The organism is Bradyrhizobium sp. USDA 327, assembly GCF_041262065.1.
Lineage (GTDB): Bacteria > Pseudomonadota > Alphaproteobacteria > Rhizobiales > Xanthobacteraceae > Bradyrhizobium > Bradyrhizobium liaoningense.
In genome coordinates this window covers 7,895,758-7,953,428 of sequence record NZ_JBGCCW010000001.1, presented here as the reverse complement: position 1 = coordinate 7,953,428, position 57,671 = coordinate 7,895,758, and the positions used below count along the sequence as shown (strand labels likewise).

The 57,671-nt window shown below is 64.2% G+C and carries 45 protein-coding genes and 1 tRNA gene; 21 read left to right on the top strand and 25 right to left on the bottom strand.

The genetic code is table 11. The features are described 5' to 3' along the window. Positions 1-57: 57 nt before the first annotated feature. Together ABIA42_RS37525 and ABIA42_RS37520 are read right to left on the bottom strand one after the other, a co-directional pair. The gene (locus ABIA42_RS37525; protein ID WP_271529890.1) at positions 58-810 is read right to left on the bottom strand and encodes an SDR family NAD(P)-dependent oxidoreductase; all 753 of its coding nucleotides are present in this window, start codon (positions 808-810) and stop codon (positions 58-60) included. A 143-nt stretch (positions 811-953) separates the two neighbouring features. Continuing rightward, positions 954-3,818: a winged helix-turn-helix domain-containing protein gene (locus ABIA42_RS37520; RefSeq protein WP_370115980.1), complete on the bottom strand. Its 2,865-nt coding sequence runs from the start codon at positions 3,816-3,818 to the stop codon at positions 954-956. A 346-nt stretch (positions 3,819-4,164) separates the two neighbouring features. On the opposite strand from ABIA42_RS37520, the gene ABIA42_RS37515 reads away from it, so the two are divergent. The 3 genes from ABIA42_RS37515 to ABIA42_RS37505 all read left to right on the top strand — a co-directional run bounded on the left by ABIA42_RS37515 (position 4,165) and on the right by ABIA42_RS37505 (position 8,035). Further along, positions 4,165-5,106 carry an AraC family transcriptional regulator gene (locus ABIA42_RS37515; protein WP_271529894.1) on the top strand — a complete coding sequence of 314 codons (942 nt, stop codon included), beginning with the start codon at positions 4,165-4,167 and terminating at the stop codon, positions 5,104-5,106. Positions 5,107-5,276: 170 nt separating this feature from the next. Further along, a complete protein-coding gene (locus ABIA42_RS37510) occupies positions 5,277-6,467 on the top strand; it encodes an HlyD family secretion protein (protein ID WP_370123699.1) in 1,191 nt (396 codons plus the stop codon). Then, positions 6,464-8,035, top strand: coding sequence for an MDR family MFS transporter (locus ABIA42_RS37505; RefSeq protein WP_370115981.1), 1,572 nt, complete (start codon positions 6,464-6,466; stop codon positions 8,033-8,035). Before ABIA42_RS37510 ends, ABIA42_RS37505 begins: the two co-directional genes overlap by 4 nt. A 243-nt stretch (positions 8,036-8,278) precedes the next feature. Here the strand turns inward: ABIA42_RS37505 and ABIA42_RS37500 are convergent. Continuing rightward, positions 8,279-8,355: transfer RNA gene (locus tag ABIA42_RS37500), tRNA-Met, on the bottom strand. A 364-nt stretch (positions 8,356-8,719) separates the two neighbouring features. Here ABIA42_RS37500 and ABIA42_RS37495 point away from each other — a divergent pair. Together ABIA42_RS37495 and ABIA42_RS37490 are read left to right on the top strand one after the other, a co-directional pair. After that, entirely contained in the window at positions 8,720-10,096 is a 1,377-nt protein-coding gene (locus ABIA42_RS37495; protein WP_370123702.1) for a coniferyl aldehyde dehydrogenase, read from the top strand. 109 nt (positions 10,097-10,205) lie between these two features. Further along, positions 10,206-11,810, top strand: a complete 1,605-nt coding sequence (locus ABIA42_RS37490) for a GMC family oxidoreductase (RefSeq protein ID WP_370115983.1) — start codon at positions 10,206-10,208, stop codon at positions 11,808-11,810. 112 nt (positions 11,811-11,922) lie between these two features. On the opposite strand, the gene ABIA42_RS37485 is transcribed toward ABIA42_RS37490, so the two are convergent. Next, a complete protein-coding gene (locus ABIA42_RS37485; protein WP_271527002.1) occupies positions 11,923-12,684 on the bottom strand; it encodes an SDR family oxidoreductase in 762 nt (253 codons plus the stop codon). Positions 12,685-12,813: 129 nt separating this feature from the next. Here ABIA42_RS37485 and ABIA42_RS37480 point away from each other — a divergent pair, with 129 nt between their 5' ends. Both ABIA42_RS37480 and ABIA42_RS37475 read left to right on the top strand, forming a co-directional pair. Then, positions 12,814-13,326, top strand: a complete 513-nt coding sequence (locus ABIA42_RS37480) for a CvpA family protein (protein WP_271527003.1) — start codon at positions 12,814-12,816, stop codon at positions 13,324-13,326. A gap of 127 nt (positions 13,327-13,453) precedes the next feature. After that, positions 13,454-14,236: an SDR family oxidoreductase gene (locus ABIA42_RS37475; protein WP_271527004.1), complete on the top strand. Its 783-nt coding sequence runs from the start codon at positions 13,454-13,456 to the stop codon at positions 14,234-14,236. A gap of 219 nt (positions 14,237-14,455) precedes the next feature. Here ABIA42_RS37475 and ABIA42_RS37470 read toward each other — a convergent pair whose 3' ends face one another. Further along, positions 14,456-14,932: a DUF3775 domain-containing protein gene (locus tag ABIA42_RS37470; RefSeq protein ID WP_271527005.1), complete on the bottom strand. Its 477-nt coding sequence runs from the start codon at positions 14,930-14,932 to the stop codon at positions 14,456-14,458. A 110-nt stretch (positions 14,933-15,042) separates the two neighbouring features. Between ABIA42_RS37470 and ABIA42_RS37465 the strand changes: the two genes are divergently transcribed. From ABIA42_RS37465 to ABIA42_RS37435, 7 genes are all read left to right on the top strand, one after another. Next, positions 15,043-15,891: an MBL fold metallo-hydrolase gene (locus ABIA42_RS37465; RefSeq protein ID WP_370115984.1), complete on the top strand. Its 849-nt coding sequence runs from the start codon at positions 15,043-15,045 to the stop codon at positions 15,889-15,891. Between the two features lie 85 nt (positions 15,892-15,976). Next, on the top strand, positions 15,977-16,819 hold the full coding sequence (locus ABIA42_RS37460) for a fumarylacetoacetate hydrolase family protein (RefSeq protein ID WP_370115986.1): 843 nt from the start codon (positions 15,977-15,979) through the stop codon (positions 16,817-16,819). A gap of 112 nt (positions 16,820-16,931) precedes the next feature. After that, entirely contained in the window at positions 16,932-17,543 is a 612-nt protein-coding gene (locus ABIA42_RS37455) for a glutathione S-transferase family protein (protein ID WP_271527008.1), read from the top strand. 16 nt (positions 17,544-17,559) lie between these two features. Continuing rightward, complete coding sequence (locus ABIA42_RS37450; protein ID WP_370115987.1) at positions 17,560-18,426, top strand: MBL fold metallo-hydrolase; 867 nt, start codon at positions 17,560-17,562, stop codon at positions 18,424-18,426. A gap of 127 nt (positions 18,427-18,553) precedes the next feature. Continuing rightward, complete coding sequence (locus ABIA42_RS37445) at positions 18,554-19,702, top strand: alpha/beta fold hydrolase (protein ID WP_370143725.1); 1,149 nt, start codon at positions 18,554-18,556, stop codon at positions 19,700-19,702. Positions 19,703-19,768: 66 nt separating this feature from the next. After that, a complete protein-coding gene (mbfA, locus tag ABIA42_RS37440; protein WP_271527011.1) occupies positions 19,769-20,740 on the top strand; it encodes an iron exporter MbfA in 972 nt (323 codons plus the stop codon). Positions 20,741-20,843: 103 nt separating this feature from the next. Then, positions 20,844-22,316, top strand: a complete 1,473-nt coding sequence (locus ABIA42_RS37435; RefSeq protein ID WP_370115989.1) for an amidase — start codon at positions 20,844-20,846, stop codon at positions 22,314-22,316. A 78-nt stretch (positions 22,317-22,394) separates the two neighbouring features. On the opposite strand, the gene ABIA42_RS37430 is transcribed toward ABIA42_RS37435, so the two are convergent. Both ABIA42_RS37430 and ABIA42_RS37425 read right to left on the bottom strand, forming a co-directional pair. After that, positions 22,395-23,483, bottom strand: a complete 1,089-nt coding sequence (locus ABIA42_RS37430; protein ID WP_370115990.1) for a Zn-dependent alcohol dehydrogenase — start codon at positions 23,481-23,483, stop codon at positions 22,395-22,397. 174 nt (positions 23,484-23,657) lie between these two features. Next, on the bottom strand, positions 23,658-25,442 hold the full coding sequence (locus ABIA42_RS37425) for an acyl-CoA dehydrogenase family protein (protein ID WP_370115991.1): 1,785 nt from the start codon (positions 25,440-25,442) through the stop codon (positions 23,658-23,660). 221 nt (positions 25,443-25,663) lie between these two features. Here ABIA42_RS37425 and ABIA42_RS37420 point away from each other — a divergent pair, with 221 nt between their 5' ends. From ABIA42_RS37420 to ABIA42_RS37410, 3 genes are all read left to right on the top strand, one after another. Beyond that, entirely contained in the window at positions 25,664-26,365 is a 702-nt protein-coding gene (locus ABIA42_RS37420; RefSeq protein WP_370115993.1) for an SDR family oxidoreductase, read from the top strand. A 142-nt stretch (positions 26,366-26,507) separates the two neighbouring features. Then, complete coding sequence (locus tag ABIA42_RS37415; RefSeq protein ID WP_370115994.1) at positions 26,508-27,338, top strand: enoyl-CoA hydratase; 831 nt, start codon at positions 26,508-26,510, stop codon at positions 27,336-27,338. A 65-nt stretch (positions 27,339-27,403) separates the two neighbouring features. After that, positions 27,404-27,574, top strand: coding sequence for an RNA polymerase sigma factor region1.1 domain-containing protein (locus ABIA42_RS37410; RefSeq protein ID WP_035669588.1), 171 nt, complete (start codon positions 27,404-27,406; stop codon positions 27,572-27,574). A gap of 83 nt (positions 27,575-27,657) precedes the next feature. Here the strand turns inward: ABIA42_RS37410 and ABIA42_RS37405 are convergent, their stop codons facing one another. Beyond that, positions 27,658-28,281: an N-acetyltransferase family protein gene (locus ABIA42_RS37405; protein ID WP_370115995.1), complete on the bottom strand. Its 624-nt coding sequence runs from the start codon at positions 28,279-28,281 to the stop codon at positions 27,658-27,660. A 68-nt stretch (positions 28,282-28,349) separates the two neighbouring features. Further along, on the bottom strand, positions 28,350-28,553 hold the full coding sequence (locus ABIA42_RS37400; RefSeq protein WP_124159348.1) for a DUF1127 domain-containing protein: 204 nt from the start codon (positions 28,551-28,553) through the stop codon (positions 28,350-28,352). 110 nt (positions 28,554-28,663) lie between these two features. Here ABIA42_RS37400 and ABIA42_RS37395 point away from each other — a divergent pair, with 110 nt between their 5' ends. Next, positions 28,664-29,563, top strand: coding sequence for a transcriptional regulator GcvA (locus ABIA42_RS37395; protein WP_370115997.1), 900 nt, complete (start codon positions 28,664-28,666; stop codon positions 29,561-29,563). Positions 29,564-29,708: 145 nt separating this feature from the next. Continuing rightward, the gene (locus ABIA42_RS37390; protein ID WP_370115998.1) at positions 29,709-31,037 is read left to right on the top strand and encodes an MFS transporter; all 1,329 of its coding nucleotides are present in this window, start codon (positions 29,709-29,711) and stop codon (positions 31,035-31,037) included. Between the two features lie 122 nt (positions 31,038-31,159). On the opposite strand, the gene ABIA42_RS37385 is transcribed toward ABIA42_RS37390, so the two are convergent. From ABIA42_RS37385 to ABIA42_RS37375, 3 genes are read right to left on the bottom strand one after another with little or no spacing between them, the layout of a single operon-like run. Beyond that, positions 31,160-31,573, bottom strand: coding sequence for a Rieske (2Fe-2S) protein (locus ABIA42_RS37385; protein WP_271527022.1), 414 nt, complete (start codon positions 31,571-31,573; stop codon positions 31,160-31,162). After that, a complete protein-coding gene (locus ABIA42_RS37380) occupies positions 31,573-32,682 on the bottom strand; it encodes an amidohydrolase family protein (protein WP_370116000.1) in 1,110 nt (369 codons plus the stop codon). The genes ABIA42_RS37385 and ABIA42_RS37380 overlap by 1 nt, the downstream gene beginning before the upstream one ends. Next, a complete protein-coding gene (locus ABIA42_RS37375) occupies positions 32,679-33,764 on the bottom strand; it encodes an amidohydrolase family protein (protein ID WP_370116001.1) in 1,086 nt (361 codons plus the stop codon). The genes ABIA42_RS37380 and ABIA42_RS37375 overlap by 4 nt, the downstream gene beginning before the upstream one ends. A gap of 143 nt (positions 33,765-33,907) precedes the next feature. Between ABIA42_RS37375 and ABIA42_RS37370 the strand changes: the two genes are divergently transcribed. Continuing rightward, positions 33,908-34,390 (top strand): CinA family protein, encoded by a 483-nt coding sequence (locus tag ABIA42_RS37370; protein ID WP_124159354.1) that lies wholly within the window; start codon positions 33,908-33,910, stop codon positions 34,388-34,390. A gap of 166 nt (positions 34,391-34,556) precedes the next feature. Here ABIA42_RS37370 and ABIA42_RS37365 read toward each other — a convergent pair whose 3' ends face one another. The 11 genes from ABIA42_RS37365 to ABIA42_RS37315 all read right to left on the bottom strand — a co-directional run bounded on the left by ABIA42_RS37365 (position 34,557) and on the right by ABIA42_RS37315 (position 47,645). Continuing rightward, a complete protein-coding gene (locus tag ABIA42_RS37365; RefSeq protein WP_028179600.1) occupies positions 34,557-34,832 on the bottom strand; it encodes a DUF1488 family protein in 276 nt (91 codons plus the stop codon). Positions 34,833-34,915: 83 nt separating this feature from the next. Beyond that, positions 34,916-36,385, bottom strand: coding sequence for an AMP nucleosidase (locus tag ABIA42_RS37360; RefSeq protein ID WP_370116002.1), 1,470 nt, complete (start codon positions 36,383-36,385; stop codon positions 34,916-34,918). A gap of 217 nt (positions 36,386-36,602) precedes the next feature. After that, positions 36,603-37,937, bottom strand: coding sequence for an HlyD family type I secretion periplasmic adaptor subunit (locus ABIA42_RS37355; RefSeq protein ID WP_370116004.1), 1,335 nt, complete (start codon positions 37,935-37,937; stop codon positions 36,603-36,605). Then, positions 37,934-39,682, bottom strand: a complete 1,749-nt coding sequence (locus ABIA42_RS37350) for a type I secretion system permease/ATPase (RefSeq protein WP_370116005.1) — start codon at positions 39,680-39,682, stop codon at positions 37,934-37,936. Before ABIA42_RS37350 ends, ABIA42_RS37355 begins: the two co-directional genes overlap by 4 nt. Before the next feature lie 377 nt (positions 39,683-40,059). After that, positions 40,060-41,037 (bottom strand): ABC transporter ATP-binding protein, encoded by a 978-nt coding sequence (locus tag ABIA42_RS37345; RefSeq protein ID WP_370116006.1) that lies wholly within the window; start codon positions 41,035-41,037, stop codon positions 40,060-40,062. Next, entirely contained in the window at positions 41,034-42,449 is a 1,416-nt protein-coding gene (locus ABIA42_RS37340; protein WP_370116008.1) for an amidase, read from the bottom strand. The genes ABIA42_RS37345 and ABIA42_RS37340 overlap by 4 nt, the downstream gene beginning before the upstream one ends. Further along, positions 42,446-42,643: a hypothetical protein gene (locus ABIA42_RS37335; RefSeq protein ID WP_271527032.1), complete on the bottom strand. Its 198-nt coding sequence runs from the start codon at positions 42,641-42,643 to the stop codon at positions 42,446-42,448. The genes ABIA42_RS37340 and ABIA42_RS37335 overlap by 4 nt, the downstream gene beginning before the upstream one ends. Further along, positions 42,640-43,698, bottom strand: a complete 1,059-nt coding sequence (locus ABIA42_RS37330; RefSeq protein WP_370116009.1) for an ABC transporter ATP-binding protein — start codon at positions 43,696-43,698, stop codon at positions 42,640-42,642. The genes ABIA42_RS37335 and ABIA42_RS37330 overlap by 4 nt, the downstream gene beginning before the upstream one ends. Before the next feature lie 197 nt (positions 43,699-43,895). Further along, positions 43,896-44,798 (bottom strand): ABC transporter permease, encoded by a 903-nt coding sequence (locus ABIA42_RS37325; RefSeq protein WP_035669569.1) that lies wholly within the window; start codon positions 44,796-44,798, stop codon positions 43,896-43,898. 3 nt (positions 44,799-44,801) lie between these two features. Continuing rightward, positions 44,802-45,755 (bottom strand): ABC transporter permease, encoded by a 954-nt coding sequence (locus ABIA42_RS37320; RefSeq protein WP_194390076.1) that lies wholly within the window; start codon positions 45,753-45,755, stop codon positions 44,802-44,804. Positions 45,756-45,983: 228 nt separating this feature from the next. Continuing rightward, positions 45,984-47,645, bottom strand: coding sequence for an ABC transporter substrate-binding protein (locus tag ABIA42_RS37315; RefSeq protein WP_370116011.1), 1,662 nt, complete (start codon positions 47,643-47,645; stop codon positions 45,984-45,986). 199 nt (positions 47,646-47,844) lie between these two features. On the opposite strand from ABIA42_RS37315, the gene ABIA42_RS37310 reads away from it, so the two are divergent. After that, a complete protein-coding gene (locus ABIA42_RS37310; RefSeq protein ID WP_271527041.1) occupies positions 47,845-49,440 on the top strand; it encodes an ABC transporter substrate-binding protein in 1,596 nt (531 codons plus the stop codon). Between the two features lie 187 nt (positions 49,441-49,627). Here the strand turns inward: ABIA42_RS37310 and ABIA42_RS37305 are convergent, their stop codons facing one another. Further along, positions 49,628-51,859 carry a CHASE2 domain-containing protein gene (locus ABIA42_RS37305; RefSeq protein ID WP_370116012.1) on the bottom strand — a complete coding sequence of 744 codons (2,232 nt, stop codon included), beginning with the start codon at positions 51,857-51,859 and terminating at the stop codon, positions 49,628-49,630. A 78-nt stretch (positions 51,860-51,937) separates the two neighbouring features. Continuing rightward, positions 51,938-57,154: a beta strand repeat-containing protein gene (locus tag ABIA42_RS37300; protein ID WP_370116013.1), complete on the bottom strand. Its 5,217-nt coding sequence runs from the start codon at positions 57,152-57,154 to the stop codon at positions 51,938-51,940. Between the last annotated feature and the right edge of the window lie 517 nt (positions 57,155-57,671).

Below are 57,671 nucleotides of genomic sequence, written 5' to 3'. Positions count from 1 at the left end.
CAAGAGACGGCTCTCGAACCCGCATGCATACGGAGGCGAGGAGTTCGGTCACAATTCTCATCCCGCCGAGACCTCGATAAGTTGCGCGTTGATCCAGCGATTCTCATCGGACAGCAGAGAAACGATCATCGGCCCGATATCTTCCGGCCCCCCCGGTCGGCCGAGCGCCCTCAAGTTGGCGACCTGAGCGTTGATTTTGGGATCTTCCCGCACTAGGCCGTCACTGAAATCAGTTCGGATCGCTCCGGGGACGACTGCGTTGACCGCTATGCCTCGAGCGCCGAGTTCTTTTGCCTGGTATCGCGTCAGCACCTCGATCGCAGCCTTGAACGCACCGTATGGCCCGCTGCCGGGCACGATGATTCGGGCGAGCCCACTCGACATGTTGACGATACGGCCGCCGTCCTTGATGAGAGGCAGCAATTTTTGAGTGAGAAAGAACACTGCTTTGAAATTAACCCGATAGATCGCATCTAGTTCTGCCTCGGTCGTGCTTTCCAACCTGCCATGATGCGAGATCCCGGCATTGTTGACGAGATAATCGAAACGGGTGGCGCCAAGAACTCCAAGTGCTTCGCGGAATTGCAGTACGAAGCCATCGAAGCTGCTCGCTTCCGCGAGATCAAGCTGCAAAGGAATGGCTCTCCGGCCGATCTCCTCAACGGCCGTCGCAACCGCATCGGCCTCAGCAAAAGCGGCTTTGAATGTGAAGATGCTGTCAACACCTCGCCTTGCCAGACTGAGAACCGTACTCCGCCCGATGCCGCGGCTGCCGCCCGTCACAACGGCGATTCTCCGGTCCTGTTCCATCGCTGCTCCTGCCGTTGCTTTTTCAAGCGGTCTTGCGGAGAGGAGGAATATGGACCAGACTTAGCCGCCCAAGGTGTTATGAACTGCAAGGAAATGAAAAGCCGCCGCGGCTCCCCTGACCGCCCATGCCGGATTCTTCCCGATCACGCCAAGCGCGCCAGAAGATCCGCCGCGTCCAGGAGATCCGATGAGCCAGACTCTTCCTCGTGAGCCGCCAAGACCGGCTCGAGGAGTGCGCGCGTCTCTGCTACCCGCCCATGCACGATCAATAGCCGGGCCAATGCGAGCGCAGCCCTCAACTCCCATGCCAATGCGCCTTGGCTCCTTGCGTAGTTGATCGACTCCCGCAGCAATGACTCTGCCTTGTCGTGCTGAGCATCCGCACTTCTCATGATTATTTGCGCTTGCGTGCGCAGTAGGCCGGGCATTGAAAACTTCTGACCCATTTTTTGTGCTGAAGAGATCGCCGTCTGAATCGTCGTTCGTGCCTCGACCAACCTTCCGCTCTGTGCCAATCCATCTGCCAGAGCCTGCGCGGCAGCGGACGTAAGCATGCGAAATTGTTCGCGGTACAGCAGATTCAAAGCCTGGCGCAATGTTTCCACGCCGGCTGCAGGTTTTGCCGTCATCGTGAGCCACTCCCCCTTCAACGCCAGGGCAGCGGCTGCGAGCGCCTTGAGAGAGTGCTTTTCAGCCTGCACGATTGCGCGATCTATATGTTCGGCGCAAACTTCAGTTTCGCCATTCCAGAGCAGGATAGGGACAGCATGGACTACAGCCATGCAATAGTTGCTCGGCGGTGACAACCCTTCGGCCTCATGGAGAGCCGCCACAGCCAACCCGCACGCGCGCGTTGCCGCCCCTCTGAGCCAAAGCGATCGTGCCAACGCGAGTTCCGCGCGGAGGCGGTGATCGTAGCCGAATAAATTGAGGTCGAGGCGGCTATGGGTGGCCTCGAGCTCAAACCCCAGTTCGCAATGGGCGATGGCATCGGCTTGATGACCGGCAAGATGCAAGGCGGCGGCAAGCATCCATTCGGAGATGACCCGATCGCTGATCGATCCGCTCCGGTCCGCCACAGCTTTGCATCTCTCGGCGGCCGCCAGCCCGCCATCAAAGTCGCCAATCCTCGTCAGGAAGAGGTTGAGGCCGGCCAGAAGGCGAAGTTGCGCCAATCCTTGCTCGCCCGCTTCGTACAGGTCCAGCCCACGCTGGATCGCATCTTTCACCTCCTGCGTATTGCCCCACATATGCATGGAGGCGACAGCGAACGCCTCCAGCAAGCGCGCCTCCCGGTGCGACATCTCGCTCATATGCTGGATCGCGGTCAAGGCAAGGCGCGACCAGTGGCTGCAGTCCGCAAGCAGCCAAAGACCAAGAAACAATGGCGCAGCATCGGCCGCCAATTCAATCCCGATCTTGCGATTCTCCTCGCTGGAGAAACTCCATTCGAGCGCCTTTCGTACATTCCCGAGGTGTGGTGCATGGCGCCCGATCTCGGCATACGCGCCGTCCTCGAGAGCAAGTGATTTGAACAAGGAAGCAAAGTAGCGAGCATGGCGACTGGCAATCGGCTCGACGTCTTCGGATTGGCTGAGCTTCGCCGCAGCACAGGCGCGCGTCGTATCGGGGAGGCGGTAAAAGACCGCTTCATCGATCGGTCTTACCCAGACCAGAGACTTGTCGACCAGTCTCTCCAGAGTCGAAGCGATAGCTGCCCGGTCGCTCTCTTCTTCGCCCGCGACGGAGCAGGCCGCCTCCATTGTGAACAGACCGACTAAGGCGGACAGGCGCGAAAGCGTTCGCCTTTCGTCTTCCGCGAGCAGATCGTAACTCCAGTCAAGCATCGCTTGAAGCGTTCGATGTCGAGGAGAAACATTGCGTCTGATGGGTAATGCCATCTCCGCATTTTGCGCCAAGAGGCCTGCAACGCCACGGATCCCATAACTTCCGACGCGGCTGGCGGCCAACTCTATCGCCAGCGCAATTCCGTCAGTCCGCCGGCATATATCCGAAACGATCGGCGCATCGGCGTCAGTTAGATCTTCGGTGAATCCGCTGAACGCCGCCCTATCCATGAACAGACGCACGGCCGGCGTTGCCAAAGCATCCACCGCCGTCGGGGCTTCCTCCGCTGGATAAGCGAGCGGACTGAGTAGATGCACCGTCTCACCCTCGACATGCAACGGCTCCCTCGAGGTGGTTAGTAAATGGACGAAGGGGGCCTCACGGAATAGCCGGTCTGCCAGAAGCGAGATCGGATCGAGGAGGTGCTCGCAACTGTCGAAGACAACCAGCATGCGCTTATCTGCAAGGAAGCTTGACAGTTCGGCGACGGGATCGGATCCCCCCAATGTGCAGCCAACCGCCGAAATCACGCTGCCAGGAACCAAGCCAGGCTCGAGCACCGCGCCAAAATCGACGAAGGCGACGTTCTCGTCGCCGAATTCGGCTCGCAACCGCGCGATCAAGGCAACCGCGACCGCCGTCTTGCCGATGCCGCCGGCGCCCACGATACTGACAAACCGTCGACTCGCGAGAAGCCTGCTTATACTGAGAACGACCTCGTCGCGGCCGACGAAAAGCCCCCGATGCGACAGGAATTGACGACCCAGGCGATCAGCCGAGTTGGAATCCGACGAGGACACCAGGCTCGTGTGAGACCGCTTGATTGCGGCAACGAAACTGTATCCGCGGCCTGCGACGTTGACGATGTAGCGCGCATCATCCCGGCCATCGCCCAAAGCTCGGCGAAGCGTCGACATATGTACCCTCAGGCCCGCCTCGTCGGTCACAACACCATTCCACACCGACTCGAGGAGATCACGCTTGCTGACAACTTCGCCCGCGCGATCGGTCAGCGCGATCAGAATGTCCAGGCCGCGCGACCCAATTCGTACGGGATTTCCATCCTTGAGAAGCAAGCGACGTCTGCGATCGAGCTGGAAGTCGCCAAAGCTAGTTATCGCATCGGAGCTCATCGACGCCCGAGTATTGCTCGACATCATCCCGCTTCACCTGAAGGTGCGTCTCCAACCTGAGCGGCTGGACGCAGTTACCGGCTTCGCAAATGTACGTGCGAACCGACCTGCCGGGTAGCGCGTCTTCGCGTTCCATGCTTTGGCGACCATCACGCGCGTTCCACTATCCATCGTCGCAAGTAACTGATCGAACTCGGATATCAGGGAAGACCGGTTCTGCGTGAGCGACCTAACGCCACGCCTGCGGCGGGCGGTCGCAGCATTCGATTTAGCAAAATCCAACGTTTCTTAAGGGGAGCTAACGCGCCTTCCGAAGGCGTGCAGGCTAAATCCACTCGGTATCGCAAGTACAAGCCAACAGAGGAGAGCCAGGATGCGCGACGACATGCATGCGGTCCCCCCCAAACACGGTCATCACCCGGCGTTGAGCGACAACAGGCATCCGCGAGGATATCCTTTGGAGGAGCGGGCGTGGCGCAGGCCGGAACAAAACGGTGCGTCCCTGGCCCAGGAAATCACCATTTCGCGCTGGCTCGATCTCCGAACCGCGTCTCGTACCGAGGAGGCGGTCACCCCCAATGATCGCTACTTCATTGGCGTGGCATTGAGGACGACGCGCATCAAGTTGACAGGAGAGCAGCGAACAATCTTCGAGGGCGTCATGCCGGAAAGCACGCTGTATGTCAGCGCTCCCTCCAAACGGCTCGCCGCACGCTTCGATGCGCCCTGCGACTTCCTGCATTTCCACGTTCCAGACTCATACTTTACAGATCGGCTACCAATTGCGCAGCGTCGCCCAACTCAGCATCTGAATGACCTTATTCTGCTTCGCGACATGTTCGCAGGACAGCTCACCCGCCCGCTGCTCGGACCCGGCGAACCGATCGACGAGACGTTCGCCCGCTGCATCGGACAAACGCTGGCGATGCGGCTCGCGCGCCTCGAATTTCCACGCACCAAGGTCGGCGCCCTGGCAAACTGGCGGCTTCGGCGCGTCCAAGACCACGTCAAACAGAATTTTCGTCGGTCGATAAGGCTTCCGGAGCTGGCTCGGGTTGCCGGACTTTCCCGTATGCATTTTGCCGCGCAGTTCCGGGCCGCGACGGGATACCGCCCCCACGAATATCTGCTGGCTCAACGGGTCGAACACGCGAAGACGCTGCTGAATACAGAGGCGCCTCTAGTCCAAATTGCACTCGCGGTCGGATTTTGCACTCAGGCACATTTCTCGACCGTGTTCAAAGAAATCACCGGTGAGACCCCGGCTGATTGGCGAACGCGGTCGAGGAGCAGAGCCGCTTCCGGACCCGTGTAGCGCACTTCCGTACGACAGCGGAGAGTGACCCAAAATTGGCCGAACGCCGCTCCGACCGCTGCCTCGCGCAATTTGGCTTGGCCGATATGCGGCGAATTCGCCATGCGATCTCGCAATAGGTCGCGCACTCGGGAAGACGCAATGCCGGCGTTCTGAACAATGATGCCTGGATCATCCTGAAAGGGCTCGGGGCAATGACTTCCACCGCGACGAGCATTGAAACGGAGGGGCGCGTCTCGCCTCCCGGAGACGCTGCAGCTGGGGCATCCGAACATCTGGGCAGGGCGTCCACAGAGCGGGCGCGTCCGTTGCTGAGACACCTGGTGCCCGTGATACTGGCGATCACGGCGGTTTGCGGCGGGACCTATACTGGTTGGAGGTATTGGACGCATTGGCGCTTCGAAGCCGCCACAGACGATGCCTATGTGCAGGCCGATGTCGTTTCGATCGCACCACAAGTTGCGGGGAATATCGCATCATTGTTCGTTGACGATAACCAGCATGTGAAGATCGGACAGGTTCTGGCCGTCATCGACCAACGCGACTACGAGGCAGCTGTCGAACAGGCGGCCGCCGGCGTCGAGCAGGCCACCGCCGGGATCGCGACCATCGAGGCCGAGATCGCCCAGCAGCGGGCCGTGATCCGCCAAGTCGAGGCGACGATCGATGCGGACAAGGCACAGGAGCTGTTTGCGCAAGAGAACAGTCAACGCTACGGCAAGCTCGCAGACGACGGCTACGGCTCGGTCCAGGACGCACAGCAGGCGGCCTCGCAGATCGATACCGCGACGGCGGTCGTCGCCAAGGACAAGGCCGCGCTTGATGCCGCCAAAAAGCAGATCGAAACCCTGAATGCTCAACTGGCGCAGGCCAAGGCGACGCTCAAGCGAAACGAAGCGGCATTGCAGCAGGCACGGATCAATCTCGGATACACCACGATCACCTCGCCGGTTGACGGCGTCATCGGCGATCGCACGCTGCGGCTTGGCCAGTACGTTCAGCCAGGCACCCAGCTTCTCGCCATCGTCCCGCTCGCGAAGATCTACGTCGTGGCGAATTACAAGGAAACCCAACTGGCCGAGGTGCGCGCCGGGCAGCCCGTCGTCCTGGAGGTCGACGCGTTTCCCGGGAAACGAGTTCGCGGCCGGGTCGACAGCCTGGCGCCTGCCAGCGGACAGGAGTTCGCTCTGCTGCCGCCCGACAATGCCACCGGCAATTTCACGAAGATTGTTCAACGCATTCCGGTCAAGATCGCCGTTGACCCGAGCGACCCGCTCGCCGGCATGCTGCGTCCCGGCATGTCGGTGACTGCGACAATCGACACGAGGCGCGGCGCCACGCCTCAGGGACCGCAGCGATGAGCGGTGCGATCGATGATCGGGACACCGAGCGTGCGTCGCTGCGGACCTGGGTCGCCGTCTATGGCTGCATGCTCGGGGCGCTGATCGCCGTGCTGGACATCCAGATCGTCAATTCATCGCTTGCGGAGATCGAAGGAGGAATCGGCACGGGGGTCGACAACGGTGCGTGGATATCGACGTCTTACCTGATCGGCGAGATCATCATGATTCCGCTGACCGACTATCTCAGTCGCGTGTTCGGCTTCCGCCGATTCCTGCTGACCAACGTGACGCTCTTCCTGACTTTCTCGGTCAGCTGTGCTTTTGCCGGCAGCCTCGGCACCATGATCGTCACCCGCGCGCTGCAGGGCTTCACGGGCGGCGTCATGATTCCGATGGCATTCACCATCCTGCTTACCAAGCTCCCTTCCGGACAACGCCCGATCGGTCTGGCGATATTCGCCGTCACAGCCACCTTCGGTCCGGCCATTGGGCCGACCATCGGGGGCTATCTCACCGAGCACTTTGGCTGGCAATACATCTTCTTCATCAATCTTATCCCCGGCTCCGTGATGCTCGCCTTGCTATTCCCGAGCCTCGACCACGCGCCGATGCAGCTGCACCTTCTCAAAGACGGCGACTGGTACGGCATAGGCTCGTTGGCAATAGGGCTTGCCTGCTTTCAGACCGTGCTCGACGAGGGCAACAAGGACGACTGGTTCGGCTCTCCCTACATCGCGCATCTCGCCATCGTCGCGGCCGTCATGTTGACGGCGTTCGCGGTCATCGAGCTGAGAAGCGACAAGCCCGCCGTGCAGCTTCGCCTGCTTGCGAATCGCAATTTTGGCCTCGGTACACTCGCCAACACGCTCGTCGGATTCGGCTTGTTCGGATCGGTCTATGTGTTGCCGGCCTATCTCGATTCCGTCCAAGGCTACAATGCCGAACAGATCGGGCTTGTGCTCGCCTGGTCAGGCTTCCCTCAGCTCGTCATCATTCCTTTTGTCCCGCTCATCCTCAAGTACTTCGATGTGCGCGTGGTCGTCTGCGCCGGACTGATCGTGTTCGCAGCGAGCTGCGTCATGAATATCCATCTGAGCTTGAACGACTCCGGGCCGCAGTTGATGTTGACCAACCTGGTGCGCGCGGTCGGCCAGTCGCTCCTCGTCGCACCCTTATCGAGCATCGCGATGGCGCACATAAAGCAGGATGAATCGGCAGCGGCGTCTGGCCTGTTCAATATGCTTCGTAGTCTGGGCGGCGCTATTGGAACGGCCGCGCTGGCCACAGTCATCACGAAACGCGAGCAGTTCCACTCCAACATCATCGGACAAGCGGTGACGTCGTTCAATCCGATCGACCAGTCTTTCCTCACCCGGATGCAACAGTACTTCTTGCCCCATGGCGTGCCAGATCCGGCGCGCTCCTATCAGCAAGCCGAGATCCTGCTCGGCGAACTTGTCAAGCAACAGGCAACGATAATGGCCTATTCAGACGCGTTCTATTCGATAGCAGTAGTGTTACTGACCGCCGTGCTTGCCGTGGCGCTTACAGGATCGCCGATGAACAAGCGGGCTGCCGCCGGATGAGCGATTGAGCGCTGTCTTCTGCGACGGCTTCAAGGTGCACGGCGAACCGCCGGTTTGCGGCTGAGGGGCGAGACGCGAGCCCCGAGGGATGTGCACGAATTCCACGCTTGGCATTCAGATCCGTCTTCGGGAAAGAAATGATCCGACACACCAAGCTGGACCTGCTCCCTCGCCCGGTCCCTGATCCCCCAAAAAACGAATCCGTCCCGGCCGTTAGGCCGGGACGGTGCGTGCGTAATAATTTGGTTGCGGGGATAGGATTTGAACCTATGACCTTCAGGTTATGAGCCTGACGAGCTACCGGGCTGCTCCACCCCGCGTTAAACTGTTGCGCGCCTTCGCGAAAAGGCCGGGGACAGTCGGTTGAGGCCGGCGCTGTTCGCGTGGCTTGCTCTTCCGTCCCAAAGGCTTCCTTGGAAGGCGACCCCGGGGCAGAGCCCATCGGGTGCGGGGCGTATGTATCAAGGCGGGCTGGCTTTGGAAAGGGCTGCGGGAACGTTTTTTTCGACTTTATGACAGGGGGATGGACGAATTTCCGCTCGTTCCGCGCGCTCTTGCCAGAAGTTCCACAAAGGGCCAGCTTGCGGCAACAAGATTCAGGCTGAAACGCCTGGAGGGAGGAACGCCGTGGACAAGTCCCTGACGAACGCCCCGCTGCGGGACCTCGAAGAGGCCTTCCACGCCATGCGCGCACGGTCGCGGGACGAGCCGGCGCCCGACCTCGCCCAGCGGCTGGACCGGCTGGCGCGGCTGCGGGCGGTGGTTGCCGACAACGAGGAGCGCTTCCGGCAGGCGATCTCGGCCGATTTCGGCCACCGCTGCGCGGTCGAGACCACCATCGCCGAGACCATGCTGGTGTTCTCCGAGATCCGGCATGCCACCAAGCACCTCAAGGCCTGGATGACGCCGCAGCGCGTCGCCACCGCGCTGCAATTCCTGCCCGCGCGCAACCGGCTGATGCCGCAGCCGCTCGGCGTCGTCGGCATCATCGCGCCGTGGAATTACCCGCTCCAGCTCACGCTCGCGCCCGCGATCGGCGCGATCGCCGCCGGCAACCGCGTCATCATCAAGCCGAGCGAGCTTGTCCCGCACTTCTCGGCGCTGCTCCAGGAGACGGTCGCGCAGCGGTTCGACAGCGCTGAGGTGCTCGTCACCGGCGTCGAGGACGAGGTCGCCAAGGGTTTTGCGAGCCTGCCGTTCGATCATCTCGTGTTCACCGGCTCGACGCGGGTCGGCCGCCTGGTCGCGGAGGCCGCGGGGCGCAATCTGACGCCTGTCACGCTCGAGCTCGGCGGCAAGTCGCCCGCGCTCATCGACGCCTCGGCCGATCTCGACGAAGCCGCCGAGCGCATCGCCTACGCCAAGCTGCTCAATGCCGGGCAGACCTGCATCGCGCCGGATTATGTGCTGGTGCCGGAGAATTCGGTGCAGGCCTTCGCCGAGAAGGTCCGCGCGCAGATGCGGCGGATGTTCGGCACCGATCCCTCGAACAAGGACTACACGTCGATCATCTCCGACCGACACTACGCGCGGCTCGAGGGCCTGGTCGCGGACGCAGCCCAGCACGGCGCAAAAATCCTGCAACCGGCAAAGCCCGACGATCCCAACTGGAAGGCTCATCGCAAATTCCCGCCGACGCTGATCGCTGGTGCGACCGAAACGATGGCGGCGATGCAGGAGGAGATCTTTGGCCCGGTGCTGCCGGTGCTCGGCACTCGCGACCCGGCGGAGGCGATCGCTTTCGTCAACCGGCGCGACCGGCCGCTGGCGCTGTACTGGTTCGGCAAGGACGGCAGCGCGCGCGACGAGGTGCTGGCGCGCACCGTCTCCGGCGGCGTCACCGTCAACGACTGCCTGTTCCACTTCACGCAAGTGAACCAGCCGATGGGCGGCGTCGGCGCCTCCGGCACCGGCGCCTATCACGGCGAATGGGGCTTCAAGACGTTCAGCAAGCTGAAGCCGGTGTTCTATCGCTCCAGGTTCAACCGCCTCGCCGATCTCTATCCGCCCTATGGCGGCAAGATCGCGCGGCTGGAGAAGTTGATGCGGTTCATGTCGTAGGGGACGCGCAAATAGTGTCATTCCGGGGCGCGAAGCGAACCCGGAATCTCGAGATTCCGGGTTCGATGCTCCGCATCGCCCCGGAATGACGATAACGGGGGAAACAACATTGACCGACACATTCGATTTCGTCGTCGTGGGCGCGGGCTCGGGCGGCTGCACCGTTGCGGGCCGGCTATCCGAAGATGCGGCGACATCCGTGGCGCTGCTCGATGCCGGCGGGGCTTGCGACAACTGGGTCGTGACCACGCCGGGCGCGCTGGTGCTGATGGTCGCCGGCAACGTCAACAACTGGGCGTTCAACACCGTGCCGCAGAAGGGGCTGAACGGCCGCATCGGCTATCAGCCGCGCGGCAAGGGTCTCGGCGGCTCGTCGGCGATCAACGCCATGGTCTATATCCGCGGCCACCGCGCCGACTACGACCACTGGGCTTCGCTCGGCAATGCCGGCTGGTCGTACGCAGACGTGCTGCCCTATTTCAAGCGGTCGGAGAACAACGCCGATTTCGACGGCGAATATCACGGCAAGGACGGGCCGCTCTTCGTCAACAAATTGCGCTCCGGCAATCCGGTACAGCAGATCTTCCTGCAGGCGGCGCAGGAGGGGCAATTCCGCATCCGCGAGGATTTCAACGCTGACGACCATGAAGGCCTCGGCATCTACCAGGTGACGCAGAGGAACGGCGAGCGCTGGAGCGCGGCGCGGGCCTATGTCCATCCGCACATGGGCAAGCGCGCGAACCTGCGCGTCGTGACGCAGGCGCATGCCACGCGCATCCTGTTCGAAGGCAGGCGCGCGGTCGGCGTCGAATACCGCCAGGGCAAGGAATTGAAGCAGCTTCGCGCGCGGCGTGAAGTGGTCCTGGCCGCCGGTGCGTTTCAGTCGCCGCAGCTCCTGATGCTGTCGGGCATCGGCGATGCCGCCGCGCTGCACGGGCACGGCATCGCAAGCGTGCATCATCTGCCGGGCGTCGGACAGAACCTGCAGGACCATCCCGACTTCATCTTCGGCTACATGTCCGACAGTCCCTATTTCTCCGGCATCTCGCTGAAGGGCATGCCGCGGCTGATCCGCGCCATCCTGCAATATCGGCGGGAGCGCCGCGGTCCCCTCACCTCCAATTTCGCCGAATGCGGCGGCTTCCTGAAGACGCGACCCGATCTCGACATTCCCGACATCCAGCTGCATTTCGGCATGGCGATGGTCGACGACCACGGCCGCAAGCGCCATAACGGTACTGGCTTCTCCTGCCATGTCTGCCTGCTCCGGCCGAAGAGCCGCGGCAGCGTTTCGCTCGCCAGCCTTGATGCGATGCAGGCGCCGCTGATCGACCCGAACTTCCTTGGGCACGAGGACGATCTCGAGACCATGGTCGCGGGCTTCAAGACCACGCGCCGCCTGATGGAGACGCCGGCGCTGCGCGCGCTGCAGACCAGGGACATGTTCACCGCGAACGTGCGCAGCGACGACGATATCCGCGCCGTGCTGCGCGAACGCGTCGACACCGTCTATCACCCCGTCGGCACCTGCAAGATGGGGACGGACGCGCTGGCCGTGGTCGATCCGGCGTTGAAGGTGCACGGGCTCGAAGCCCTGCGCGTCGTCGATGCCTCGATCATGCCGACGCTGATCGGCGGCAACACCAATGCGCCGACGATCATGATCGGGGAGAAGGCGGCGGACATGATCAGGGCGGAGATGCGGGCGAGTTGAGCGACGGTGTAGCCCAATTCTCCGCTGTCGTGCTGCGAAGAGCAAACTGCCGCCGCGCTCGCCGCTGTCGTCCCGGACAAGCGTAAGCGCAGATCCGGGACGACAGTGGGGCTCAATTCAGCAGAAAACCACCGTCGACGGTGATGACGCTCCCCGTCATGTAGCGCGAGGCCCTTGACGCCAGCAGCAGGATGGCGCCGTCGAGATCGGACTCGGCGCCGACGCGGCGCTGCGGGATGCGTTTTGCGAGGCGTTCGCCTGCCGGCGTCGACCAGAACGCATGGTTCATTTCGGTGTCGATATAGCCGGGCGCGAGCGCGTTGATGCGGATGTTCTGCCCCGCCAGCTCCAGCGCCATCGCTCTCGTCGCCTGGATGATGCCGGCCTTGGAGATCGCGTAGGGCGAGACCGCCTTGAGCACGCCGGTGCCGAGCACGGAGGCGATGTTGACGATGTTGCCTTCCTGCTTGCGCGCGATCATGCGACGGGCGATTTCGGTCGCGAGGAAATAGGCGCCTTTCAGATTGGCACCGATCACCGCGTCCCAGTCCGCCTCGGTCTGCTCGGTCGCGAGCTTCTCGATGGCGATGCCGGCATTGTTGATCAGCACGGTAACGGGGCCGAGCGCGGCTTCGACGGCGTCGACAGCCCCGGCGATCGAGGCGGTGTCGGTGACATCGAGCGCGACCGCGGCCGCGCGGCCGCCCTTGCCGCGGATCTCCTCCTCGAGGCTCTTCAGCTTGTCGGTCTGCCGCGCGGCGAGCGCAACCGCCGCACCATGCGCCGCCAGCACCCGTGCAAACTGCCGGCCCAGCCCCTGGCTCGCGCCCGTGACGAGGATGGTTTCTTTACTGACGTCGAATAGGTCTGACATGACGATTTCCTTGCCGATTCCTTGGGCGCATCCCGCGAGCTTTGGGGCCATCAATACAGACGATTTTAGCGATCTGAAACCGGAATGATCGGTTCGGCGTTCATTCGTTCCAGAGGCAGAGTTTCGCTCATGAACAGTTTCGATCTCGCCGTGTATGCCGCGCTCGCCGTCGCGGTCGGCTTCGGGTTCAGGACCGGCCTGCTGCGCAGCGCCATGACCATCCTCGCCTATCTTCTCGCCGCGCCGATCGCGGTTGCGCTATTGCCGATGATCGCACCGCAGATTGCCGGCAATGCAAACTCGCCGCTGCTCCAGAACTGGATCTGGTTCTTCGCGATCTTCGTCGTGGTGGGCATGCTGTTCGGGCATATCGGCCGCATCGCGCTGAACGACACCGTCGGCGAGGCGGGCATCGGCGACCGGCTCGGCGGCGCCGCGCTCGGCGCCATCAGGGTCGGCCTCGTCGCCACCACGCTGGTGCTGGTGTTCGACCAGATCGTGCCGGCCAACCGCGAGCCGCCCTTCCTCGCCGGCTCGCATCTGCGGCCGCTGTTCTCGGCCGCCGGCCAGATGGGCTTCAAGTCGCTGCCGCCGGAGGCGGCCTCCGCGATCGACCGCCTCAAGCAGGAGCGGCGCATCTGATCTGGCGCATTTGCATCGCAGCGTGGACGCACATGCATTTTGGTGCGAGCCCGTCCCTTATCAGCGGCGCAACAGTTGGCTAGAGTGCCGCCGTCCAAAACCTGCCTGACATTACGGGAGTGAAACAGTGGATCTTGGGATCAAAGGTCGCCGCGCCATCGTCTGCGCATCCAGCAAAGGCCTCGGGCGCGCCTGCGCCATATCGCTGGCGGACGCCGGCGTTCACGTCACGCTGACCGCGCGCGGCGCCGAAGCCCTGAAGAAAACGGCCGATGAGATCCGCAAGGCCTATCCTGACGTGACGGTCACCGAGATCGTCGGCGACATCACGACATCAGCCGGCCGTGAGGCGGTGCTGAAGGCCTGTCCCGAGCCTGATATCCTGATCAACAATGCCGGCGGCCCGCCGCCCGGCGATTTCCGCAACTGGACCCGCGACGACTGGATCAAGGCGATCGACGCCAACATGCTGACCCCGATCGAGCTGATCAAGGCGACGGTGGACGGCATGATGGCGCGCAAGTTCGGCCGCATCGTCAACATCACCTCGGCCGCGGTGAAGGCGCCGATCGACATCCTCGGCCTCTCCAACGGCGCGCGTGCCGGTCTCACCGGCTTCATCGCCGGCCTGTCGCGCAAGACGGTGATCAACAACGTCACCATCAATGGCCTGTTGCCGGGCCCGTTCGAGACCGACCGGCTCACCGGCACCGCCAAGGCCGAGGCCGACAAGCGCGGTGTCACCCCAGAGCAGATCCTGGCCGAGCGCGCCAAGCTGAACCCCGCCGGACGCTTCGGCCAGCCCGACGAGTTCGGTTATGCCTGCGCCTTCCTGTGCGGCGCCAAGGCAGGCTTCATCACCGGGCAGAACATTCTGCTGGATGGTGGTGCGTTCCCGGGCACGCTGTAAAGCATGATCCGGAAAAGTACGCAGCGGTTTTCCGAAAAGATCATGCTTAAACAACAACCTAAAGCGCGATGACGATTCATCCTAATCGCGTCGCGCTTTAGCCGCGATTGCGAGGCGCTGAAGCTTCCGCATCGTCATGGCCGGGCCTGTCCCGGCCATCCACGATTTGCCGCGAGTTACGAAGAACGTGGATGCCCGGGACAAGCCCGGGCATGACCATCACCGCTGCTTCGTTGGTTCGTCCTCGTCCCGCTCGCTGGGGTCGGAGGAATCGGCGGTGAGGCGCTCGCCGGTCCAGTCGACGCCGAATTCCTCGAGCCCGTTGGCGAGCAGGTCGCCCAGCATCGGCTCGCCGAGCAGATAGTGCACCGTTTCGCGGCGCGGGCTGCGATACTCACCGCGCGCCTCCACGGCGCGGGCGCGCAGATCGTCCCAATCATCGATCGTGCCGTCGCCGCGACCGAGCCAGGTCAGCGCCACTAGATCGACCTGCTCGTCCTCGTTCAACGCGATCATGAAGCTTCCGAGCTCGTTGACGACAGGGTCGGAGCCATCGTCCTCGAGGACATCGACCGAACCGTCGTCGCTCGGGTTCGAGCCGGAATCCGGATCGGAATCCCCCTCCTTGACGTCGAATTCACGCGCCTTCTCGATGATGAAGGCGACCTTCTCGGCGGAAATCGTAAGCTCCGGCATGGCTCTCTCCAGGGTTCCCGCGATAACGCCGCATCGCGTCAGATGATCCATTGCGCTTGACGGCGGAAGACCGCATGTTTCGGCACCAAAAGAAGCTGGGAAGGTGCCGGATGCAGTGGCAGGTGGGCAAGGTCAAAATCACCAAAGTGGTGGAATTGGAGACGGTCGGCTCGACCCGCTTCATCCTGCCGCTCGCGAGCAATGAGGAAATTCGCACGCTGCCCTGGCTGATCCCGCATTTCGCCACTGAAGAAGGCCGGCTGAAAATGTCGATCCATTCGCTGGTGGTGGAGACGCCCGGCAGGCGCATCGTGGTCGACACCGGCCTCGGCAACGACAAGCAGGGCCGCAACGTCCCGACCTGGAACAACCGCAGCACGCCGTTCCTGGAAACCATGACGGCGGCCGGCTTTGCGCCCGACAGCATCGACACCGTGCTGTGCACGCATCTTCATGTCGATCACGTCGGCTGGAATACGAAACTGTCCGGCGGCAAATGGGTGCCGACCTTCCCGAAGGCGCGCTACGTTTTCGGCAGGACCGAATACGAATACTGGCGCGAGCATTCGACCGAGCCGGACAAGCAGGCCGTGTTCGGCGATTCCGTGCAGCCGATCGTCGATGCCGACAGGGCCGATCTGATCCCGAGCGACCACCGTCTCTGCGAGGAGATCAGCATGATCCCGACGCCGGGCCACAGTCCCGGCCATATGAGCATCCTCATCCAGTCGGACGGCGAACAGGCCCTGCTCACCGGCGATGTCGCCCACCACCCCTGCCAGATGGCGCATCTCGGCTGGTCCTCGACCGCCGATTCCGACCAGGCGCAATCGGCCGCAACGCGGGCGGCGCTGTTCGGCCGCTTTGCCGACACGCCGACGCTGGTGATCGGCGGACATTTTTCGGCTGGACATATCAGGCGGGAGGGAGACGCGTTCAGGTTTGTGGCGCTGGGGTGATCTCTGTTTTGGGCGGTTGAATTTCCTGCCGCCCTGTTCCATGAAGCTGTTAACCGATCGGTCCAATCTCCAGGGAGAAACGAGAATGAAGCTTGTTCGTTACGGCGAGAAGGGTGCGGAAAAGCCCGGCCTGATCGACAAATCCGGCCAGTTGCGCGACCTGTCGGCGCATGTGAAGGACCTCACTGGCGAAGCCTATTCGCCGGAGTCCCTGAAGAAGCTGGCGGCGCTCGATCCCGCCGCGCTGCCCGCCGTTTCCGGCAAGCCGCGGTTCGGCGCGCCCGTCACCGGCATCTCGAAATTCGTGGCGATCGGCCTCAACTACAGCGACCATGCCAAGGAGACGGGCGCCGATATTCCGAGCGAGCCGATCATCTTCATGAAGGCCAACACCTCGCTGTCGGGCCCGAACGATCCGGTCGAGAAGCCGCGCGGCTCGACCAAGCTCGATTGGGAGGTCGAGATCGCCGCCATCATCGGCACCCGCGCAAAATACGTCTCGGAAGCCGACGCGCTGAACCATGTCGCCGGCTATTGCGTCTGCAACGACGTCTCCGAGCGCGCGTTCCAGATCGAGCGCCTGGGCCAGTGGACCAAGGGCAAGTCGCACGACACGTTCGGCCCGCTTGGGCCATGGCTCGCGACCAAGGACGAGATCAAGGACGTGCAGAACCTGTCGATGTGGCTCGACGTCAATGGCCAGCGGCGCCAGACCGGCTCGACCAAGACCATGATCTTCTCGATGGCCAAGTGCATCTCCTATGTCTCGCAGTTCATGACGCTGCTGCCCGGCGACATCATCACCACCGGCACTCCGCCCGGCGTCGGCCTCGGCATGAAGCCGCCGACCTTCCTCAATGTCGGCGACGTCGTCACGCTCGGCATCGAAGGTCTCGGCGAGCAGCGCCAGGAGATCATCGCGGCGTAAGGCGCAATTCTCTCTTCGTCATTCCGGGACGGCGCGTAAGCGCCGGACCCGGAATCTCGAGATTCCGGGTTCGATGCTTCGCATCGCCCCGGAATGACAACAAGGATCCAAAATGAAGCTCACCTTCTCCCCCGCCTCGCCCTTCGCCCGCAAGGTGCGCATCGCCGCCATCGAGCTCGGGCTGATCGACAAGATCGAGTTCGTGCCTGCGGCCGTGACGCCGGGCACGGCCAACGAGGACTATTCGCGCATTACGCCGCTGAAGAAGCTGCCGGTGCTGATCACCAATGACGGCGACGTGATCCTGGATTCCTACGTCATCGTCGAATATCTCAACGAGATGGCCGGCGGCAGCCTGATCCCGGATTACGGTCCGCGGCGCTGGAAGGCCAAGACCAACCATTCGCTGATCAACGGCATGCTCGATTCCATGCTGCTGTGCCGCTACGAGAAGATGGTGCGGCCTCAGGGCCTGCAATGGCAGGCCTGGTCGGACGACCATTGGAACCGGGCCTGGACCGGCATGGCGCGCTTCGAGAACATGCCCGACGTCCTGAACGGTCCGTTCGACATCTCGCAGATCGGCCTCGTTTGCGTGCTCGGCTATGCCGACTTCCGCTTCGCCGATTGCGGCTGGCGCAAGGCCTATCCGAAGCTCGACGCCTTCCACCAGAGGATGCTGGCGCGGCCCTCGGTCAAGATCTCGGTGCCGCCGGCCGCGTAAATCTGCGAGAGTTCTCATGAGCCTGAAGTTCTCAGTCGGCGATCTCACCATCCATCGCATCATCGAGCAGGAGACCTCCTTCGTCCCGGCGCTGGAAATGCTGCCGGGACTGACCGCGGAGGTGCTGGCCGAGAATCGGGCGTGGATGCGGCAGGCCAGAGCGCTGGACGAGCAGGACGTGCTGCTGCTGTGCTTCCAGTCCTACATCGTGAAGACGCCGCACCACACCATCCTGATCGACAGCTGCATCGGCAACGACAAGCCGCGGCCGCAGCGGCCGAAATGGAACATGAAGACAGACGACACCTATCTGCGCGCGCTCAATGCCGCCGGATTCTCGGTCGAAGACATCGACTTCGTGATGTGCACGCATCTGCATGTCGATCATGTCGGCTGGAACACGCGGCTCGAGAACGGCCGCTGGGTGCCGACCTTCCCCAAGGCGCGTTATGTCTTCGCCAAGCAGGAGTTCGATCACTGGTCTGCGCAGAACGCGACGGAGATCCCGCCTTTCGCCGACAGCGTGCTGCCGGTGGTCGAGGCGGGGCGCCACGAGCTCGTCGGCAACGATCACCAGATCGGCGACCATGTCCGCATCCTGCCGACGCCCGGCCACACGCCGGGCCATATCGCCATTACGATGGGCCGCAGCAAGGACGATGCGGTGTTCTCCGGCGACCTCATGCACTCGCCGCTGCAGACGCTCTATCCGGAGCTGTCAATCAAGTTCGATGTCGATCCGGCCAAGGCAGCCACGACGCGCCGCAGCTTCCTCGATCGCTATTGCGACACCGAGACGCTGTGCTGCACCGCGCATTTCCCCTCGCCGTCGGTCGGAAAGATCAGGCGCAAGGGCAGCGGATTCGTTTGCGCGGCGGTCTAGCGCAAGCGGTCTTCCTGCTTCCTCCCGTCCATGCCCGGGCTTGTCCCGGGCATCCACGCTCTTACAATCCATCGATCACAAGGAACGTGGATGGCCGGGACAAGCCCGGCCATGACGAGGAAACAACATGCCTGATCTGCCCGACATTCCCCTCCCGGCCGGCATCCGCTCACGCACCATCGACGGCATCAACGGCTTGCGCATGCATGTGCTCGAGGCCGGCTTCGAGACCAAGGGGCGACGCTGCATCCTGCTGCTGCACGGCTTTCCGGAGCTGGCGTTCTCCTGGCGCAAGGTGATGCCGGCGCTGGCCGACGCAGGTTATCACGTGATCGCGCCGGACCAGCGCGGCTATGGGCGCACGACGGGATGGAGTGCGGAGTACGGCAGCGATCTCGCGCCCTTCTCGCTCTTCAACCTCGTGCGTGACGCGCTCGCCCTGGTGTCGGCGTTCGGCTACAGGCAGGTCGATGTGGTCGGGCATGATTTCGGCAGCCCGGTCGCGGCCTGGTGCGCCTTGATCCGGCCTGACGTGTTTCGTTCGGTGACGATGATGAGCGCGCCGTTCGGCGGACCGCCGCCGCTGCCGTTTGGCACCGTCGACATGCCGGCCAAGCCTGCGGCCGAAGACCCCGTTCATCGCGAGCTTGCCGCGCTGCCGCGGCCGCGAAAACACTATCAATGGTACTACTCGACACGCGAGGCGAACGCCGACATGCATCGCGCGCCGCAGGGCGTGCATGATTTCCTGCGCGCCTATTATCATCACAAGAGTGCGGACTGGACCGACAACAAGCCCTATCCGCTGCAATCGTGGTCGGCACATGAGCTGGCGAAGCTGCCGACCTATTACGTGATGGACCTGAACGAGACCATGGCCGAGACGGTCGCCAAGGAGATGCCGTCGCCGGCCGCGGTCGCCGCCAATCACTGGCTGCCGGACCGCGATCTCGCCTATTACAGCGCCGAATATGGCCGCACCGGATTCCACGGCGGCCTGCAATGGTATCGCTGCGGCACGTCGGGCGCTTTCAACAACGAGCTGCAATTGTTTGCCGGCCGCAGCATCGACGTGCCCTCATGCTTCGTCTCGGGCAAGCAGGACTGGGGCACCTATCAGCGTCCCGGCGTGTTCGAGGCGATGCAGGCGCGCGCCTGCACCAGAATGCTCGGCTGCCATCTCGTCGATGGCGCCGGCCACTGGGTCCAGCAGGAGCAGCCCGCCGAGGTCAGCCGGCTGCTGCTCGACTTCCTGGCGAAAGCTGGCGGCAGCTGATTTGACCGGGGAACCACGGCGCCTTATATAGTTTAGAACTATTCTAAACTAGGAAGACAGGCGGCCGTGAAGAATTTTGCCGATCTGACCGAGCGCGAGGTGCTGGCGGTTGCGATCTCCTCCGAGGAGGAGGACAGCCGGATCTACATGACCTTCGCCGAGGATCTGAAGGAACGCTATCCCGACTCCGCGAAGCTGTTCGAGCAGATGGCCGAGGAGGAGCGCGGCCATCGCCACATGCTGCTGGAAACGTACGAGCAGCGCTTCGGCCAGCATTTGCCGCCGATCCGCCGCGAGAACGTCAAGGGCTTCCTGCGCCGCCGCCCGATCTGGCTGACCAAGAACCTGCCGCTCGACACGATCCGGAAGGAAGTCGAGACCATGGAGCTCGAGGCCGAGCGCTTCTACGTCAAGGCCGCCGAGCAGGCCGAGGACGTCAACGTGCGCCGGCTGCTCGGCGACCTCGCCGAAGCCGAGAAGGCTCATGAGCATACGGCCGCGAAACTCACTGACGAGATCCTGAAGCCCGACGTGCGCGCCGAGGAGGACCGCACGCGCCGGCGGATGTTCGTGCTGCAATATGTGCAGCCGGGTCTTGCCGGCCTGATGGACGGATCGGTCTCCACGCTGGCGCCGCTGTTTGCGGCGGCCTTCGCCACGCATCAGAACTGGCAGACGTTTCTGGTCGGTCTCGCCGCCTCGATCGGCGCCGGCATCAGCATGGGATTTGCGGAAGCGCTGTCCGATGACGGCTCGCTGACCGGGCGCGGCTCGCCCTGGCTGCGCGGCGTTACCTGCGGCGCGATGACGACGCTCGGCGGGCTCGGCCACACCGCGCCCTATCTGGTACCGGACAGCTGGGCCAACGCGTTCTGGATCGCGACCGCCATCGCCTGTGTCGTCGTGTTCTTCGAATTGTGGGCGATCGCCTTCATCCGCTCGCGCTACATGGACACGCCGTTCCTCCAGGCCGCGTTCCAGATCGTGCTCGGCGGCGCCATCGTGCTGGCGGTGGGGATCGTGATCGGGGCGGCGTAGGAGACACACTGTCCCACTGACATATCAATCGCGATCAAACGGCGGTTGCGACGTTCGGCCAAACTGCGCATCATCCTCCAACAACCAGAGCGGGAGAAGCGCCGTGGCGAGGTCGGAATGGAGTTTCAAGAGTGCGGTCGAGCTGTCGGCCGCATTGAGCGCGAAGAAGGTCTCCGCGGTCGAGCTCACGCAGGATGCGATCGCCCGTATCGAGCGCCACGACGGCAAGATCAATGCGATCTGCGCGCGCGATTTCGAGCGCGCCCTCGTTGCGGCGCGCGAGGCGGACGCGGCGCTGGCGCGCGGCGAGCGCAAGCCGCTGCTCGGCCTGCCCGTGACGATCAAGGAATCCTTCAACGTCGCCGGCCTGCCGACCACCTGGGGGTTCGTGCCGCAGAAGGATTTCAAGCCTGTGGAAGACGCGCTGCCTGTGGCCCGTATCAAGCAGGCCGGCGGCGTGATCCTCGGCAAGACCAACGTGCCGGTCGGCCTCGGCGACTGGCAGAGCTACAACGACATCTACGGCACCACGAACAACCCCTATGATCTCGGCCGCACGCCGGGCGGATCGTCCGGGGGATCGTCCGCAGCCCTTGCCGCGGGCTATTGCGCGCTCGCCACCGGCTCCGACATCGGCGGCTCCCTGCGTGTGCCGGCTTTTCATTGCGGCATCTTCGCGCATAAGCCGACTCTCAATCTCTGCCCGGCGCGCGGCGAGACCCCGCCACCGTTTCCGGCCATTCCGCGCGAGGGCGACCTCGCCGTCATCGGGCCGATGGCGCGCACGGCAGCAGATCTCTCCCTGCTGCTCGAGGTCATGGCCGGACCGGATCCGCTGGATGCCGGTGTCGCCTACAAGCTCGACTTGCCCGTCGCACGGCATCAATCATTGCGGGACTTTCGTGTCCTGGTGATCGACAGCCACCCGCTGCTGCCGACCGACCGGGACGTCCGCAGCGCGATCGACGGGCTCGCAACTGATCTGTCGAAGGCCGGCGTGAGGATCGCGCGAGAGAGCGGCCAGCTCCCGGACTTCGCGGAGACGTCGCGGCTTTACATGCGCATGCTCCTGAGCTTCCTCGGCGCATTCTTCCTGCCGGATGAGCTTGCGGACTCGCAGGCCCGGGCGAGCCAGCTTTCGCCGGAGGATCGCAGCCTCGGCGCGGAGCGACTGCGCGGTATCACCGCAAGCCACCGCGCCTGGGTGCTCGACGCAGGCAGCCGCGCCGGCCTGCGGGCGCAATGGCGCGCGCTGTTCAAGAGCTTCGACGCGGTGATCTGCCCGATCATGCCGACGCCGGCCTTTCCGCATGACCATTCGCCGGACCAGAGCCTGCGGCGTATCAGCATCGACGGCCAAGACTATCCCTATTCCGACCAGCTTGCCTGGCCGGGCATTGCGACGTTGCCGGGCCTGCCTGCGACGGCCGTTCCGCTCGGTTTGACGAAGGACGGCCTGCCGGTTGGCGTGCAGATCGTCGGCCCGTGGCTGGAGGATCGTACGCCGCTGATGCTCGCCGAACTGATCGAGCGCGAACTCGGCGGATTCGTGCCGCCGAAGATGTTCGACGATTGAGGCGCGTATGGTGGGCGAGACGATTCGCCCTTGGCACTGATCGAACGTCACGCGATCAGGGCTCCGCGCGCGTCGCACTCAGCTGTCGAACATGATCACGCTGCGCAGCGTCTTGCCGGCCTTCATGTTGGCAAAGCCCTCGTTGATCTCGCTCAGCTTCAGCTTGGCCGAGATCCAGTCCTCGAGGTGCAGGCGGCCGCGCAGGTAGAAATCGACCAGCCGCGGCATGTCCACACGGAAATGGTTGGAGCCCATCGAGGAGCCCTGGATCTTGCGCTCGCGCAGGAAGTCGAAGCCGTGCAGCTCGATCTTCTGGCCGAACGGAATCATGCCGACGATGGTCGCGGTGCCGCCGGAGGCGAGCATGCCGAACGCCTGCTCGGCGGTCTCCTTGCGACCGAGCACCTCGAACGAGTGATGCACCCCGCCATTGGTGAGATCGCGGACCTGCTTCACGACGTCACCATCCGCCGGGTTGATGATGTCAGTCGCCCCCAGCTTGGTCGCGAGTTGAAGCTTGGCCGGATTGGTGTCGATGGCGATGATGCGGCCGGCGCCGGCGATCTGCGCGCCGTTGATCGCGGCCATGCCGACGCCGCCGCAGCCGATCACCGCCACGGTCTCGCCGGCCGTCACCTTCGCCGTGTTCACCACCGCGCCGTAGCCGGTGATGACGCCGCAGCCGATCAGCGCGGCGAGATCGAGCGGCATCTCCTTCCTGATTTTGACGATGGCGTTCTCGTGCACCAGCATCTGCTCGGCGAAGGAGGAGAGGTTCAGGAACTGGTGCAGCTTTTCCGGCTTCGACCATTGCATCCGGTTGGAGACGCCCGGCAGCATCTTCACCGTGGTGTCGGTGCACAGCACGGTGCGGCCCGTGGTGCAGTTGTCGCAGGTGCCGCAGAACACCGAGAGGCAGGTGACGACGTGATCGCCGGGCTTGACGTAGGTCACGTCCGAGCCGACCAGCTCGACCACGCCCGCCGATTCATGCCCGAGCACCGCCGGCAGCGGATGCGGATAGAGCCCTTCCATGAAATGCAGGTCGGAGTGGCAGAGACCCGCGACCGCCGTGCGGATCAGCACTTCGCGCGGACCTGGCTTCGGCAGGCTGATGTCCTCGATGACGAGCGGCTGGTTGACTTCATGGAGGACGGCGGCCTTCATCGGTGTTTCCTCGTTGTTATGATTGTCGTCGCGTGCAGAGGCTCGACCTTTCCCATCGGGAGAGGTCGGCGCGACGCGTCGGGTGAGGGGTTATGCTCCCTCATCGGACCTGAGCCCCTCACCCGATTTGCTGCGCAAATCGACCTCTCCCGATGGGAGAGGTGAAGGGGGAGCCTACGCTGCCAGAACCAGTTCGCCAACCTCGCTCATGCTTCCTGCGCGATCGCCGAGCAGCAATGCGGCGATCTTCGCTTGCGCGGCATTTTCCGTCAGCCGGAACGGATCGCTCTGCAACACCCGATGATCGATGACGAGGCGTGACAGCAGCAGGCGGCGCGCATCGCCGCGCATCTCGTGGATGCGATGCGCCTCCCAGGCGAGCGCGACCGCGCTCGCGACATGATAGAGCAGGCTGGTGGCGCGGCGAGCCTCCGCCTCATTCTCGGACTTGCCCGCGACCTCGCGCGCAAAGCCGACGGCGCGATCGGTGAGACCGCGTAGACGGTCGCGCCAGGCCTGCGGCACGGAGGCGCTGTCGTCGAGCCGGGCGTGCAGATCGGCCGCGAGCGCGGACTCCGCGCCGTGACGGCCGACCGCGCGCCGCAGCGCATCGATGGCCACGATGTTGCCGGTGCCCTCCCAGACCGAGCCGAGATGGGCATCGCGCAGCAGGCGGGCGGTGGCGAATTCCTCGATATAGCCGATGCCGCCGCGCATCTCGAGCGCATCGCCACAGACCTTTCGTGCATCGCGCGTGGCGCGGAATTTCAGCGTCGGGGTGAGAATGCGCAGGAGCGCTGCCGCATCCTGGCTGCCCGCTTCGGCACGGTCGAGCGCATCGGCGGTGAGAAAGCTCATCGACAGCGCCTGCTCGACCGGCAGCATGATCTTCAGCATCTGCCGCCGTCCGAGCGGCAGGTCGACGATGCGGCTGCCGAACACCACGCGGTTCGTCGCCACCGTCATCGCGTCATGATAGGCGCGGCGCATCAGCGCAGTGGACTTGACGCCGTTGGAGAGCCGCGACGAGTTGACCATCTCGGCCATCTGCACGAAGCCGCGGTCGAGCTTGCCGACCGCGTAGGCGATCGCGCCTTCGAGCTTGATCTCGCCCGAGGCCATCGAACGCGTGCCGAGCTTGTCCTTGAGGCGCACGATTCGGTAGTTGTTCTGCGAGCCGTCGTCGAGGAAGCGCGGCATCAGGAACAGGCCGACGCCGCGCGTGCCGGGGCCCGCGCCTTCAGGGCGCGCCAGCAGCATCACGACCTTGGCGTCGGCATTCGAGCAGAACCATTTTTCGCCGTAGAGGCGCCAATGGTCGCCCTCCTGCACCGCGCGCGTGGTTAGCGTGCCGACGTCGGAGCCGCCCTCCTTCTCGGTCATGAACTGGCCGCCTTGGGTCAGCTTGCTCATGTCGGTCGAGGTCAAGCCGTCGAGATATTTTGCCTTCAGCGATTCGCTGCCGAAGTTCGCCAGCAGCTTGGCGCAGCCGTCGGTAACGTTGATCGGGCAGCCCATGCCGAATTCGGTCTGGTTGAACAGGAAGGTGAAGGCGTGCTTGGCGACGACGGGATATTTGTCCGGCCAACCCATGATGCCCTTGCGGATCGAGAGCGCGTGGATGCCGAACTCGCCGAATGCAGCGTTCTCCAATTCGCGATAGGCCGGGTGGTATTCGATCCACTGCATGTCGCGGCCGAACTTGTCGCGCTGGTGCAGAACGGGCGTGTGCCGGTCCGCGAGCCGCGCGCACTCGTCGAGATGGCCGCCGGCGAGCTCGCCGAGGCGGTCGAGATGCGGCTCGATATGACGGAACAGCGTGTCCGGCAGATGGATGCGCAGGAGATCGGCCAGCGCCGGATCGGCGCGGTAGAAATTCATGCCTGACGTATCGGGCGCCAGTAGGCCGGATGGTGCGGCCGCGACATTTTGTGGCTGCGCTGTGACCGGCTTGTGCATGATCGTCCTCTTCGTTTCCGTCCGACGGCAATTCTTTGCGCTTGCCGCTTTGGATGATGTCGATCATGCTCCAGTCGCGGACAGCGATAAAGCCGCAAATTGTCAGGGAGGCATGATCGCCGTGGAGGAGCAATTCGCTCTGCGGAACTGTCATCGTCCCGGCTGGTTCTTCGCACAGCCCATGCATAGATCAGCGGCTCCTGCTTCCGAGAGATCACGCCATGGAACATCCGAAATACAAGATCGCCCTCATCGTCGGTGCCGGCGAAGGCCTGAGCGCCTCGCTGGCGCGGCTGCTCTCCGCCCAGGGCATCCGCGTCGCGCTCGCCGCGCGAAAGATCGAGAAGCTCGGCGCGCTCTGCAGCGAGACCGGCGCCAAGGCCTATGCCTGCAACGCCACCGAGCCCGACGAGGTGGAGCGGTTGTTCGGCCTCGTCGAGCGCGAGATCGGAACGCCCGACCTCGTCGTCTACAATGCCAGCGGCCGTACGCGCGGACCTTTCATCGAGCTCGTTCCGGCCGACGTCGCGCAGGCGATTGCGGTCAGCGCCTATGGCGGCTTTCTGGTGGCGCAGCAGGCGGCCAAGCGCATGCTGCCGAACAAGCACGGCGCGATCCTGTTCACCGGCGCCTCCGCCAGCGTCAAGGGCTATGCGCAGTCGGCCCCGTTCGCAATGGGCAAGTTCGCGCTGCGCGGACTCGCGCAGAGCATGGCGCGCGAGCTATCGCCACAGGGCATCCATGTCGCACATTTCGTCATCGACGGCGGCATCCGCAGCGCGGCGCGAACCGAACCGGCGGACAAGCCGGATTCGATGCTCGACCCCGACGCGATCGCGGAGAGTTATTGGAACGTGCTGCAGCAGCCGCGCAGCGCCTGGAGCTGGGAGCTGGAGCTGCGGCCCTGGGTCGAGAAGTTTTGAGGCAATAGTTTGAGGCAATAGCGTCACAACAGCCGTCATTGCGAGCGAAGCAAAACAATCCAGAAGGCAGAACCTCACCCTGAGGAGCATAAAGGCTGGATTGCTTCGCTTCGCTCGCAATGACGAAAGAAAGGGAGGCGACATGACCACGGAAACCACCATCGACACCGGCACCAGTGAACTCCTCTGCGTCGTCCGCGACCGCGTCGCGATCATCACGCTGAACCGGCCGGAGGCGCGCAATTCGCTGTCGGACGCGCTGACGCCGGCGCTGCGCACGATGATCCGGACCTGCGGCGAGGATCCCGGTATCGGCGCGCTGCTGCTCACCGGCGCGGGCGAAGCGTTCTGCGCCGGCGGCAACGTCAAGGGCATGGGCGCACATCGCGACAAGGCGAAGCTCGACATGTCCTTTGACGACAGGGTTGCCGACCTTCAGGAGCGACAGCGGCTGCTGACCGGCGCGCTGGTGTCGGTGCGCAAGCCGACCATCGCCGCGCTGCCCGGTCCCGCGGTCGGCGCCGGACTTGCCATCGCCATGGCCTGCGATATCCGCATCGCCGCGCAATCCGCCTTCGTTGCGACCGGCTATGCCCGCATCGCGCTCAGCGGCGACTACGGCATCGCCTGGCTGCTCACCCGGCTGGTCGGCACCGCGCGGGCGCGCGAGCTGATGTTCACCGGCGATCGCGTCGATGCGGCGCGTTGCGAAGCCATCGGCCTCGTCAACCGCGTGGTGCCTGATGACAGGCTGCAAACCGAGGCCTTCGCGCTGGCCAGATCGTTCGCCGAAGGCCCGCGCCTGGCGCTGCGCTACATGAAGGACAATCTCGACGAGGCCGTGCTGTTCGATTTCGAAACGGCGCGCGACCACGAGGCTGAACGACTGATCCGCCTGACCACGACAGCGGATCACAAGGAGGCGGTGCAGGCCTTCATAGAGAAGCGGAAAGCGGTGTTCACGGGGAAGTAGGGGCTACGCGCTCCGAGCCATCAGATCATTCCATAAAGTAGGGGCCCTACTCTAAGGAGCGCTGAATGGATTGGTCTGAGGTGGTCCGGAAAGTCGCCATACTGGCGGAGAAGACGGGCTACGTTACGTTCGATCAACTCAACGAGCTGATACCGTGCGCCGAGATCGAGCCTAAAGACCTTGAGACCCTGCTCGCCGCCTTAAGCGAGCGTGGTATTTGGATCTCAGAGGAATAGGCCGTCGCTGTCGCGAAGTGCAATTGGGCTCGTATTGAAAAAAAAGCCCGGCTCTGGCTCCGCCAGGCCGGGCTGCAGTGGTGTCAGGCCGAGGCTGAGGGGCTGTCGGTCTGACGGGAAAGGGCGGCGAGGCGCCAGCTTGCGCAAGGAATGTCTCTGGGCGCGACGCTGATCTCCTTGTCGAAGCGCACCAGCTTCCAGTCGTCGGGATGGTTGACGAAGGCGAAGCCGGATTTGCGCGCGAGCGCTACCATCGCCTCGTTGGAACGCAGCGTGTCGCCGAACATGTGCTCGGCTCGAAGCGCGGCGGCGCGGCATTCGAGGTTCTTCATCAGCGCGGTGGCGATACCGCGGCCCTGCCAGCGGTCGTCGACCGACAAGCCGAACTCGAGAGTCGCGGTCTCGGCATGGAAGGCGTAGCGCGCTTCGGCCACGATGGTCTCGAAGCCGTCGACCATCATGGTCGCAACGATCGTGAAGCGCTCGCCCTCGCCGACCTGAAGGAAGTCGTGCAGCAGGCCCTGCGGCAGCTCGCTGATCGCCCCGAAGAAACGGTTGTAGCGGGAGCGGGTCGAGAGCGAGCGGACATAGTGCTGGAGCTCGTCGGTGTCGCGCGGCTCGACGAAGCGAACGTTGAGCGCCGTGCCGTCGCGGGTGCGCAGCCTGTCCGAATATTGCTTCAGGTCTTCGAGGCGAAGGATGCTCATGACACATGCCGTGCGGAAAAGGGACCGCCGGCGCCCCCACAGTCAGGCGGCGCCGGCCTGGCGGCCAATCAGGCCCGCCAGAAGGGTTTGTCGGCCTCATAGGCGATGTCGGACCAGGACAGCCCGACATCATGGAGGTCGCGGGCGGTCCAGTTGGTCAGCTCACGCCTCGTGCGGTAGCGCTCGTGCCAGACGTGAAGCGTTTCGCCGATCTGCTGGATCAGGCCCGGTGCATGATGATTTGTCATCGAATTGTCAGTCAAAGTAGACATTTTCAGCTCCTGGAGCTAAGTTGACCGCTAATATCTGCTTCCTACCGCGCTGCGACAAACGACAATTTGTACCTCTTCGCATGAAATAACGTCATGTATCCTGTTGCCAAATGACTGCCAGATTGCCGTCCCTGAATGGATTGCGGGCGTTCGAGGCCGCCGCGCGCCATCTCAGCTTTACGCTGGCGGCCAGCGAGCTGAACGTGACCCAGACCGCGATCAGCCATCAGATCCGCAGGCTGGAGGAGGAACTCGGCATCCGCCTGTTCATCCGGCAGAACCGCGCACTGGCGCTGACGCCGGAGGCGCGCGACTACCTCCCGGGCGTCCGAGCCGCCTTCAACGACCTCCGGCTCGCCACCGATCGACTGCTGCGCAAAGAGGACGACAAGGTGCTGACCGTGTCGACGCTGGCCTCGCTCGCGGCAAAATGGCTGCTGCCGCGGCTGACCGATTTCCAGGAGCAGCATCCCGGCATCGACGTGCGCATCACCACCTCGACCAGCCTCGTCGACTTCCAGCGCGACAATGTCGATGCCGCGATTCGCTATGGCCGCGGCCAGTGGCCGGGCGTGCGTGCCGACTGGTTGATGGCGGACGAACTGTTTCCGGTATGCAGTCCGTCACTGCTGCGCGGCGACAAGCCGCTGCGCCGGCCTGAGGATCTGCGCAACCATCCGCTGCTGCACACCTCGAACGCCAACAGCGACGACTGGCGACTGTGGCTGACCGCGGCGGGCCTGCCGGCCGACATAGCGCGGCACCCGGGCATCACCTTCGACATGATCTTCATGACCATCCAGGCGGCCATCGACGGCATCGGCGTGGCGATGGGACGGACATCCTACGTCCAGGACGATATCGCCAAGGGCCGCCTCGTCGTGCCCTTCAAGATCGCGCTGCCGGCCGATGCCGGGTTCTACCTGGTCGCGCCGGAGGGCCGCCGGGAGGTGCCGAAGCTTGCCGCATTCCGGCAATGGATCGTCGCTGCAACGCAAAATAAAGCCTGAAAAATCATCAGCTTCCTCCGGAATACCGGTTGACTCGCTCCGCTCTGCGCGGGAAGGGGTATGACAGATTGTCGCAGCATCAATCTGTCGCCTTGCCGTGAAATGAGTTTCGGCCCGGCCACGTCTTTCCAAGGGGAGCAACGTCATGGCTGGACCAGCCGCCTCAACCAATCCGCCCGCCATCAACTCGCGTGTCGGCGCGATCCTGCGCGCCACGTCGGGCAACTTCCTCGAGCAGTTCGATTTCTTCCTGTTCGGCTTCTACGCCGCCGCGATCGGCAAGGCGTTCTTCCCCTCGACCAACGAGACCGCCTCACTGCTCAACACTTTCGGCGTGTTCTGGCTCGGCGCCTTGATGCGCCCCGTCGGTGCCATCGTGCTAGGAGCCTACATCGACCGCATCGGCCGCCGCCAGGGCCTGATCGTCACACTCGGCATCATGGCCTTCGGCACCGTCGTCATCGCGTTCTGCCCAAGCTACGCGACCATCGGCATCGCAGCGCCAATCATCGTGCTGATCGGCCGGCTGCTGCAAGGCTTCTCGGCCGGCGTCGAGCTCGGCGGCGTGTCGGTGTATCTCGCGGAGATCTCGACGCCCGGCAATCGCGGCTTCTACACCTCGTTCCAGTCATCGAGCCAGCAGGTCGCGATCTTCGTGGCCTCGATCCTCGGCTACATCCTCTCCGAGGTGATGCCGGCCGACACCGTGGCTGCCTGGGGCTGGCGCATTCCCTTCTTCGTGGGCTGCCTGATCATTCCACTGATCTTCCTCCTGCGGCGCTCGCTGGAGGAGACGCCGGCCTTCCTCGCCATGAAGAAGCATCCGACCGCGAACGAGGTGTTCGCCTCCGCGCTCGCCAACTGGCGCATCGTCGTCCTCGGGATGATGATCGCGATCCTGACCACGACGACGTTCTACTTCGTCACCGTGTACACGCCGACCTTCGGCAAGACCGTGCTGAAGCTGTCGACGCATGACGCGCTGCTGGTCACGCTGCTCGTCGCGGTGGCCAACTTCGTCTGGAATCCGGTCGGCGGCGCGCTCTCCGATCGCATCGGCCGCAAGCCGGTGCTGATCGCGATCGCCGGCCTGTCGCTGGTGACCGCCTACCCGGCATTGCACTGGCTGGTGGCGGCGCCGACCTTCGGCAAGCTGCTCGCGGTCGAGATGATGTTCTCGTTCTATTTCGGCGTCTACAGCGGCACCATGTTAGGTGCCCTCGTCGAGATCGTGCCGGCGCATGTGCGCACCACCTGCTTCTCGCTGGCGTTTGCGCTTGCCGCGGCCCTGTTCGGCACCTTCACGCCGTTCGCCTCGACCTGGCTGATCGAGCGGACCGGCGACAAGGCCTCGCCCGGCTTCTGGCTGATGTTCGCCGCCCTGCTCGGCATCATCGCGGCTTCGACGGTGTATCGCGGCGGCAAAGCCGTGCCGGCCTATGATGCGGTGCCGGAGCCGGTGGCGGGGCGTTAGGACGGTGTCATTCCGGGGCGCCTCGAAGAGGCGAGCCCGGAATCCATTTCTCCCAGCATTTCTGTCGCACGATGGATTCCGGGCTCGCGCTACGCGCGCCCCGGAATGACGGCGCGGTTGGCTTACAGCTCCACCACCACGTAGTCGCTCTCGATCCTGACCGGGATCGTCTCGGCGACATACGGCCCCTTCACCACGCTCGCCCCCGGCTCGACATGGGCCGGGTAGGCCTTCACGCGGAAGCGGCGGGGGTCGCAGTAGGATTGGCCGGTGCGGATGTCGAACTCCCAGCCGTGCCACGGGCAGCGGATGATTTCGCCGAGTTTCGTGTACTCGATCTCGCCGGGATTGTTCGATTGCGCGAGCCCGATCAGCGGGCCCTCGCACAGCGCCGCGCCCTGATGCGGGCAACGGTTCATCAGGCCGAAATACTCGCCCTTGATGTTGAAGATTGCGATCGGCCGCCCGTCGATCTCCAGAAACTTTCGCGTGCCCGGCGGAAGCTCGTCGACCGGCGCGATGACGTGTCTTGCCATCAGGAAACGCCGTAAAGCTTCTTTGCGTTGCCGAGGTAGAACGCCTCGCGATTGGCTTCGCTGACGCCCGCCGGCAAGACGCGTGAGGGCTCATCGTAATCCCAATGCGGATAATCTGTGGCGAACAAGAGCCGATCCCAGCCGATCCATTTTATGACGTCGAACAGATCCTCGCGCCGCTCCGGATCCTCCATCGGCTGCGTCGTCCACCACACCTGCTCGCGGATATATTCCGACGGCGGCCGCTTCACATGCGGCACCTCGCTCCTGAGCCGCTGCCAGGCCTTGTCGAGCCGCCACGCCAGCGACGGCGCCCAGCCGAAGCCGGCCTCGATCATCACCATCTTCAATTTCGGGAAGCGCTCGAAGACGCCCTCCAGCACGAGGCTCGCCAGCGCCGATTGCTGGCATTGCGAGTGACCCACCATCTCCTCGATGTAGTAGGACGGCCAGCCCGAGGGCGTGATCGGGTTGCCGCCGAAGCCGAAGGCGTGGACGCCGACGGGAAGGCCTGCCTCTTCCGCGGCCTGGTAGATCGGCCAATAGCGGCGCTGGCCGAGCGGCTCGACATTGCGGCTGAGCAGCAGCACCTGCACGAAGTTCTTGTCGCCGGCGCGCTCGCGAATTTCGGCGGCGGCCGACAGCCCGTCCTCGTTGCCGACGACAATCGAGGCCTTCAGCCGCTTGTCCTTGGAGGTCCATTTGTCGATCTGCCAGTCGTTGATCGCCGAGCACAGCGCCGCCGACAGTTCGTGATTGCGGATGCCCTGTCCGGTGTTGAGCGGATTGAGCACGCCGAGTTGCACGTTGTTGGGATCGAGCAGCTGCTTCTGCATGAACGACAGCGAGGAGCCCTGCGGTCCGCCCTCCGGCGGATAGGCATCGCGGCGCGAGGCGTTGGGCTGGGCCTTCGGATAGGGCGGGCCTTCCATCATGCCCTGATAGGCATGGACGCCGTAAACCTCGAGGTGATGCTGCCAGCGTTTGGCGAGATAGGGATAGAGCTCGGTGCGGGTGGCGCGTGCCGGATGGATGTCGCAGTCCGCGATCGCGGTCTTCACGGTAAGGGGAGCGACGGAATCCGTTCGTTCGCGGAACTGGATGTTCATGGCCTTGCCTCCTTGGGAGGGAGTTCTTTCAGGCGGGGATAGGTAGCATGCGGATTGTCGATCATGATCTTGCGCACGAGATCGGGGGACAGACCTTCGGGCAGCGCGTCCTGGCCGTCGAACTGCCAGTGCGGATAGTCCGTGGAGAATAGGACCAATTCGTCCGACTGCATATGATCAAACAGGCGAATTAATGTCTCTGGTTCCGGCGGCGCATCAAATGGCTGTAACGAGAAGCGGATGTTGCTGCGCACAATCTCCAGGGGCGCGCGATCGACCCAGGGCGTCTCCATTCGCACCCCGCGCCAGAACTTGTGCAGCCGCCAGAGATAGGGCGCGATCCAGGAGACGCCGGACTCCAGCATCACCATTTTCAGCCGCGGATATTTGGCGAACACGCCTTCGACGATCAGGCTGGTGAGCTGGGTCTGGAACGCCTGGGCCTGCCCGACATAGTCCTCGATGTGGTAGGACCCCCATCCCACCGCGGTCGGCGGATTGTGATAGGCGGAACCGGCATGGATGCCGACCGGCAGTTCCAGCCGCTCCGCGGCCTCATAGATCGGCCACAGCGCGCGCTTGCCGAGCGGCACGTCGCCCATGACCAGCATCAGGACCTGCACGAAGCGCTTGTCCGGGGCGCAGCGCTCGATCTCGGCGACGGCCTTCTCGACGCTTTGCGTCGGGATCACGACCGAGCCGCGCAGCCGCGCGTCGCGATCGAGCCATTCCTTCGCCAGCCAGTCGTTCAGCGCGCGGCAGAAGGCGGCCTGCATGTCCTCGGAGAACACCATCTGCACGCCATACAGCGGATTGCAGATGGCATGCTCGAGCTGGAAGGGATCGAGCACATGGCGCTGCATGTCCGCCAGACTCTCGCCCGGCTTGCCCTGCTCGGGCCGCCAGTCGGGCCGTGCCGTAATCGGCGAGTTCTGCGGATAGGATTGCGAAACGAGGTCGACCATGCCGCGCGTCGTAACCTGATCGCGCCAATAATCGTTCAGGTACGGCAGCAGGCTGGTCAGATGCGGCACGGCCGGATGCACATCGCAGTCCACCCCACCGGCGATCAGGGACGCCATGACGTCTCCTTCACGTTTCCTCGTCAATTCTTGTCTCGTGTCCGCATTCAAGCAGGCCTGCCCGCCGCCCGCAACTCAGCCGGGGCCGCCGGCATATGCTAGGAAGGCGCAGCTCGGTTGCGAAGGAATGAGGGGTTTCAGGGATGAAAGAGCTCGTCGGCATTGCGGAACGGGTCGCGGCCCAACTGATCGCGCGCAAACAGACCATCGCGGTTGCGGAATCATCGGCCGGCGGCCTGATCTCCGCCAGTCTGCTCGCGGTGCCCGGCGCCTCCGCCTATTACCTGGGCGGCGCGGTGGTCTACACCCGCGATGCCAGACGGGTGCTGATGGATATTTCGGATGACGGCATGAAGGGCTTTCGGTCGTCGTCGGAGCCCTACGCGCAATTGCTGGCCGAGCAGATGCGCAGCCGCTTCAATTGTGATTGGGGCCTGTCCGAGACCGGTGCGGCGGGCCCCACCGGCAACCGCTACGGCGACGCTGCGGGCCATAGCTGCATGGCGGTCGCAGGCCCCGCCGCGGAGGTGATGACGCTGGAGACGGGCAGCAGCGACCGGTTTGCGAACATGCAGGTGTTTGCGGCAACGGCGCTGAAGTTGTTGCTGAGGAAGCTGGAGGGGTGAGCAGCTGCGCTGTGAGCGAATCGAGACGTTCTCACCACCAACACCACTGTCGTCGCCCGGCTTGACCGGGCGATCCAGCACGCTGAGACCGTTGTGATTGAATCGATACGCCGCGGCGTACTGGATGCCCCGGTCAAGCCGGGGCATGACAGCGGAATATGTAGGCCTACCGTCTCAAATGCCTCATGAAAATCCGTACCACATAGCCGTGAAAGCGCGGCGCTTCGTCGTAGAGGTCCGACGCAATGCGTTCGATGGTTTCGCGCAGCGACAAAAATTGTGCCTGGCGCGCGCTGCTCTCGGTGCCCTGCATGCCCGCGAGCTCGTCCATGGCAGCGTCGCTGATCTGGCACTGCACGACCTCGCCATCGTTCAGCATGGTGAAGCGAAAGGCCAGACGTTCGAGATCATGGCCAATGATCTTGTCGCGCGTGAGCGGCATTGCAAGCGTCCCGGTCGGCCCCCCTCGCGGACAATGCGAAAAATTCTCCGGCTTGTCAGCAAGGATGAAAGGGGGGCCCCGACCTACTGGAACGCGACTTCGGCGAAACTGCGGAGCTTTCGCGAATGCAGGCGCTCCGATTCCTGCTGCTTGAGCCGCTCCAGCGCCTTCAGGCCGATCTCGAGATGCTGGCCGACACGGCGGCGGTAGAATTCGCTGGCCATGCCGGCGAGCTTGATCTCGCCGTGCAGCGGCTTGTCCGAGACGCAGAGCAGCGTGCCATAGGGGACGCGGAAGCGGTAGCCGTTGGCGGCGATGGCGGCTGATTCCATATCGAGCGCGACCGCGCGCGATTGCGACAGGCGGCGGATCACTTCAGGCCCGGAAATCTCCCAGTTGCGGTTGTCGACGCTCGCCACCGTCCCCGTGCGCATCAGGCGCTTCAGCTCGAAACCCTCGAGCCCGGTGACATCCTCGACCGCCTCCTCGAGCGCGACCTGCATCTCGGCGAGCGCAGGAATCGGCACCCACAGCGGCAGCTCCCGGTCGAGCACATGGTCCTCGCGCACATAGCCGTGCGCGAGCACGTAGTCGCCGAGCCGCTGCGTGTTGCGCAGGCCCGCACAATGGCCGAGCATGAGCCAGGCATGCGGCCGCAGCACGGCCACATGGTCGGTGACGTTGCGCGCATTGGACGGGCCGGTGCCGATGTTGATCAGCGTGATGCCGCGATAACCCGGCGCGACCAGATGGAAGGCCGGCATCTGCGGTGTGCGCGCGGGGGCAACGCCCGTCGACGCGCCGCCGTTGCGCGTGATGACGTTGCCGGGCGCCACGAAAGCGTCGAGGCCCGCCTCGCCGGACTGAAGACGCTGCTGGCAGAGCTGCGCGAAGGCGTCGACATAGAACTGGTAATTGGTGAAGATCACGAAGTTCTGGAAATATTCGGAATCGGTGCCGGTGTAGTGATAAAGCCGGCGCAGCGAGTAATCGATGCGGGCGGCGCGGAACAGGGACAGCGGCTTGGGCGTCCCCGGCTGCAGCTCGAAGGTGCCGTCGGCGATCGCATCGTCCATCGTCGCGAGATCAGGCACGTCGAACGCATCACGCAGCGACCGCGTGACGGCGGAGTTCTCGCTGGTCGTGATGGCGGCTTCGATGTTGATGTCGCGGCGATAGGCGAAGTGGATCGGGATCGGTTCGGTGGATTCGCCGATCTCGACCGGCACGCCGTGGTTCTGGATCAGCAATCCGATCTGCTCGGTGAGATAGCTGCGGAACAGATCCGGCCGCGTGACGCTGGTCTCGTGCACGCCGGGGCCTGCGACGAAGCCGTAAGACAGGCGGGAGTCCAGCCGCGCATGCGTCGCGGTGGTGATGCGGACAAAGGGATAATAGGCCCGCATCCGCGTCGTGATCGCTTCGCCGCCAACATAAGCTTCGAACCGGTCGCGCAGGAATTTCGTGTTGCGCTCGTAGATCTCTTCGAGGCGGGCCACGGCCGCGGACGCATCGGAGAAGGATTCGGTGGCGATGGAGGGGGGAGATTGCATTGTTCGACCGCCGGGCTATTGGGGCTTTGACTCGAACTATAGCAAAGAAGGTGGTGCCGTAGGGTGGGCAAAGCGAAGCGTGCCCACCAATATGCTCGTCGGGAGAAAGATGGTGGGCACGGCGCGCTGCGCCTTTGCCCACCCGACGAGACCGAGTATGCCGCCCGAGATCCCGGATGCGCGCCAAGCGCGCTCCGGGATGAGGCGCTTTCGCGCGTCACTTCTCCCGGAAGGCGCGCATCAGCTGGTCGTGCAGCGGCTTCATCAGATAGGACAGCATGGTGCGGTCGCCGGTCTGGACGAAGGCCTCCACGGGCATGCCGGGAATCAGCTTGACATCGCCGAGCCGGGCGACCTCCTCGGCCGGCATCGAGACGCGGATGGTGTAGTAGCCCTGGCCGGTGCGCTGGTCGGTGGTGACGTCGGGCGACACGCGGCTGACGACGCCGTTGAGCTCCGGCGTGGTGCGCTGGTTGAACGCGGAGAGGCGCAGCAGCGTCTTCTGGCCGATCTGGAGCTTGTCGATATCAACCGGATTGACCTTGGCCTCGACCTGGAGATCGTCGGCCTGCGGAACGATCAGCATCAAGGTATCGCCGGCGGTGATGACGCCACCGACGGTATGCACGGTCGATTGCAGCACCATGCCGTCCTGCGGCGCGCGGATGTCGATGCGGCGGAGCTGGTCTTCGGCGGCGACCTTGCGCTCGATCAGCTCGCCGATCTTGTCGTTGGTCTCGCGCAGGTCCTTGGAGACCTCGCTGACCACGTCCTTGTCGATCTGGATGATCTGGAGCTCGGTCTCGGTGATCTTGCCCTTGGCCTGGGCGCGCGAGGCGATGTACTGCGCGCGCTCGCCGTTGAGACGCGCCGAGTCGCGTTCGAGCTGGGTCAGGCGCGAGATCTGCACCAGGCGCTTTTCGTAGAGCTCGCGCACGCCGGTGAGCTCGTTCTGCACCAGCGCGATCTCCTGGTCCTTGGCCTTCTCCTGGGCGCTGAGACCGGAGATTTCCTCGTTGAGCTGCGTGATGCGCTCGCGCAGCTGCGCCTTCTGCCCGGTGCGGCCGTTGACGCGGACGTCGAACAGCTTGGTTTCGGCCGAGAGCAGCACCTTGACGTCGGGATCGCTGGCGCGCTCGATCAGCGTTTGCGGAAACTCGATGCTGTCGAGACCGCGCTGCTCGGCCTGGAGTCGCGCCGCGCGCGCCTGCGCGGCGTCGAGATTCTTGGTGACGATGGCAAGGTTGGCCTTGGTCACGGTGTCGTCGAGCCGCACCACGATGTCGCCGGCCTTGACCCGATCGCCGTCGCGGGCGCGCACCTCGCCGACCACGCCGCCGGTCGGATGCTGCACCTTCTTGACGTTGGATTCGACCACGATCTGCCCCGGCGCGATCAGCGCGCCGGAGATCAAGACGGTCGACGCCCATCCGCCGAGGCCGACGACCAGCACCACCACGATCGCGAGACCGAGGACCAGGTGAAACCTGATGGAATCACCTACAGTCTTCTTGGCGGCGGGCTTCATTCCGCCGATGGCCAGCGTGCTCATGACTTGGCCACTCCGCCTTCGCTGACGATCTTGATCGGTGCCGGCGGCGTCGCGCGCGGCTGCAGCACCTGGGCGAGCACCTGCTCCTTGGGACCGAACGCCTGCATGCGGCCGTCGCGCAGCACCAGGATCTGGTCGACTGCCTCGACGCCGATCGGGCGGTGCGCCACCACGACGACGATGGCACCACGTTCGCGCGCGGCACGGATGGCACGGGTCAGCGCCTCGTCGCCTTCGGTGTCGAGATTGGAGTTGGGCTCGTCGAGCACGATCAGGAAGGGCCTGCCGTAGAGCGCGCGCGCCAGCGCCACGCGCTGCGCCTGGCCTGCGGAGAGCGCCGCGCCCTGCTCACCGACTTGCGTGTTGTAGCCCTCGCGCATCTTGATGATCATCTCGTGCACGCCGGCCTCCTTGGCCGCGGCGATGATCGCGTCGGAGGTCGCCTCGGGATCGAAGCGGCTGATGTTCTGCGCGATGGTACCGCCGAACAATTCGACGTCCTGCGGCAGATAGCCGATGTGGCGGCCGAGCATGTCGGACGACCATTGATCGAGCGCCGCGCCGTCGAGCCGCACCTTGCCGCGCACCGGCTGCCAGACCCCGACCAGTGCGCGGATCAATGACGACTTGCCGGAGCCGCTCGGGCCGATCACGCCGAGGCCGTTGCCTGCGGCGAGCGCGAAGGTGACGTCCTGCACGACGAGGCGCTGATCGCCGGGCGGCACCATGGCGACGCCTTCGACCGAGAGGCGGCTGGTGGGCGCCTGCAGCTGGGTCGGCATCGCCTGCGCCGGCATCTGCTCCAACAGGCGGGTGAGACGGTGCCAGCTCTGGCGTGCGGCGACGAAGGATTTCCAATGCGCGATTGCGAGATCGACCGGTGCGAGCGCGCGGGCGGCGAGGATCGAGCCGGCGATGATGATGCCGGCCGTCGCCTCCTGGTGGATGACGAGATAGGCGCCGACCGCGAGCACGGCCGATTGCAGCATCATGCGCAGTACCTTTGCGACCGCGCCGAGACCGCCGGCGACGTCGCTCGCACGCTGATTGCCGGCAAGATATTTTTCGTTGGCTTCGCTCCAGCGCTGGTTCATCCGTCCCGCCATGCCCATCGACACCATCACCTCGGCGTTGCGGCGGCTGGCCTGGGCGAGATCGTTGCGCTGGGCGGCGAGCCCCATCGCTTCGCGTGCCGGCTGGCGGGACATGAACTCGGAAACCAGCGTCAGGCCGACCAGGATGATGGCGCCGACCAGCGCGGTTACGCCGATCAGGACGTGGAAGGCGAAGCAGATGGCGAGATAAAGCGGCAGCCAGGGCAGATCGAAGAACGCGCTCGGGCCCATGCCGCCGAGGAAGGAACGGACATTGTCGAGATCGCGCAGCGGCTGGAGGCCCTCGTTGCGGCTGCCGACCAGAAGCGGCAGTCGCACGATGGTGTCGAACACGCGCTTGTTGAGGGCTTCGTCGAGCGACGTACCGATCCGCCCCAGGATGCGGTTGCGAATCATGTCGAGCACGCCCTGCGCCATGTAGAGGAAGCTGGCGAGGATGATGAGGCCGACCAGGGTCGGGATGCTGCGGCTCGGCAGCACCCGGTCGTAGACCTCCAGCATGAAGATCGACCCGGTCAGATAGAGCAGGTTGATCATGCAGCTCATCAAGCCGACGCCGATGAATGCCGTGCGACAAGCGCGCAAGGCGTCACCGAGCTCTGAACGGCGGACGCCAGGGATGGCTGCCATCAGTCTGATCTCTTTCGACTAGGGGGCAAAGCCCCTGATTTCACGGGCAATTCAGGGTACTCGCCCCGGATTAACATCATGTTTGCCCGGCGTCCAACGCAGCCGAGCTCATCCAGAGCCCTGATGAGGCCACATCTACCCCTGATGACCTCCCGCGCAAGTCCGGAATTTCACAGGCGTGCGGCTTTTTCTTGCAGGCTTTCAGCCTCTTCCGGGAAAACGGAGAGGCTGAAAGTTCCGGCCTGCCGAATGCGGGGGCTACAGCGCGATGCGACTGGGGTGAATCGTCATCGCTTCAGGTTGTTGTTTAAGCATGATCTTTTCGGAAAGCCGCTACGCACTTGTCCGGATCATGCTTTAGCTCAACTCATCCGAGACTATGACACCACGGTGACCGGCTGCGCCAGCACGCATCTCGCCGCCCTGCCCGGTCCGACCTCGACATTCGCGGGCAATTGCTCGAGGCAGCGCGGCTCTGCGAGCCTGCAGCGGGGAGCGAAGGAGCAGTTGTGCGGCTTCTCCGCCAGCGAGGGCGGGGTGCCGGGAATGGTCTCCAGGCGGGCGCCGCGCTTGGCGCCGTGGATGGTCGAGGCGAGCAGGCCCTTGGCGTAGGGATGCACCGGCGAGCGGACGATGTCGCGAAGCGTGCCCTGCTCCACGATCTGGCCGGCATACATCACCGCAACGCGGTCGCAGATCTCGATGGCGACGCCGATGTCGTGGGTGACGAAGATGACGGACATGCCGAACTCGCGCTGCAGCTCGCGCAGCAGCAGCAGGATCTGGATCTGCACGGTGGCATCGAGCGCGGTGGTCGGCTCGTCCGCCAGCAGGATCTTGGGACGGCAGGCGAGCGCGAGCGCGATCATCGCGCGCTGACGCATGCCACCGGACATCTCGTGCGGATAGGCGTCGAGCCGGCGCTTCGCCGAGGGGATGCGCACGACCTCGAGCATTTCGAGCGCCCGCGCCTTGCCCTCCGCGAAACTCTTGCCTTCGTGGCGCACGACGCTTTCGGCGATCTGAGCGCCGATGGTGTAGACCGGATCGAGCGCGAGCGCCGGCTCCTGGAAGATCATCGACACGGTCTGGCCGCGAAACGACGACAGCTCCTCGTCGTTCATGGCGAGCACGTCGCGGCCCAGCACGTTGACCGTGCCAGTGATCTGCGTGCGCTTCTTCGGCAGCAGCCGCATCAGCGCACGCAGTGTCACGCTCTTGCCCGAACCGGACTCGCCGAGCAGGCCCAGCACCTCGCTGTTGCCGAGCGAGAGGCTCAGATCGTTCACGGCATAGACCGTGCGCTCGCCGGTGAAGCGGATGTTGAGGCCCGAGATCTCGACGAGCTTTGTCATGACGGCAGTTTCGGCAATCGATCGTGATAGTCGGTGGCGCGCTGGAAGGCCGCGCCGATGGTGAGCAAGGTCGCTTCGTCGAAGGAACGACCGATCAGCTGCATCCCGACCGGCAGGCCGGTCTTCGTGAAGCCGGAGGGCACGGTGAGCGACGGCAGGCCGAGGAAATTCACCGGACGGGTGAACAGCGTGAGCCGCTGCAGCAGCGCCGGCGCGTTCGGGCCGCCGACGACGTCGCTCTCCTCGATCGTCGGTGCCGGCACCGGCGAGGCCGGTGCGATCACCGCATCGACGCCTGACGTCGCGGCGTTGTGGGCGGCGAGCGCCGGCCCGCGCCAGCGCATGGCCTCGAGATAGGTGATGGCGGGAACGGCGAGTCCGTTCTGGAGCCGCATCAGGACCTGCGCGCCATAATCCTGCGGACGCTCGATCATCCAGCGCTTGTGGAAGGCGGCGGCTTCCGCGGCGAGCACGAGCTGGCTGGCCGAGGACAATTGCCGCTGGTCCGGCAACTCGACCTTGACGATGTCGGCGCCCTCGCGCTTGAGCGCCGCGATGGTCTCGTCCAGCACGCGCGCAACCTCGCTGTCGAGATCGTCGACATAGAAGGAGACCGGCACGCCGATCTTGAGGCCCTTCAGCGCGCCTTTGGTCGCGCCGACGTAGTCCGACAGCGGCTCGTGGCTGCAGGTCGAATCGGCGGGATCGGGGCCGGCCATCAGGGCCAGCAACAGCGCGCAATCCTCGGCAGTGCGCGCCAGCGGGCCGACGGTGTCGAGCGATTGCGACAGCGGCATCGCGCCGGCACGGCTGACGCGGCCGACCGTCGTCTTGAGGCCGGTGACGCCGCAGAAATGCGCGGGCATGCGGATCGAGCCGCCGGTATCCGAGCCAAGCGCCGCATAGGTCAGGCGCGCGGCGACCGCGGAGCCGGAGCCGGATGACGACCCGCCGGTGATGTGCGCGACATTCCAGGGATTGCGCACCGGGCCGTAATGGGCGTTATGCCCGGTCGGCCCATAGGCGAATTCAGCCAGATGCAGCGTGCCGAGGCGAACCTGGCCGGCATCCTTCAACCGCTGCAAGGCCGTGGAGGTCACGGTCGGCACGAAGTCGCGGCGGATCAGCGAGCCACAGGTCGCGACGTGGCCCGCGTCGTAGTACATATCCTTGTGCGCGAGCGGCACGCCGTGCAGCGGACCACGGACGTTGCCCTTGGCAAGCTCGGCATCGGCTGCATCAGCCGCCTTCAACGCAGCCTCTGCCTCGATCGACATGAAGGCATTGAGGCGCGGCTGCCACTGCGCGATGCGATGCAACAGCGCGCGCGTCACCTCATGCGAGGACAGCTGCTTCGTCGCGATCGCACGCGCGACCTCGGTCAGCGTCATCAATGCGGGTTCGGTGCTCATTTCGACACCTTCTGCGTCTGCGCGAGCACATAGCCGGCGGGCTCGAGGTCGAACGGCAGCGTGCCGGCAATGGCCGCGAAGCCCTCGAAGGCAGGTCCGATGGCATTGGAGATGCGGGTTGCGATCTCGTCGTCCACGGGCACGCCTGCGACCAGCGCGATCGGCTTGATCTCTTTCGGTGTCGGTCTCGTCATGCGGTCTTCTCCCTGGGCGCGCGGCTATGGCCTGAACCCGGTATAGCCATGTAGCACGCGGCCTCGTGGCCCATTCTATCGAGCGCGGTGAGCTTTGGTGTCGCATTTGCGCAGAGCGGCTCCGCAAACGGACAACGGGTATGGAAGCGGCAGCCCGGGGGCGGATCGATCGGATTGGGCGGATCGCCTGATATCGGCGGCGTCTCGGTGCGCTGGTCGGGATCCGACGACGGCATCGCCGCAAGAAGGGCACGCGTATAGGGATGGGCAGGCGCGTCCCAGACCTGGTCGACCGGGCCGAGCTCGACGACCTCGCCGAGATACATCACCAGCACGCGGTCCGAGATGTAGCGGACCACGTTGAGGTCGTGGCTGATGAACAGATAGGTCAGGCCGAACTCGCGCTTGAGATCGGCCAGGAGATTGAGCACCTGCGCCTCGACCGATTTGTCGAGCGCCGAGACGGCTTCGTCCAGGATCACCAGCCGCGGCGACAGCGCCAGTGCCCGCGCGATGTTGACGCGTTGGCGCTGGCCGCCGGAGATCTCGTGCGGATAGCGGTTGGCGAACGTTTCCGGACGCAAGCCGACCTTGCCGAGCAGCTCGCGCGCGAGCGCGCGTGCCGTGGCGTCGGCCATGCCGTGCACCTTGGGGCCGAAGGCGATCGATTCCTCGATGGTGAGGCGCGGATTGAGCGAGGCGTAGGAGTCCTGGAACACCATCTGCATGCCGCGTCGCAATTCGCGCAGGCTCAGCGATTGGCCAACGGTCATGCCGTCATAGATGATGTCGCCGTCGTCGCGCGGCATCAGATGCATCAGCAGCCGCGCGGTGGTGGACTTGCCGCAACCGGACTCGCCGACGATGCCGACCGTCTCGCCCTTGGCGACGGTGAACGAGACGTTGTCGACGGCGCGCACGGTACGTTTGGCGGCGAACAGCCCGCCGCGCACCGGGAAATGTTTCGTCAGGCCGTTGACCTGAAGCAGCGGCTGCGCGACGCCGCCGACGTCCTCGACCGGCTCCAGCATGGCGACAGAGGCATTCTCGCTCATGGCAGCCGCCCTACACTTTTCCCGATCCCGGCGGGGCAACCCCATATGGCTGGTACTAGAGCCTCCACGCCGTCATGGCCGGGCTTGTCCCGGCCATCCACGCCTTGCCACGCGGAACGAAGAACGTGGATGCCCGGGACAAGCCCGGGCATGACGACCTTCCGTGCGGCGCCATTGTGCTTCTGCATCATCATTCGTCAGTTCCTGATGTCCATGGCGCTGCGCAGGCCGTCCGAAAGCAGGTTGAAGCAGATCGAGACCGCGAAGATCATCGCGCCCGGCAACGCTGCGACCCAGGGATTGACGTAGATCGCGGTTCGCAGCGTGTTCAGCATCAGGCCCCATTCCGGCTCCGGCGGCTTGGTGCCGAGACCGAGGAAGGACAGACCGGCCGCCAGGATCATCGAGACCGAGATCAGGCTCGTGGCATAGACGAAGATCGCACCGAGCACGTTGCCGAGGATGTGCACGCGCATGATGGTGAAGGGCCCGGCGCCGGAGGCACGCGCGGCCTCGACGAAATCCATGTTGCGCACGCCCGTCGTGACGCTCTCGGCGACGCGAGTGATCTGCGGCACGAACACCACCGTCAACGACACGATGGAATTGAGGATGCCGGCCCCGAGCGCGCCGGAGATCGCGATCGCCAGCAGCACGGACGGAAAGGCATAGAACACGTCGACCGTGCGCATGATCGCGGTGTTGAGCTTGCCGCCGACATAGCCGGCAATGATGCCGAGCGAGGTGCCGATGCAGAAGGCGAGAATCACGGGCAGGATGCCGATGACCAGCGACAGCCGGCCGCCGTAGATCAGCCGCGCCAGCATGTCGCGGCCGAGCTCGTCGGTGCCGAGCGGATAGCCCGCCGTGCCGATGTGGCGCAGGCGGCGGATCATCGAGCCCTTGTAGGGATCTTCGAGACCCAGCCACGGCGCAAGGACCGCGGAGAGGAAGATCAGCAACAGCACCAGCGCACAGGCCATGCTGACCTTGTCGCGCATGATGCGGCGGCCGACGGTCGCCCAATAGCCGCGCGCCTTGGTCGCGGGCGCGGCCTGCAGCGCGGCGTCGGCGGTGGCGTGAAGCGGAAGCTCGCTCATCGGCTAGCCCCGCTTGATACGCGGGTCGATCGCGGCTTGGGCGATGTCGACCAGCAGATTGAGGAACACGAAGAACAGCGCCAGGATCAGGATCGTGCCCTGCAGCAGCGGCAGGTCGCGCTGGAAGATCGCGGAGTTGAGCAGGAAGCCCGAACCCGGCCAGGAGAATACGGTCTCGATCAGGATCGAGCCGCCGAGCATGTAACCGAGCTGAAGACCCATCACGGCAAGCGCCGTGGGGGCGGCGTTCTTGACGACGTGGCGAAACACGCCGCGCTCGTGCAGGCCCTTGGCCCGCAAGGCTTCGACGAAATCCTGCGAGAGAATGTCACCGGTGAGGGCACGCACCGTGCGGGTGACGATGCCCATGGGAATCACCGATGTCGTGATCGCCGGCAGCACGAGATATTTCAGATGCGCCCAGTCCCAGGCCCAGGAATTGGAGCCGCCGGGCCCGGCGCCGACTGCGGGCAGCCAGTTCAGCTGTACCGAGAAGATGATGACGAGGAGCATGCCGAGCCAGTAATGCGGCACGGAGACGCCGGCGATGGCAAAGGACGTTGCGACCTTGTCGATCCAGGTCTCGCGAAAATAGCCGGCGATCAAGCCGAGCAGGATGCCCATCGTGAAGCCGATGATCGCCGCAGCGATCGCGAGCGTGACGGTGTTGCCGACCGCGCGCATGACCTCGGCGAGCACCGGGCGGCCCGTCGCGATGGAATTGCCGAGGTCGCCATGCAGCGCGCGCAAGAGCCAGAGGCCGAACTGCACCGGCAGCGGCCGGTCGAAGCCATAGGCGGCGCGAAGCTGCGCCGCGAGCTCCTGCGAGGCATCGGCCGGCAGCACCGCAACGAGCGGATCGCCCGGCGTGATGTGCACGAGCAGGAAGCACACCAGCGCCACGCTGATGACGATGGGGACGACATAGACGATGCGTCGGGCGATATAGGCGAGCACGTTGTTTACTCAGGTTGGCGCATGGACATCTCGGACGTCATGGCCGGGCTTGTCCCGGCCATCCACGTTTCTTCCTGCTCGGTCATTCCGGGACGATGCGAAGCATCGAAGCCGGAATCTCGAGATTCCGGGCTCGCCCTGCGTGCGCCCCGGAATGACTGAGCTGCGGAAAGACGTGGATGCCCGGGACAAGCCCGGGCATGACGTGAGGATAGAGTGAGGGCCGCCTCACGGCGCGATCGACACCGGCGAGAAGTCGATGAACCAGCTCTTCGGCTGCACGACGCCGGTCACCTTCGGGCTCATCGCACGCGGGCCGACGTCGTGGGCGACGTAGAGGAAGGCCGCGTCGTCGACGGAGGCCGCATGCAGTTCGGCGAGCGCGGCATCACGTGCGGCGGGATCGAAGGTCTGGCGCGCCTTCTTCACCAGCTCGTCGAATTTGGGGTTGTTGATGAAGCCCCAATTGTTCGAGACCGGCGGCGCCATGCCCGATTGCAGGAAGCGCACCAGGGCGAAGAACGGGTCCATCGCCGCATAGGTGACGTTGGTCGCGTTCGAGCCGTTGGCCGAGGGGTCCTTGGCGCCGCGGCGCCAGTTGGTGAACAGCGTATTCCACTCGATGACATCGAGCTTCACATCGAAATAGCATTCGGCGAGGGCCTGCTGGAGATATTCGTTCATCGCCAGCGGCTGCATCTGTCCCGAGCCCGACGCGGACGTCTGCGTCTTCACCGTCAGCTTCTTGTTGGGGCCGAAGCCGGCCTCCTGCATCAGCTTCTGCGCAGCCGCCTTGTCGTACTTGATCTCGAAGGTCGGCTTGCCGCGCCAGGGATGGCCGGGCTCGAAGGTGCCGGTTGCGGGCACCATCAGGCCGGCGAGGAGGCCGTCCCTGAGGCCTTCGCGGTCGATGCAGAGGTTCGCCGCCTTGCGCACGCGGATGTCGTTCCAGGGCGAGCCTTCGACGCGCGAGAATTGCCAGGGCCAGACATGCGGCTGCTCGTTGGCGTAGAGCTTGAAGCCGCGCTGCTTGAGCTCGGGCAGCGCGTCCGGCGCAGGCGCTTCGACCCAGTCGACCTGGCCCGAGAGCAGCGCCGCGGTGCGCGCATTCGCTTCCGGCATCGGCAAGAGCACCATCTTGTCGATCTTGGGCACGCGCGCCTTGTCCCAATAGTTCGCGTTCTTGACCAGTTCGAGCCGTTCGCGCGGCGTGAAGCTCGACATCTTCCACGGGCCGGTGCCCGAGGCGTCCTTGGCGAACGCGGTCCAGGCGGCCTGCGACTTCGCCTTGGCATCGGCGCCTTCGGCCTTGTCGTAGAAGGCCTGCCACTTCGCCGGGCTCGCCATGAACAGGTTGGTGAGGTTGATCGGCAGGAAGCTGTCGGGCTCCTTGGTGGTGAGCTCGACCGTCATGTCGTCGATCTTCTTTGCCGAGGCCAGCGTCGGCATGCGCGACGCCGTGACGCCGACCTGGCTGGCGTCGAATTGCGGCGCGTCCTGCTTCAGCACCTTCTCGACGTTCCACACGACGGCATCGGCGTTGAACGGCGAGCCGTCATGGAACGTGACGCCGGGGCGCAGCTTGAACACCCACTTGGTCTTGTCGGCATCGTCGACCTTCCACTCGGTGGCGAGACCGGGGATCACCACGCTCGCCTTGTCGGCGGAGGACAGGTCCCAGCCGGTCAGCGCGTCGTACATGGTGAGGCCGGTGAAGCGATTGCCTTCAAAGCCCTGATCGGGCTGACCCAGGGTGCGCGGAATATCGGCAGCGGTCATGCCGATGCGCAGCACGGTCTCGGCGCTGACCGCGCGCGGCCATGCGGCCACGCTCCCGAGCGCCAACAGCGCGATCAGCGCCGCGCGGGTCTTGTTCTTCTTGATAAGCATCGCCTCAATCCTTTTCCGGCTTTCGATGATTAATTTTGATGCAGCAGTATGCAATGGCTATGCCAAGGAGAAACTTATTCTGCAGATTGCCCCCGGGACGACAAGTCTTTGTGATGACGCACGGGCGAAATCGGCGCGCTGCCTATTCTGGCATCAAGATTGCAAGTTCGGCCCCAGATCCTCCCTGGAGCTTTGACTTATGCGTATTCGTCTGTCGACCTGTCTCGCCGTGCTTGCGTTGGCAGTTTCCGCAATCTCGGCGCGCGCCGAAACGGTGGTGCGTTACGGCATCTCGATGGCGGACATCCCGCTGACGACAGGCCAGCCCGATCGCGGCGCCGGCGCTTACCAATTCACGGCCTACACGATCTACGATCCCTTGGTCGCCTGGGAGATGGACGTCGCCGATCGCCCCGGCAAGCTGGTGCCGGGGCTCGCCACCGAATGGAAAGTCGACGATGCCGACAAGACCAAGTGGCGCTTTACGCTTCGCAAGGGCGTGAAGTTTCACGACGGCAGCGAGTTCAACGCCGATGCGGTGATCTGGAATCTGGACAAGGTGCTCAACGACAAGGCGCCGCAATTCGACAAGCGGCAGAGCGCGCAGGTGAAGACCCGCCTGCCCTCCGTCGCAAGCTACGCCAAGGTCGACGACTTTACCGTGGAGATCACCACCAAGACGGTCGATTCCTTCTTCCCGTATCAGATGCTGTGGTTCCTGGTGTCGAGCCCGGCACAATATGAAAAGCTCGGCAAGGATTGGGACAAGTTCGCCAGCCAGCCCTCGGGCACCGGCCCTTTCAAGTTGACCAAGCTGGTGCCGCGCGAGCTCGCCGAGCTGACCAAGAACCCTGACTACTGGAACAAGAAGCGGATTCCCAAGGTCGACAAGATCGTGCTGGTGCCGATGCCGGAAGCGTTGACGCGCACCAATGCGCTGCTTGCGGGACAAGTCGACCTGATCGAGACGCCGGCGCCGGATGCCGTCCCGCAGCTGAAAGCGGCCGGCATGAAGCTCGTCGACAACGTCACGCCGCATGTCTGGAACTATCATCTCAGCGTGCTTCCCGGCTCGCCCTGGACCGACATCCGCCTGCGCAAGGCGCTCAACCTTGCGATCGATCGCGAGGCGGTGGTCGGCCTGATGAACGGGCTGGCCAAGCCAGCCAAGGGCCAGGTCGACCCGTCCAGCCCGTGGTTCGGCAAGCCCAGCTTCGAATTGAAGTATGACCTCGCCGCCGCGAAAAAACTGGTCGAGGAGGCCGGCTACTCCAAGGCGAAGCCGCTCAAGACCACCTTCATCATTGCGCAAGGCGGCACCGGCCAGATGCTGTCGCTGCCGATGAACGAATTCCTGCAGCAGAGCTTCAAGGAGATCGGCATCGACATCGATTTCAAGGTCGTCGAGCTCGAGACGCTCTATACGCATTGGCGCAAGGGCGCGGCCGACGAGATGAACGCCGGCATCACCGCCAACAACATCGCCTATGTCACCTCGGACCCGCTCTACGCCATCGTCCGCTTCTTCCATTCCGGGCAGATCGCGCCCGTCGGCGTCAACTGGGGCGGCTACAAGAACCCGAAGGTGGATGCGCTGATCGACGAGGCCAAGCAGACCTTCGATGCCACCAAGCAGGACGAGCTGCTGGCGCAGGCGCATGCGCTGATCGTGGACGATGCCGCACTGGTCTGGGTCGTCCACGACACCAACCCGCACGCGTTGTCGCCGAAGATCAAGCAATTCGTGCAGGCGCAGCACTGGTTCCAGGATCTGACGACGATCGGGGTTGAGTGAGGGGCCGCCCTGCGCAAACACCACTGTCGTCCCGGGGCGCGACATAGTCGCGAGCCCGGGACCCATGGCCACAGGACTCGGTTTTGCGAAGACTCGTAGTTGCCGATCTCGCGTTACGGCTGCTCCCTGTGGTTATGGGGGACGACACCTTTAGTGTGGCACGAGCGATGCCCTCTCGCTTACAGTCCTACTTCGTCAGCAGCGTATACGCGCCGGTCCAGCCCTCCGGCGGTGGATTGAGCTGGAAATCCTTGATCCTTGCTTCGTAAAGCCGGAACAGCTTCTCGAGCGTGTCGGCATCCTCGCTGCGGCGGCCGCGCTCGATCGCGTCCAGTGCCCCCTGCCAGTTGCGGCTGCGGTAGCAGCCGAGCATCTCGATGGTGACGTTGCGCAGGCGCTGGAACGCGCCCGAATGCATCACGTCTTCACGGCCGGCGATGGCGTAGATCACCTCCGGCTCGGTCTTGCCCTTGACCATGATGAAGTCAAGCTCGAGGATCGCGAACTTCTCCTTGGCCGCGAGCGCGGTCCTGGATCCGACGATGATCGGAAAGCCGTATTCCTTGGTCTGCCCTTCCAGGCGCGAGGCCAGGTTCACGCTGTCGCCGAGCACGGAATAGTTCTTCTTCAGGTCGGAGCCCATGTTGCCGACGACGCCGATACCAGTGTTGAGACCGATGCCGACATTGAGCGGGATGTAGACGTGGCCGCCGTCGGCGGCCTCCTGCTCGCGCTCCTTGTTGACCACGTCGATCTGTTCCAGCATCTGGATCGCGGCCTCGCAGGCATTGACCTCGTGCTGGGGATCGTCGAGCGGCGCGTTCCAGAACGCCATGATGGCGTCGCCCATGTATTTGTCGATGTAGCCCTTGCGCTCGATGATCACGTCGGTCAGCGGCGTCAGGAAGCGGTTCATCAGTGCGATCAGCCCTTGCGGATCGTGCTTGTAGCTCTCGGAAATCGTGGTGAAGCCGCGCACGTCGGAGAACATGATCGTCATCTCGCGCTCCTCGCCGCCGAGCACGAGCTTTTCCGGCGACTGGGCCAACTGCTCGACCAGCACCGGCGACATGTATTGCGCGAACATGCCGCGGATCTGCACGCGCTGGCGCTGCTCGCGCACGAAGCTGGCGAAAATCAGCGTCAGATAGATCGCGGTGGTCGAGAGCAGCGGATAGGTGAAGTCGATGAGGTAGCGGTGCTGACTGTAGAAGAACCAGGACGTGCCGACCAGGATGGCAGCGAAGGCCGCGCCCGCCAGCACGAGGCGGACGGGGCCGAGATTCGGCGTGAAGATGATGACGAGCAGTCCGATGACCAGCGCGGCGATCAATTCGACGCCGAGCGCGTAGCTCGGCTGCGAGATCACCGCGCGGCTCAGCAGGCTTTCCAGCACCTGTGCATGGATCTCGACCCCGGGCATGGTCGAGGACACCGGCGTGGTCTTGATGTCGTTGAGACCGACTGCGGAGGTGCCGACCAGCACCAGCTTGCCGGCGATCCTGGCGGGCGGCACGGTGTTGTCGAGGACGTCGGCCGCCGAGACGTAGATCGAAGGATCCTGGCGCGCATAGTGCACCCAGAGCTGGCCGTTCTTGTCGGTCGGAATCTCGACGCCCTTGAGGCGAACGGCCCGCACGCCGGTCTTGTCGGTCCGGATCAGCAGCGTCGGCGTGCCCGTGGCGACGCGGAGGATCTCGAGGCTGAGCGAGGGCATAATGTGGCCCTGGGCACGCATCACCATCGGCACGCGGCGGATCAGGCCGTCGCGCTCGGTCTTGATGGTGAACAGGCCGCGGCCGGCCGCGACCTTCTCGATGACCGGTACGTTGCGGAGCAGGCCCGGGAATTCGAACAGGAAGCGTTCGGCGCCCTCCTCGCCAACCGTCGCGACGCCGGTGAACGGCAGCGACTTGTCGATCTCAGACGAGATCGCTCGCTGCCCGGTCTCGCCCAGCACCACGCGCGAGCGCTTGATCGCCTCGGCAAGGATCTGGTCGTTGGTCGGCAGCTCGCGCAGCTTGGCGCGGGTGGCATCGTCGAGAGAGCGCATCTGGCCCGCGACCAGATCCGGATTGAGCCGGTCGGGCTCAGAAAATACCACGTCGAAGCCGATCGCCACCGCGCCGTTGTTGGTGAGGTTCTGGATCAGGTCGGCGATCCGCGTCCGCGGCCACGGCCACTGGCCAAGCTTGGCGAGGCTCTTGTCGTCGATGTCGACGATGGTGACCGGCCGCGCCGTCTTGTGGCGCGGATCGATCAGCTGGAACATGTCGAAGGTGCGCAGCCGCAATTCCTGGATCGGCGGCGGATCCCAGAGCCGGGCGCCGGCAAACAGAACCAGCAGCACGAGGCACATCAGCCGCGCAAGGCCGAACTTCCGCGCAAACCACCGCCGCAGGATCTTGAGACGCTTCATGGGGGTTGGATATCACGCTTTGATGGCGAACGGCAGCGCGGATCGGCTTGCAGACGATCGCGGCCCATCGCGCAGCGATCAGGCATGGACGATGAAGTCGCTCGCCTGGACCTGGGCGACACCCTTCAGGAGGATGGTGTCCGTCGCATTGATCGTGATCAGGGTGTCAGCTCCTGAGGCCACCACGTGCTGGGCTATCCATGCCGAGTCGATATCGGTCGCCACAACCGCCGTCAGGTTGATGTGGTCCTGACCGTGCTCAAAATCGAGGATCGTGTCGTGGTCAGAGTCGGCGGCGAACACGAACTGATCCTGATAGCCGGTCCCGAAGAACACGTCCTTGCCGGTCGTACCTGCGAGAGACACCGTGCCTTGTTCGGTCAGGTTGAAGATCAAATTGACCGTGTCAGTCGCGTTGTGGCTGTCGGTCACGGTGACCGCGATCTGGCCCGTCGCAGGTGCGTTCTCGCCTAGTTCGGTATAGGTAACCGCCTGCAGTGCCGAATTGATGGCGGCCAGGGAGCCCGACCCCTCCGACGGATTCACGCTAGCGCCCGACGCCGCAGTCGCCGCGATCGTGAACGTGTCGTTGGTGTCGGGATCAGCGACGGACAGACCGTGGACGGTGACCACACCGCCGTTCTGGGTCACGTTGAGCTGGTCGACATTGATCACCGGCGCGTCGTTGGCACCGGTGATCGTCACCGTGACCACGGCCGTGTCGGTCCCGAGCTGACCGTCGTCGAGCGTGATGGTGGACACCACCTTCACGGTCTCGCCCTCGCCGAGGAAGTCGAGCGCTTGGTCGGCGATCGAATAGCTCCAGCCAACGGCGCCGTTGTTCTTGTTGCCGGCCTGCTGAAGGCTCAGGGCATGCTCCAGCGCGTCGATCTGGTCCTGGGTCAGCGTCAGCGGCGTCTCACCGTCAGCGGCGAGCCCGGTCACGTCCTGGCCGGAGACCGTCGCCGTCGGCCGGTCGGTGAGATCGACGTCCTTGAAGTGAATCGTGCCGGATCCGCCCGATACCGGGTCGAGCGCGGAGGAGCCTGTGGTGTCCGGAAGCTCGGCGAAGGCCACGCTCGGTGCGGCCTCGGCCGCGGTGAAGGCCGGCGCGTCATCGACCGCGTTGAACGTGATCAGCGTGCCGCCATGGCCATCGGAGCTGCCGGCGAAATGCGCGTTGCTGTAGTCCGCGCCGACCAGGGTCAGCTGGATGCTGTGACCGTTCGCATCGGTCACCATCAGCACGCCGCCGGTCGCGGGATTGGAATTGGGCACGTAGACCGCGCTGGTGCCATCGCCGTACGCGATGGTCGACAGGTCGATCTGGTCGGTCGCGGACAATCCCGCGATCGATCCGCCAAAGGTCGACGTGTCGATCTGAAGCCTGGCGCCGTCGCCTGCCAGCGTGATCGTCTGCGATACCGCGTCCTCGAGCTTCAGCGTCGCGCCGGCATCCACGGTGACCGACCCCGAGCCCGACAGCGTGCCGACCAGCGTCAACGTGCCGGTGTGGACCTCGATCGAGTGATTGTTGATGATGGTGCCCGTGATCGATGCAGTACCCCAGCTGTCGATCTCGTTCGAATTGGTGATGCCGAGCCCGGTCACGGATATCGAGGCACCATTGAGCAGATCGATCTCGCCGGCGTTGACGATCGAGGACACGTTTCCGAAGACGCTGGTGCCGGCCACCGTCCAGATGCCGCACGCCTGATTGTAGAAGATCGCGCTGGCAACGGAGATGTTGCCGTTGATCTCGGCGGTATTGTTGATCGTGATGCTGCCGTCGATCGTGACAATCGCGTCGGTGGTGGAGGTCAAATCCGCAACGGCTGGCCCGATGATGCCGTCATTGTCGACCACCGAACCAGTTGCCTGCTCGATGTGGATCGCAGCATTGCCTCCGGAACCCAGGATCGACCCGGAGTTGACGATGTGGATCGAGCCGATCGCGCCCGAAAACTCCAGCGTCGCGTCGTGATCCACGATCAGCGTGCCGACGCCGGTGATGCCGCCGGACAGATTCAGCGTGCCGGCCTGGACTTCGATCGTACCGGTGTTGGTCACGGCGCCTGTGATCGTGTTGCTGCCGGAGACGCTGTAGAGATTGCCGGCATTGGTCAGGCTGCCGCCATTGATCGTGACGTCGGTCAGATGGAGCTTCGAGGCGCCGTCGACTACGATCGTGCCGCCGGCGTTGGCGATGGTGGCCGTCGTCAGCCTCAGCGTGCCGCCGGCCACCGCCTCGATCAGTCCCTGATTGGTGATGGCATGAAGCAAGCCGGGATCGATCGTCAGCGTGCCGCTAGTGACGGAGACCGTGCCTGTGTTGTTGATGTCGGCGCTGTGGACCGCGCTGGTGCCAGTCGATACCAGCGCGCCCGCGATCGTCACCGTGCCGCCGCTGATGGTTGCGTCGCTGATCGATAGCTTACCCGAGGCATCGACCGTGACGTGGCCGGCATTGGCGACGCTGGAGCCTTGGTCGATGGTCAGCCAGCCATTCGCCAGCACCTTGATCGTGCCGCCGGCGGCATTGGAGACGGCCTCGTTGGCAAACTCGACCGTACCATTGACATTGACCGTGCCGGAATTGTTCAGCGTGCCGTTCTCGATCGGGCTGGTGCCGTCGAGCTCAAGCGTCCCGAGAATCGCGACGGTGCCGCCATCGACGGTCGCGCCATCGACGATCAGCGTCGCGCCGGCATCGACCTGGATGGTACCGCAGGCATTGGTGACGTCGCTCTTCAGCAGCAGCGTGCCGCCGGAGAGGTCGATTATGCCGGAATTGGCAATGGCGGTCAGGGTATCGATCGTGCCGCCTGCGGCCAGGGTGAGCGTGCCCGCATTCGTGATCGTGCTGGTGTTGGTGACGACCACACCGGATGTCCGGGTGATCGTTTCGACATCGATCGTCCCGCCGACGGTGACGTGACCTCCGAGCGAGTTGGTAAACTTCGCGTCGGCATTCAGGGCAAGCTTGCCCCCGATGGTCAGCGTGCTGTTGTTGATGACCTCCGGAGTCTCGTGGCCCGGCGTCGTGTCGTAGTCGTCGAGCGTCAAGGAATTGGCATAGGCGGCGGCATCGATCGTCACCGGATAGGACGGGGTCAGGCCGTGGAGCTGATCGGTGATGACGATGACGTCGTCGTGGATGGTCGGAACCGTACCGGTGGCCCAGTTCGCCGCGTCCTTCCAGAAGCCGCCGGAGGGAGCGCCGGGTCCCTCGGTCGCGATCCACACCACGGCAGGCGCATCGGTGCCGGTGATCGTGACGGTGATGGTCTGCTGCGAGGTCGCGCCTTGCGAGTCCGTGAGCGTCACGGTGTAGACCAGCGTCAGCACCTCACCCTTCGGGATGAAGTCGGCGAGATAGACGGGCAGATCGGCCAGCGACCAGTTGATGGTTCCGGTGCCGTCCCCGGTGCTGTCCGCGCCCGCCGCGATCGCAACCGACATCGCGCTCTGGAACGCCGCGAGCGGGCCCGGCGGCACGGTGCCATCAGGCAAGGTCGCGCTGGTCAGCGCCACCGACACCGTATGCTTGTCGGTGAGGTCGACGTCGCTGAAGTTCAGCGTGCCCGACGTCGGAACGTCGCTGGTGAGCGGACCGCCCGGCACGCTGGTGCCGCCTTCGAAGGTGATGATCGGAACGCTGATGGTCACCACCGGCTTGTCGTTCGTCCCCGTGATCGTGATGGTGATCGGGATGAACCTGGACTCGGGGTTCACCACGAAATTGGTATCGACCCGCACCATGTAGGTCAGCGTCAGGGTTTCGCCGGCCGCGAGGAAGTCGAAGACCTTGTCGGGGATCGTGTAGGTCCAGACCGCCGAGCCGTTGTTCTCGTTGGCGGGGTCGGCAACGACGCTGATCTGGATCTGCGTCGCCGCGATGCCCTGCTTCTGGAGCTCGGTGAGCGAGCCGGTAACGTCCTGCTGGCCGGCGCTCTTGTAGACGTAGTTCGGCGCTTCGGCGAGGCTCACCGACACCGTCGGCCGGTCGCCGAGGTTTTGATCGACGAATCTGATCAGGCCGGTGATCGTATCGGCATGCGTGTCGCCCGTTATGCCCGCGCGCTCAGTCAGCGCGAAGGCCGTCTTTATATTACCGCCGACGTCGACGCTTTGCACGATCGGCTGGCCGGGAACACGGGTGGCCTGCTGCGTTGAATTGCTGGGGCCGTCGCGTCCCTGCGGGCTGAGATCGACGAATGTCGCGACTGCGACGGGGCCGGACCCCGACTTGAGCACGAAGTCCAGGCTGATCGGCGTGATCGTGTCGGTGAAGTTCGTGGTCAGCTTGGTGTTGGTGTTGTTGTCGGTGAACTTCAGCGTGAACACGTCCGTGATCAGCTTCTGAATTTCCGGCGACATCAGCGCATTGCCGATCGAGACGTTGCCGCCACTGATCTGGATCATCTGGCCGGCCTGGTTGACCGTCGCGATCGGCAGCAGCGTGACCTTGTCGAACAGGATGTAGGAGCCGGTCGTGCCGTTCGGCTCGACCAACACCTGGAAGCTCGCCTGCGGCTGCGGATCGCCGCCACCGGCGGGAACGACGAAGTTGATCTGGGTCAGCACTGCCGTGCCGCGGATGCCCATGGTGGCGACCGGCGTGTCGACCTTCATGTCGCCATGCTTGGCGGTCTCGCCGGCGACGAAGGTGATGGTGCCCGCGACCAGGCTGAGCAGCGAGGAGTTGCTCGACCCGTTGGGGTCGTAGACCATCTCGTTCAGCACCATCCGCGCATTGGAGGACAGGCCGAACACGGTGCCGTCGATGAAGGTGATGCCGAGCGTCGAATCGGCGCCGGTCGAGACCACGTCGCCCTTCTCGACATTGTCGCCGTTGTTCAGGATGACCGAGACGCCGTTGCGAATCGCGGTCGCGCTGCCGGAGAGTTTTGTGACGTGACCGATGACCTGGGCCGCAGCGGCGCCGGGCGCGGCCTGGGCAACCTGGACGTGGCCGGTGAGGGCATTGACGATGTCGCCGGTGAGGTGGGCGCCGTCGGGCGAGGCGATCGCGGCGCGCTTCTCGCCCCTGAAATAATCATGAACCACAAACTCCTGACCTTCGTGGGACAGCACGAGATCGAGGCCGGCGCGCTTGAACTCGCCGTTGAAGATCAGGTTGGGGTCGGGAACAACGAACGCGCCATCAGGCACATGGCCGTGCCCCTTTGCGATGAAGGGCTTGGCCACGAGGGAATCGGCATGGACGTGGCCAGGCGCGGAAACCTGGCCGTCCAAGGACGTCGCGGCGTCAAATTTGCCAGCGTAATTCAACCGGGCACCGCAAAAAGGGTTTAAATTTAAGTAAGTATCAACCGCCTAAGCTTGCTTAGCATTACCAAGTCCTTAGCGAAACCATCTATTGCTTGTGTGATTTCGCGTGACCTGGCCGTAAGAGCCCCGGCAGGCCAGCGCCTTCCCAGAGAAGCTGAAGTAACATTCCAAGCATTCTGAAGTCGAAATGAGCTTAGATGCACGCATTTCCCATCATCCCAAGTCGTTTATTGTAAAATTGGTCGAAGAGATACTTGCGTTATCTTTCTCGCATGATGCCCTGCAACATCCTGCGCCAAATATGGAACTAGATCTGTGACCTAACTAACAGAACCAGTGAAATAGCGCGCTGTTAGCCATAGGATGCAGAATCAGCGACCTCGCAACTCCTGCCTGCAACAGGCTCCATATCATGGCAGCGTGCCCTCCTAGGCCTCGGATCGTAAAATTTTAGGCAATTTGGGCAGGCCTGTTTCAGCCTGTCCCACGGTTTTGGGACCCCTGCCGGTCGCGTTAA

What these genes read in the sequence shown, in the direction of transcription:
- ABIA42_RS37525 (WP_271529890.1), bottom strand. Translation starts at nt 810, where the DNA reads ATGGAACAGGACCGGAGAATCGCCGTTGTGACGGGCGGCAGCCGCGGC.
- ABIA42_RS37520 (WP_370115980.1), bottom strand. Translation starts at nt 3,818, where the DNA reads ATGATGTCGAGCAATACTCGGGCGTCGATGAGCTCCGATGCGATAACT.
- ABIA42_RS37515 (WP_271529894.1), top strand. Translation starts at nt 4,165, where the DNA reads ATGCGCGACGACATGCATGCGGTCCCCCCCAAACACGGTCATCACCCG.
- ABIA42_RS37505 (WP_370115981.1), top strand. Translation starts at nt 6,464, where the DNA reads ATGAGCGGTGCGATCGATGATCGGGACACCGAGCGTGCGTCGCTGCGG.
- ABIA42_RS37495 (WP_370123702.1), top strand. Translation starts at nt 8,720, where the DNA reads ATGCGCGCACGGTCGCGGGACGAGCCGGCGCCCGACCTCGCCCAGCGG.
- ABIA42_RS37485 (WP_271527002.1), bottom strand. Translation starts at nt 12,684, where the DNA reads ATGTCAGACCTATTCGACGTCAGTAAAGAAACCATCCTCGTCACGGGC.
- ABIA42_RS37480 (WP_271527003.1), top strand. Translation starts at nt 12,814, where the DNA reads ATGAACAGTTTCGATCTCGCCGTGTATGCCGCGCTCGCCGTCGCGGTC.
- ABIA42_RS37470 (WP_271527005.1), bottom strand. Translation starts at nt 14,932, where the DNA reads ATGCCGGAGCTTACGATTTCCGCCGAGAAGGTCGCCTTCATCATCGAG.
- ABIA42_RS37465 (WP_370115984.1), top strand. Translation starts at nt 15,043, where the DNA reads ATGCAGTGGCAGGTGGGCAAGGTCAAAATCACCAAAGTGGTGGAATTG.
- ABIA42_RS37460 (WP_370115986.1), top strand. Translation starts at nt 15,977, where the DNA reads ATGAAGCTTGTTCGTTACGGCGAGAAGGGTGCGGAAAAGCCCGGCCTG.
- ABIA42_RS37455 (WP_271527008.1), top strand. Translation starts at nt 16,932, where the DNA reads ATGAAGCTCACCTTCTCCCCCGCCTCGCCCTTCGCCCGCAAGGTGCGC.
- ABIA42_RS37450 (WP_370115987.1), top strand. Translation starts at nt 17,560, where the DNA reads ATGAGCCTGAAGTTCTCAGTCGGCGATCTCACCATCCATCGCATCATC.
- ABIA42_RS37445 (WP_370143725.1), top strand. Translation starts at nt 18,554, where the DNA reads ATGCCTGATCTGCCCGACATTCCCCTCCCGGCCGGCATCCGCTCACGC.
- ABIA42_RS37430 (WP_370115990.1), bottom strand. Translation starts at nt 23,483, where the DNA reads ATGAAGGCCGCCGTCCTCCATGAAGTCAACCAGCCGCTCGTCATCGAG.
- ABIA42_RS37425 (WP_370115991.1), bottom strand. Translation starts at nt 25,442, where the DNA reads ATGCACAAGCCGGTCACAGCGCAGCCACAAAATGTCGCGGCCGCACCA.
- ABIA42_RS37420 (WP_370115993.1), top strand. Translation starts at nt 25,664, where the DNA reads ATGGAACATCCGAAATACAAGATCGCCCTCATCGTCGGTGCCGGCGAA.
- ABIA42_RS37415 (WP_370115994.1), top strand. Translation starts at nt 26,508, where the DNA reads ATGACCACGGAAACCACCATCGACACCGGCACCAGTGAACTCCTCTGC.
- ABIA42_RS37410 (WP_035669588.1), top strand. Translation starts at nt 27,404, where the DNA reads ATGGATTGGTCTGAGGTGGTCCGGAAAGTCGCCATACTGGCGGAGAAG.
- ABIA42_RS37405 (WP_370115995.1), bottom strand. Translation starts at nt 28,281, where the DNA reads ATGAGCATCCTTCGCCTCGAAGACCTGAAGCAATATTCGGACAGGCTG.
- ABIA42_RS37400 (WP_124159348.1), bottom strand. Translation starts at nt 28,553, where the DNA reads ATGTCTACTTTGACTGACAATTCGATGACAAATCATCATGCACCGGGC.
- ABIA42_RS37395 (WP_370115997.1), top strand. Translation starts at nt 28,664, where the DNA reads ATGACTGCCAGATTGCCGTCCCTGAATGGATTGCGGGCGTTCGAGGCC.
- ABIA42_RS37390 (WP_370115998.1), top strand. Translation starts at nt 29,709, where the DNA reads ATGGCTGGACCAGCCGCCTCAACCAATCCGCCCGCCATCAACTCGCGT.
- ABIA42_RS37385 (WP_271527022.1), bottom strand. Translation starts at nt 31,573, where the DNA reads ATGGCAAGACACGTCATCGCGCCGGTCGACGAGCTTCCGCCGGGCACG.
- ABIA42_RS37380 (WP_370116000.1), bottom strand. Translation starts at nt 32,682, where the DNA reads ATGAACATCCAGTTCCGCGAACGAACGGATTCCGTCGCTCCCCTTACC.
- ABIA42_RS37375 (WP_370116001.1), bottom strand. Translation starts at nt 33,764, where the DNA reads ATGGCGTCCCTGATCGCCGGTGGGGTGGACTGCGATGTGCATCCGGCC.
- ABIA42_RS37370 (WP_124159354.1), top strand. Translation starts at nt 33,908, where the DNA reads ATGAAAGAGCTCGTCGGCATTGCGGAACGGGTCGCGGCCCAACTGATC.
- ABIA42_RS37365 (WP_028179600.1), bottom strand. Translation starts at nt 34,832, where the DNA reads ATGCCGCTCACGCGCGACAAGATCATTGGCCATGATCTCGAACGTCTG.
- ABIA42_RS37360 (WP_370116002.1), bottom strand. Translation starts at nt 36,385, where the DNA reads ATGCAATCTCCCCCCTCCATCGCCACCGAATCCTTCTCCGATGCGTCC.
- ABIA42_RS37355 (WP_370116004.1), bottom strand. Translation starts at nt 37,937, where the DNA reads ATGAGCACGCTGGCCATCGGCGGAATGAAGCCCGCCGCCAAGAAGACT.
- ABIA42_RS37350 (WP_370116005.1), bottom strand. Translation starts at nt 39,682, where the DNA reads ATGGCAGCCATCCCTGGCGTCCGCCGTTCAGAGCTCGGTGACGCCTTG.
- ABIA42_RS37345 (WP_370116006.1), bottom strand. Translation starts at nt 41,037, where the DNA reads ATGACAAAGCTCGTCGAGATCTCGGGCCTCAACATCCGCTTCACCGGC.
- ABIA42_RS37340 (WP_370116008.1), bottom strand. Translation starts at nt 42,449, where the DNA reads ATGAGCACCGAACCCGCATTGATGACGCTGACCGAGGTCGCGCGTGCG.
- ABIA42_RS37335 (WP_271527032.1), bottom strand. Translation starts at nt 42,643, where the DNA reads ATGACGAGACCGACACCGAAAGAGATCAAGCCGATCGCGCTGGTCGCA.
- ABIA42_RS37330 (WP_370116009.1), bottom strand. Translation starts at nt 43,698, where the DNA reads ATGAGCGAGAATGCCTCTGTCGCCATGCTGGAGCCGGTCGAGGACGTC.
- ABIA42_RS37325 (WP_035669569.1), bottom strand. Translation starts at nt 44,798, where the DNA reads ATGAGCGAGCTTCCGCTTCACGCCACCGCCGACGCCGCGCTGCAGGCC.
- ABIA42_RS37315 (WP_370116011.1), bottom strand. Translation starts at nt 47,645, where the DNA reads ATGCTTATCAAGAAGAACAAGACCCGCGCGGCGCTGATCGCGCTGTTG.
- ABIA42_RS37310 (WP_271527041.1), top strand. Translation starts at nt 47,845, where the DNA reads ATGCGTATTCGTCTGTCGACCTGTCTCGCCGTGCTTGCGTTGGCAGTT.
- ABIA42_RS37305 (WP_370116012.1), bottom strand. Translation starts at nt 51,859, where the DNA reads ATGAAGCGTCTCAAGATCCTGCGGCGGTGGTTTGCGCGGAAGTTCGGC.